A 56,704-nucleotide genomic window follows, 5' to 3' on the forward strand; every position below is an offset into this window, starting at 1 on the left:
TCGACCACCTCGCCGTCCTGCGGGATCACCTCGCCGGCCGGCACCAGCACGATGTCGTGCAGCAGCAACTGCTCGGCGGGGATGGTCTCGTGGCGGCGGTCGCGGGTGCCGACCCGCCAGTGCAGCAGGCGGCGCGCGGTGGTGCCGGCCTGGGCGCGGCGCAGGGAATCGGCCTGGGCCTTGCCGCGGGCCTCGGCGACGGCCTCGGCCAGATTGGCGAACAGGACGGTCAGCCAGAGCCAGAAGGAGATGACCCAGGCGAAGACGCCGGGGTGGAGGACGGCGCTGATGGTGGTGAGTGCGGAGCCGGTCTCGACCACCAGCATGACCGGGTTGCGTGCCATGGTGCGCGGGTGGAGCTTGCGGACGGCGGCGGGCAGGGCCTCGGCCAGCTGGCGGCGGGTGATGAGCCGGCGTCGGCCTCCCGGTGACGTGGGCCGGTGGCTCGGCGGCGGCTCGGGTGCCGGCGCCGGGCTCCGCTCCGGGCGGCGGAACCAGTTCTGCTGGTCGGGGGTGGTGTCCGGTGTGGTGAGAGCCGAACGGCGCATCGTCTCGGGGGACCTTCCGGGCCGCCCGGTCGGGTGGGCGGCGGTTCGGGGACGGCGGGGACGGCGGCCAGCCCACCACTGGGGACCCGCGGGCCATGCCGTTCTTGACACGGGCTTGGCGCCGGAACGGCCGTCCTTGACACCACCCTGACGCGGTCGGTGCGGGGCTGTCAGGAGGGCGTCAAGGTCGGCGGCGGGGGCGTAGGTCCTGCGTCAAGGAGGGATGCGGTCGGTGTGCGGAGGGTCTCCACTGGAGGGGCCCGGCCGTACTGACCGAGTCTCCGGTCGTACGGCCCACCACCCGAAAGGACCCCGCCGTGACCACCGCCACCCTCGTCATCGATGTCGACCGGCCGCTGGAGCCCGTTGTCCGCCTGGTGTCCGCCACCGGGCGCACGGACCGCCCCGAGCCGCCGGAACCGGCCCCGGCGGCCGAGCGCGACCGCCTCCGCACCCGCCCGGCGCACTGCCGCTTCGCGATGCACTACGAGGACTGAACCGAGGACCGCGACCCACCCCGCACGACCCTTTCGTAGGAGCAGCCGCCATGACCCAGCTCACAGCCCCGACCGTCCCGTCCCCGCCCGTCCCGTCCCCGGCGACCGCCCCGGCCGACACGCTCGGCAGCCCCTGGCCGGCTTCGGCGCGGCCCGGCCGGGGATCCGACGTGCTGCTCGGCGGGGTCGGGCTGGCCGAGGCCGCCGAGCGGTTCGGCACCCCGCTGTACGTGCTGGACGAGGGCGAGGTCAGGGCCCGTGCCCGGGCCTACCGGCGGGCGCTGCCGCACGCCGAGGTGCTGTACGCGGCCAAGGCCTTCCTGTGCAGCGCGATGGCCGACTGGGTGGCCGACGAGGGCCTGGGCCTGGACGTCTGCTCGTCCGGCGAGCTGTGGCTGGCGGTCTCGGCGGGCTTCCCGGCGCAGCGGATCCTGCTGCACGGCAACGCGAAGTCCCCGGACGAGCTGCGGCTGGCCCGTCGGCTGCGGGTCGGGCGGATCGTCATCGACGGGCCGGCCGAGATCGCCCGGCTGGCCGCGCTGGTGGCGGCCGACACCCCGCAGAAGGTGTTGGTCCGGGTCGTCCCGGGGATCGCGGCCGGGCACCACGCGGCGGTGCGCACGGGCGTCGGCGGGCAGAAGTTCGGCTTCCCGATCGAGGGCGGTGACGCGGCCGACGCGATCGCCCGGGTCCTCGACCAGCCCGGACTCGAACTCGCCGGTCTGCACTGCCACCTGGGCTCGCAGATCGCCGACGCGGAGCCGTACCTACGGGCGGTGGACACGTTGGTGCGGCTGCTCGCGCAGGTGCGGGAGCGGCACGGCGTGGAGCTGCCCGAACTGGACCTCGGCGGCGGCCACGGCATCCGCTACCTGCCCGGGGACGAGGAGTTGGACGCCGCCGAGTTCGCCGTCCGGGTGACCGACCGGCTGGCGGTGCGCTGCGCCGAGGCCGGGCTGGAGGTGCCACGCCTGGTGGTGGAGCCCGGCCGCGCGATCGCCGGCCCGGCGGCGGTCGCGGTGTACCGGGTGCTGTCGGTCAAGCACGGCACCGACGGCCGCTGCTTCGCCGCGGTGGACGGCGGGATGGGCGACAACCCGCGCCCCGCCCTGTACGGATCGTCGTACAGCGTCCGGCTGGTGGGCCGCCGCTCGGAGGCGGGGGAGGCCCGGGTGGACGTGGTCGGCCGGCACTGCGAGGCCGGCGACGTGCTGGTACGCGATGCGGTGCTGCCCGCCGACCTGCGTCCCGGCGACCTGCTGGCCGTGCCCGCGGCCGGTGCGTACCAGCTGTCGATGGCCTCCGGGTACAACCTGGTCGGCCGTCCGGCGGTGGTGGCGGTTCGCGACGGCCGGGCGCGGCTGCTGATCCGGCGGGAGACGGTCGAGGACTTCCGGGCACGGGAGGTCGGCCGCTGAGAAGCTTTGACGGTGCGCGGGAAGTCGGCCTGGCCGACTTCCCGCGCATGTGCGTTCAGGTGTCGGAGAGTTCGCCGCTCGCTGTTACGTCGTCATCTCGTCGTCGGCGGGGCCCTCTGTCGCCGAGACCCGGCCTCGGTGATCGATAACGGAACGGTTGCGGAGCCCGTCCTTCCCGTGCCCAGGTCTTGACGGCACGGGGAGGGCGGGCGTTTGCTGTGACCCGCTCGTTGGAACCTGTTTGGTTCTGGTTTGTTTTGTGTGTTTGAACGTTCAAAACACCGAACAAGCGTCACGATGAGCGCCACCCCTCCCTTCCCTCTGCCTTCCAGTGCCGCCCCACCGAAAGGAATGCAATGTCACACCTTTCTCGACGCGATCTGCTCCGCGCCTCCGGAGCGGGCCTGCTGGCCCTCACCGCCGGCGGCACCCTCGCGGCCTGTGGCGGCGGCTCCGGCTCGGGCGGCGCCTCCGGCGGGGACGCCGACAGCGGCACCGTCACCGTCTGGTCCTGGGCCACCGCCGCCGAGGCCCTGCGCGGCGTCGTCCCGGCCTTCGAGCAGGACAACCCCGGGATCAAGGTCGACGTCCAGGACATCGGCGAACCCGCCATCTGGGACAAGATCACCGTCGGTATGGCGGCCGGCGGCCAGGGCCTCGGCGACGTCCTGCACATCGGCTGCGACTACCTGCCCGGGTACATGGAGAAGTTCCCCGGGGGCCTCGCCAACCTCTCCGAGTTCGGCGCCGACGCCCACAAGGACAAGTTCGCCAAGGGCCTGTGGCCGGTCGTCACCGGCAAGGACGGGCACGCCTACGCGCTGCCCTGGGAGGTCAACCCGCTCGGCTTCTTCTACCGCAAGGACTACTTCGACAAGGCGGGCATCGACCCCGAAGCCCTCGCCACCTGGGACGACCTGATCGCCGTCGCCGACCGCTTCAAGGCCGCCAACCCCGGCGTCTCCCTGATCGGCCTCAACAAGGCCGCCAACCCCAGCCCCGACCTCGACTTCCTGCAGTCCCTGATGCAGCTCCAGGGCGCCTTCTACTTCGACCTCCAGGGGAAGATCACCCTCGGCTCGGCCGAGGACGTACGGGCAATGACCACCGTCAAGCACCTGGAGGACGCCGGGCTGATCGCCGACGCCCCCGGCGACCAGGGCTGGGGCAACCTGATGAAGGCCGGCAAGATCGCCGTCGCGCCGATGCCCGCCTGGGCCGCGCACTACCTGGAGAAGAAGTTCGCCGACCAGAGCGGCAACTGGCGGCTCGCCAAGCCCCCGGCGGTCACCCCCGGTGGCAGGCGCACCGCGCTGGTCAACTCCACCCACCTCGCCGTCGCCGCCTCCAGCCCGCGCCGCCGCGCGGCCTGGAAGTTCGTCGAGTACGCGCTCACCCGCACCGCCTCGGTGAACAGCATGTTCACCGCCGGCGGCGTCTTCCCCGCCCTCACCGCGGCGTACACCGACCCGATGTACGCCAAGCCCAGCGCCTTCTACGGTGACCAGCCCGTCCTGAAGACCTTCACCGAACTGGCCCTCGACGGCGGCGGCTCCACCAACTACTCCGGCGACTACGCCCGCGCCCTCAAGCTCGCCAGCGACGCGCAGACCAAGGTCTTCCTCAAGGGCGGAGACCCGGCCGCCGTCCTCCAGGACGCCGCCAAGCAGCTCGCCCAGCAGACCGGACGCAGCATCGCATGACCACCACCACCCGACCCGCCGCGCTGCGCGAACCGGTGGCGGTCACCGCCGCCGGGCGGTCCCACCGCAGGGCCCGGGCCCGCCGCAGGGCCGTGCCCTACCTCCTGCTCGCCCCCGCCCTGATCACCTTCGGCGTGTTCAAGGCCTACCCGGTGGTCGACTCGCTGCTGCTGTCCTTCACCACCGGCTCGGGCGCCGCCACCCACGGCGCCGGCCTCGCCAACTACCAGCGCCTGCTGGACGATCCGCTGTTCTGGACGGCCCTGCGCAACACCGCCGAGATCCTCGTCATCCAGGTCCCGCTGATGCTCGGCCTGGCCCTGCTGATGGCCGTCGGCATCAACTCGGCGCTGGTGCGCTGGCGGGCCGTGTGGCGGCTCGGCGTCTTCATGCCCTCCGTCACCGGCCTGGTCGCCACCGGCGTGATCTTCGCCTTCCTGCTCAACACCGACGACGGTGCGGTCAACTGGGCGCTGAACGCCGTCGGCCTGCCCGCCGTCGACTGGCTGGGCGATCCGTTCTGGGCCCGGATGTCCGTCGTCCTCGTGCTCACCTGGCACTACACCGGCTACAACGCCGTCATCTACCTGGCCGGCCTGCAGGGCATCCCCAAGGAGCTCTACGAGGCCGCGATGGTCGACGGCGCCGGGCCGATCCGCCGCTTCACCGCCATCACCGTGCCCGCGCTGCGCCCGGTACTGCTGTTCACCGTCGTCCTGTCCACCATCGGCACGCTCCAACTCTTCGACGAGCCCTACGTGCTGACCGGCGGCGGCCCGGACAACGCCACCCTCACCGTCTCCATGTACCTGTACCAGAACGGCTTCCGGTACTTCGACTTCGGCTACGCCTCCGCCATCGCCTACGCGCTCACCCTCCTGGTGTCGGTGCTCGGCGCGGTCCAGATGCGCCTGATGGGAGAGCGCGACCAGTGAACCTGAAAAGACTGCGGGGCTGGCCGCTGACCTTCGCCCTCGCGGCCGTCACCGGACTGTCCATCGGACCGTTCTACTGGCTGGTGGTCGCCTCCACCCGCAAGGACACCGAGATCTTCGACTGGCCGCCGAAACTGCTGCCCGGCGGCCACCTGGGCGAGAACCTCGACCACCTCCAGGCCAAGATCGGCCTGCTCCGGGTGGTCGGCAACTCGCTGCTGGTCGCCGGGATCCAGACGCTCGGCGCGCTCGTCGTGGCGCTGCTGGCCGGCTACGCCTTCGCCAAGTTCCGCTTCCGCGGCCGGACCGTGCTGTTCGCGCTCCTGTTCTCCACCCTCGTGGTGCCCGAACAGGTCATGCTGGTGCCGCTGTTCAAGATGATGATGAACTTCGGCCTGCTCGACACGTACCAGGCGCTCATCCTGCCCGGCCTCTGCGTGCCGTTCGCCATCTTCCTGATGCGGCAGTCGTTGACCAGCCTGCCGGACGAACTCCTGGACGCTGCCCGGGTGGACGGCGCCGGCGAGTTCCGGGTGCTGTGGAGCGTCGTCGTGCCGGTCATGCGACCGGTGCTGGCAGCCCTGTCGATCTTCCTGTTCCTGGGCTCCTGGAACCAGTTCGTCTGGCCCCTGGTGGCCCTGCGCAGCCCCGAGATGCAGACCCTTCCGGTGGCCCTCGCGACGCTGCACGGCAACAAGAGCAACACCGACTACGGCGCGATCCTCTCCGGCACCGCGCTCTCCACCCTGCCGATGATGGTCCTCTTCCTGGTCCTCCAGCGGCAGTTCATCTCCGGCCTGCTGGCCGGCGCCACGAAAGGCTGAGCATGACCGAGAGCACGACCGAGAGCATGACCGAGAGCACGACCGAAATCTGGGAACCGCACGCCCCCACCGCGGCCGGAGGCCTGCGCCCGCTCCACGCCCAGGGGCTGGACCTGCTGGTCAGCGGCGCCGCCACGGCCCGGGAGGTCGCCGACGGGGTGGTGGAGGTGACCGCCGAGGACTCCGGCGAGGTCCGGATCGAATGGCGCGTCCCCTGCGTCGACGCCACCGCCCTGTGGACGCCCGAGCCGCGCGGCACCGGCTGGCTGCCCGCCGCCTGGAGCGCCCCGCGCCGCACCGGCCTGACCGTCGGCGCGCCGATCGCCGCACTGGTCGGCACCGGGGACGTCGCGCTCTGCGCCTTCGCCGCCGGGCGCCCGGACGTGCTGGCCGGCGCCGGAGTCGTCGAGGAGACCGGCGAGTTCCGGTTCTGGGCCCAGGCCCCCGAGGGCCTGACCGTCCGGATCGACACCTCGCGCCGGCACTACGCCCGCTGCCTGGCCGACCTCACCGCCTGGTGGGGCGCCGACCACACGGCCGACATCCCCGAGGCCGCCCGCCGCCCCGCGTACTCCACCTGGTACTCCATGCACCAGGACGTCTCGCCCGAGGGCGTCGAGACCCAGGCCGCGCTCGGCAAGGAACTCGGCCTGGACGTGATCATCGTGGACGACGGCTGGATGACCGCCGACCGCACCCGCGGCTACGCCCACTGCGGCGACTGGGAGCCGGTCTCGCTGCCCGACACCGCCGCCCACGTGCGGCGCGTCCACGACCTCGGGGTGCGCTACCTGCTCTGGTACGCACTGCCGTTCATCGGCAAGGACAGCGCCGCGTACCGGAAGATCGGCCACCACGCGCTCGCCGACGCCGCCCACATGGGCGCGGTCGTCGCCGACCCGCGCTACCCCGAGGTCCGCGACTTCCTCACCGACCGGCTCGTGCGCGCCGTCGAGGAGTGGGGCATGGACGGGCTCAAGGTCGACTTCGTCGACTGGTTCGCGCGCGCCGACGCCCCGGCGCCCGGCCCCGAGGCGGACTGCGCGGGCGTCGACGAGGGCGTCGAACGGCTGCTCGCCGGGATCCGCCGCCGGATCACCGCCGCGAACCCCGAGGCGATGATCGAGCACCGCCAGCCGTACGTCAGCCCGCGCCTGTGGCCGTACGTCACGATGATCCGCGCCACCGACTGCCCGCTCAGCCCGCAGGAGAACCGGCAGCGCACCGTCGACGTGCGGCTCGCCGCCGGGCCCGTCCCGGTCCACGCCGACATGCTGATGTGGCACCCGGCCGAGCCGCCGGAGCAGATCGCCTGCCACCTGATCAACGTGCTGTTCTCCGTCCCGCAGATCTCCGTCGACCTCGCCGCGCAGGACGACGGACAGCGCGAGGCGATCGCCTTCTGGCTCGGCGTCGTCCGCGAGCACACCGCCACCCTGCAACTCGGCGAGCTGCTCCCGGCCCGCCCCGACCTCGGCTACCCGATGGTCACCGCGCGCGGAGCCGACACCGTCGCGGTGGCCCGCTACGCCGCACTGCCGGTGGATGCCTCCGGCGACGACTGGCGCACCCTGCTGGTCGCCAACGCCGACGCCGACCCGGACGTCAGGCTCACCGGCGGCAGCGGCACGGCCGCGATGACGGTGCAGGACGCCCGGGGGCGTATCGTCCGGCAGGGCGAGGTCGCACTGGACCGGTCGGAGCCGGTCCCCGTACCGCGCGGCGGGCTGCTCACCCTGCGCCGCCGCTGACCGTGCCCGGCCGGGCCCGCCGTACCAGTTGGGAGGGGACGCATGCCCGAGGGACCGCAGCGGCCGCGCCGCGGCGCCAGCACGATCGAGGAGGTCGCCCGCGCGGCCGGGGTCTCCCGGCAGACCGTCTCCAACGCGCTCAACGCCCCGCAGCGGGTCCGCCCCGAGACCCTGGACCGGGTCACCGCCGCGATCCGCGAACTCGGGTACCAGCCCGACCAGTCGGCGCGTTCCCTGCGCAGCGGTGCCCGGCGCACCCTCGGCTACCTCGCCCCGGTGGACGACCCGCTCGACCCCAACCCGCTGATGGCCGGCTTCCTGGAGGCCCTGGTCGACGCGGCCGGGGCCGAGGGCCAGCGGGTGCTGCTGTTCCGGCCCGCCCCGCCGGCGGGCGACCCGGCGGCCGCGATCGACGAACTGGTGGCGGCCCGTCAGGTGGACGGCCTGGTGCTGGCGGACGTGCTCGCCGAGGACGCCCGGATCGCGCACGTCGCCCGGCTCGGCGTCCCCTTCGTCAGCTTCGGCCGCACCGGACCGGGGCAGCCGCAGCACTGGGTGGACATCGCCAACGACGCCGCGACGGCCGCGGTGGTGCGCCACCTCGCGGAGCTCGGCCACCGCCGGATCGGCTACCTCGGGGCCGCCGAGGACCTGCCCTGGATGGCGGCCCGGCGGGCGGGCTTCCTCGCCGAGGCCCGGCGGCTGGGGCTGTCCGCGGTGGCGCTCCCCGCGCCGGGGACGGCCGGGGCGGCGGCTGCGGGCCCGGGCGGGTCCGGGCCGGCGGTCACCGCCGTCCGGGCGCTGCTGCGCGGGCCCGAGCGGCCGACCGCCTTCGCGGCGGGCAGCGACCTGCTGGCGCTGGACGTGTACGAGGCGGTCCGGGCGGAGGGGCTGGTGGTCGGGCCCGGCGGGGTGGCCGTGACCGGCTTCCACGACACGCCGCTCTGCCGCCACCTGCACCCTGCGCTGACCTCCGTCCGGCTGCCGCTGCGGGCGATCGCCGCCGCGCTGGTGGACCGGCTGCTCGGCCAGGTGCGGGACGGGGCGGTGCCGTCGGCCGGGGCGGAGCTGGCGACCGAGCTGGTGGTGCGGGGGAGCAGCGGGTGGCCGCTGCCCGGCCGTCAGCTGGCGGGCGACGGCGGGGCGGCGGCCGGTGGGCAGGTGGCGGCCGACGGCGCGACGGCGGCCGGAAGTCAGGCGACGGCCGGGGCTGGGTGACGGCCGGGGCTGGGTGACGGCGGCGGCTGGGCGGCGGCCGGGGCGACGATCAGCTCGCCGACCAGCTGCCACGGCCTCTCCCCCGGGGCCGGGCCGACCACGCCCAACCCGGCCGAGGCGGAGACCAACCGCGCGCTGTCAGCCGTCGGGAGGCTTCCTTCGACCACTGCCGGCCAGTGGTGCTGGTGGATAGTGTTTGAGATTGTAGCTTTCTGTTGATTCCAATGGCTTCACTCGGAGGAAGAAGGCCATGGCGGGGACAACCCTGACCCAGCCCACCGGCAGGACCGTGACCGAACTCGCGGACGGTCGGCAGCTGATCTACTACGACCGCGGCACCGCCGCCCCCCGGAACGCCGCCGACCGGCGCCCGCTGGACCCGCAGGTCCCCGGCTCCCAGGTCCGGCTCGACCCCGTCACCGGCGACCGGGTCACCATCGCCGCCCACCGCCAGGCCCGCACCTACCAGCCGCCCGCCGAGGAGTGCCCGCTCTGCCCGTCCCGGGACGGGCGGCTCAGCGAGATCCCGGCCGAGGACTACCAGGTGGCCGTCTTCGAGAACCGCTTCCCCTCGCTCGCAGGCCCGCCGGCCGACCCCTCCCGGGACGCCGACGGCCTGTGGACCGCGGGCCCCGGCGCCGGCCGCTGCGAGGTGGTCTGCTTCACCGCCGACCACGACGCCTCCTTCGCCGACCTCACCCCCGAACGGGCCCGCCTCGTCCTCGACGCCTGGACCGACCGCACCGCCGAACTCTCAGCCCTGCCGGGCGTCGAACAGGTCTATTGCTTCGAGAACCGGGGCGCCGAGATCGGCGTCACCCTCGCCCACCCGCACGGCCAGATCTACGCCTTCCCCTTCACCACCCCGCGCACCGCCCGGACGGCCGTCCGGGCCGCCGACCACCGCGCCGCCACCGGCCGCAACCTCTTCGAGGACCTGCTCGCCGCCGAACGCGCCCACGGCGAGCGGACCGTCCTCGCCGGCACCCACTGGACGGCCTTCGTGCCCTTCGCCGCCCGCTGGCCCTACGAGGTGCACCTGTACCCGCACCGCCGGGTCCCCGACCTGACCGCCCTCGACGAACCGCAGCGCGCCGAATTCCCGGCGATCTACCTGGAGTTGCTGCGCCGCTTCGACCGGCTCTTCCCCGCAGGCCGCACCCCGTACATCTCCGCCTGGCACCAGGCGCCCGCCGGGCAGCACGCCGAACTCGCCCTGCACCTGGAGCTGTTCACCATCCGGCGCACCGCCGACAAACTCAAGTACCTGGCCGGCGTGGAATCCGGCATGGACGCCTTCGTCAACGACGTCACCCCCGAGGCCGCGGCCCGGCGGCTGCGGGAGGTCGCCCCGTGAAAACCTTCACCGCGCTCTACGGCCGCCCCGCCGAAGGGGAGTGGGCCGCCCCCGGCCGGGTGAACCTGATCGGCGAACACACCGACTACAACCTCGGGTTCGTGCTGCCGATCGCCCTCCCGCAGACCGTCCGCGCCCGGGCGGCCCGCCGGGACGACGGACGGCTGCGGCTCTGGTCCGCCCAGGGCGGCGGGCCGGTCACCGAACTGCGAATCGCCGACCTCGCGCCCGGCGCGGTGCCCGGCTGGGCCGGCTACCCCGCCGGAGTGGTGTGGGCGCTGCGCGAGGCCGGACACCAGGTCGGCGGCGCCGACATCCGGCTGGACAGCGACGTCCCCGGCGGCGCCGGACTCTCCTCCTCGGCGGCCCTGGAGTGCGTCGTCGCCACCGCCTACGCCGACCTGTACGGACTCGGCCTCACCGCACCCGACCTCGCCCTGCTCGCCCAGCGGGCCGAGAACGCCTTCGTCGGCGTGCCGTGCGGGATCATGGACCAGATGGCCTCGATGTGCTGCCGCCCCGGCGCCGCGCTGTTCCTGGACAGCCGGGACCTGACGGCACGCCAGGTGCCGGTCGACCTCGCCGGTGCGGGCCTCGCGCTGCTGGTCCTGGACACCCGGGTCAAACACGACCTCGGGGACGGCGCGTACGCGGCCCTGCGGGCCGGCTGCGAACGGGCCGCCGCCATGCTCGGGCTGCCCGCACTGCGCTCCCTGCAGCCGTCCGCACTCGCCGACGCGCTCGCACAACTCCCCACGGAGCTAGGCCCGTTGGTGCGCCACGTCGTCACCGAGAACGCTCGGGTGGAGGAAGCCGTCGCCCACCTGGACGCCGGGGACCCGGCCGCGCTCGGCCCGGTCCTCACCGCCGGACACGCCTCGCTGCGCGACGACTACCGGGTGTCCTGCCCGGAGACCGACCTCGCCGTCGAAGCAGCCCTGGCCGCCGGCGCCCACGGCGCCCGGATGACCGGCGGCGGCTTCGGCGGCTCCGTCATCGCCCTCGTCGACGCGGCCGAGGCGGGGCGCGTCGCCGCCGAGGTCACCGCGGCCTTCCGCGCCGCGGGGTACGCCGAGCCGCGAACCCTCACCGCCGTTCCGGCCGAGGGGGCGCGCCGGCTCGCCTGAGGCCGCTCCCGGCGCCCGGCGCAGGTGCTGGTGCCCGTGCCCCGGAGCCTGCGTTCAAGCCCTGGGGCACCGGCACCGGGCTCAGGCCCGGTGGGCCGCCGGGCGCTCCGGGGACGCCTCCGCGAGCGCCCGGGTCACGGCCTCGACCCCGGCGCGCAGCCCGTACACCGGCGTGGCCGGCTGCTGGCGCCAGGAGTCGTCGATGCCGCCCGCGTCCACCGTGTCGAAGCCCAGCTCGTCGACCAGCGCCCGGACGACCCGCTTCGCCGCCTCGTCGTCACCCGCCACCGGCACGGCGATCCGCTCCGGGTCGCCGGCCGGCAGCGGCCGCTCCAGCAGGTCCTGCGCGTAGGTGCCGTTGAACACCTTCACCACCGGGTGCCCCAGGTGCTGCTCCGTCCACCGGCTCTCGGTGATGCCGCCGTCCTCGATCGCGTCGATCCGGCCGTCGCGCTCCTTCGGGTAGTAGTTGCCGGTGTCGATCACGGCCACGCCCTCGGCGGCCCCGTCGAACAGCCCGGCGGGCAGGTCCGGCACGTTCTTCAGCGGGACGGTCACGACCACGACCTGGGCGCCGCGCGCCGCCTCGGGGACCGTCACCGCCGTCGCGCCGGTCTCCTCGACCAGGCCCTTCAACGTCTCCGGGCCGCGCGAGTTGGCCACCGAGACGTCGTGCCCCAGCGCGGTCAGCCGCCGGGTCAGGTTGCCGCCGATGTTGCCCGCGCCGATGATGCCGATCTTCATGGGAAGCCCCTCGTCTGCGAGTACCGCGATGTCCGTACTGGCTCGTCGCCTTGGCCCAACCACCCGGTGATCGCTGCGATTCCCCGCACAGGGGTGAATTTCCCGGTCCCGGTCCCGGTCCCGGACAGGGACCCGGGGGCGCAGGTCGACCGGACCCGGGGACGTGTGCCCGCGACCCGTGTTGAATGGCCCCACCATGGCACTTCAGAACCTCGTCGACGGCCTGTCCGACGCCTTCGCGGCCGCGCCGCGACCCACCGTGATCGACGCCTGCCCCTGCTGCACTCCGCCGGCCGTGCTCGACGCCCTGCTCCGCACGCCCCGGGAGCGGCTCGGGCCCGAGGACCTGTCGCGGTACGCCGCGTCGGTGCTGAACACCGTCGGCTCCTCGGTCGACCTGCGGTACTTCACGCCCCGGATCCTTCAGCTCCTCCTCACCGGCGAGCTCACCCTCCCCGACCTGGAGCCGTTCTGCCTCAAGCTGGCCCAGGCGGGCTGGTGCGCCTGGCCCGAGGCGCCGTACCTGCGCGAGCTCCTGGACGCGCTCTGGTCGGACGTCCTGACCGGCCCCGCGTGGTGGGACGCCGAGGCCGTCCTGTGCGCCCTCGCCGCCGCCGACCCGGCGGGCACCGACGGCCGGCTGGCGGCGTGGGAGCGCCTGGCGACGGCGACCGCCGTCGACCGGCTGCACGAGTTCCTGCTCGAAAGCGGCGGCAGGCCCCGCAACGCCTTCTGGGACCGCGGGGGCGCCGCCCACCGGGCCTTCACCGCGTGGCTGCGCGGCCCGGCCCTCCGGCGCGCCGTGGAGGAGGCGATCGAGCGGACCGACGGATCCGGTCCGCTCGAACAGCTCTTCACCGTGCACGACGTCCTGGCGACGGTCGCCCCGTCCGGCCCCGCCGGGAGCTGAGACGCACCGCCGCGGGCCGGCCCGTCACTCGAAGCGCGAGGGATCACCGGCCCCGCGCCGGACGATCTCCGGTGCGCCGCCCGAGAAGTCGACGACCGTCGTCGGTTCCGTGCCGCAGTCGCCCGAGTCCACCACGGCGTCCAGCACGTGGTCGAGCCGTTCCTTGATCTCCCACCCCTGGGTCATCGGTTCGTCGTCGCCGGGGAGGACCAGGGTGCTGGAGAGCAGGGGCTCACCGAGTTCGGCGAGCAGGGCCCGGGTGACGACGTGGTCGGGGATCCTGACGCCCACCGTCTTCTTCTTCGGGTGCATCAGGCGGCGGGGGACTTCCTTGGTGGCGGGCAGGATGAAGGTGTAATTGCCCGGCGTCGCGGCCTTGACGGCCCGGAAGACGTTGTTGTCGAGCTGGACGAACTGCCCCAGCTGCGCGAAGTCCTCGCACATCAGGGTGAAGTGGTGGCGTTCGTCGAGACGCCGGATCGACCGGATCCGTTCGAGGCCGTCGCGGTTGTCCAGCCGGCAGCCCAGGGCGAAACAGGAGTCGGTCGGGTACGCGATGAGGGCCCCGGACCGGAGGCTGTCCGCCACGGTGCCGATCGTGCGCGGCTGGGGGGACTCTGGATGCACGTCGAAGTACTTCGCCATTGGCCGACCCTACGGGATCCCGGCGACCGACGCCCGCAGCCGCGTCGTCCCGCGTCCTGGCAGGTCGTCGGGGCACGGCGTACGGTCGGTCGGCATGGGCTTCGATCAGGCGCGGGCGAACCGGATCTTCCTCCCCGCCACCTACGCCGAGGGCGTGCCGTACGACCTGTTCCGCGAGCTGCGGGCCGAGGCGCCGGTGTGCTGGGTGGAGGAGCCGGCGGTGGGGGACTGGCCGGCCGGCCCGGGGTATTGGGCGGTGCTGCGGCATACGGACGTGAAGCAGGTGCTGCGTAGCCCGGAGGACTTCTCCTCGCACCTCGGCGGGACCCAGATCCGAGACCCCGACACCCCGGCCGATCTTGAGTTCGCCCGGGCGATGATGCTCAACCAGGACCCGCCCGACCACTCCCGGCTGCGCCGGGCCGTCGCGGCCGCGTTCACGCCACGTGCGCTGCACGAGCTGACCACGGCCATCGAGGAGCGCGCAGCCGAACTCGTCCAGGCGATCCGGCACTTGGGCGAGGCCGACTTCGTGCCGCTCGCCGCCGACCTGCCCGTGTGGACGCTGGCGCGAATTCTCGGCGTGCCGGAGCAGGACCGGCAGCTGCTGGTCGACTGGTCGAATCGTGTGATCGGCTACCAGGATCCCGACTACGCCCGGTCCAGTACCGCCGACCCGTCCCAGCTCACAGACATGGGCCGCACCGCGCTCGTCCACCGGCCCACTGCCCTCACCACCCGCGACGGCCGCCCGCTCAACCCGCGCTCTCGCGCCGCCCTCGCCGACATGTTCGCCTACGCCCACGCACTCGCCGAACAGCCACCGCCGGGCAGCATCGTCGCCCGCATGCGCGAAGCCGGCCTGACCGCCGCCGAGTTCGAGACGATGTTCTTCCTGTTCGCCGTAGTCAAGCGGACACCGGAACGTGTCATTTAACTCATCTGATCTGAAACGAAGTTGATCACCTTCGTCCAGGCCGGCACGCCCGCGGCGGGCTGTGCATTGGTGTGGTCATACAGGGTGATGGGGTTCGTCAGGATGATCGTCCGGGCGTCCACAGGCGTCGGAGCCTGGAAGTTGGTTCTGGTGCGGGGACCGGGGTGCTCGGGTCGAGCAGGCGACGATCGCGGGCCCGGTTCTGATCGATCTCCGCCGCCGAGTACCGGTGGCTCCAGCGGACGCGACCGTCATGGATCCAGTAGTGCGACTGGCAGCGGAGCGACCAGTTGCCGATCGACGGGGCCAGGGATACGTTCTCGCCATCAAAAGTGAGCTTCCACTGCGCGGGGGAGAGCGGTGTGATGACTTCGTGTCCGCAGCCGCAACAGCACAGGTGACCGCAGGTGCGGTAGGGGATCGAGATGTACAGCTTCCCTGGATCCATCGCCGGAGGGAACGTCTCGGTGAAGACCGGACGCAGGGTGTCCTGGGCGGTCACGGGAGGTCCTCGTTGGCGATCTCGTTGGTGATCAGCGAGTAGGTGCTGTGTCCCTCATCGGTGGCGTCGGCGTAGATGCCGATGAAGCGCTTCCAACGGATGACGGCCAGGACGGCGTTCAGCGCGTTCAGGTCCGCGGTCTGAATGTTCCGCCCGTAGGCATCGCGTTCGAGAGCCGGCTGCGGGATGCGGCGGCGGGCTGGGACACGACGGGTGGGAAGACTCGTGGTGACACGCAGCAGTCCGCTGAGGCGGCCGTCGACCTCATCGACGCCCATGCCGACGTCGATGAACGGCACCTTGTGCGCTTCCAGCCAGTCGATGATCGCCGGTTTGCCGGTGGCGTCGTCGGAGGCGAGGAAAACGAACGTTGCTCCGGTGAGCAGGTCGAGGTTCTCCTCGTCGAGGTACTGCTCGCACGCCGTCACGCCCCGGTGCATGTTCGAGTAGATCGAGGCGAGGTAGACGGCCTTGGCCGGGCGGCCGCGCAGGATGTCGAGGGTCGGGGCGCCTGGAGCCCGGAACGCGTTGTGGTTGTCGAAGGTGTCGCCGTCGACGAGGAGGATCGACTCGACCTCGGTCTTGGCTACTTGGTCGAGGATGTAGCTGCCGGTGCCTCCGAGGCCGACGATCACGACGCGATGGCCACGGAAGCGGCGGTTGACGGCCGCGATGCCGGCGCGAGATGTGGCGGTGTCCCGGTAGACGAAGGGACTGTCGTCGTCGATCTCCTGCCAGGCCGCGCCCGGGGTGGGGCTCGCTGAGGAGTCGAGTGCGCGGGCCTGGTCGGCGATGATCCGGGCGTACGCGGTGATCTTCGTGTACTCGTCCGGGTAGCCGTCGGGCCCGGGCTTGCTGGAGAGCATGAAGTCCGCCCGCATGCCGTTGGAGATTTCCCGGTGTTCCGCGGTCGCCAGCGCCAGCGGCCAGCCGTGCTCATCGCACGGGACGGAGCCGCTGAACCAGATGCGGTGGTCGGTACCGGACTCCAGGCGGTCTCCGCTGACGGTCACGGGGTAGGTGAGGAAGCCGTGCTCGACAGTGCGGTTCTCGGTGACGTACGGGATGTGCCGGATGATGAGGTGGCCGGCGTGGATGACGACGTCGTAGCCGTCGTCGAGAAGGCGGGCCAGGTCGGCGTCACGAGCGAGAAGTGCGGTAGACATCGAAGACCATCCCCTTCTTCACCGTGGCGCTGTGGCCGGCCGTGAGGCTGCCCGCTCCGTGTCCGTCCTGGCCGCGGCTGTAGCGGACGGTGTAGGTGTCCTGGCCGGTCGGTGCCTGGCCGGGATAGGCGAGGTCGACGACCTGCTCGAAGGTGATCTTCTTCGCCACCCAAGTGTGCGGGCGGGCGTTGACGACGATCGTGAGGGGTGTGGGCCCGTGGCTGTCCTGGGACATGAGTCCTCCTAAAGATGAGTTGCGTGGTCGGCCCCGAGGTCTCCCGGGGAAGGCGGGGCGTCTGGCATGCCGCCGAGAGCAGCGCGCTGGACAGCCGTGCGTCGCGGTGGGTCAGCGCCGAGGTAGGGCGAGGAGGTTGTTGGTCCACACGCCGTCGGCGCGGGTCCGCAGGTACTTCTCGCCCTGGGCGGGGGTCACGACGAAGACTTCCGCGCGGCGCCCAGCTGCGTCGCTGGTGTAGGCCGTGCCGGACTTGCTCTCGATCCAGTCGACGAGCTGCGCCCGGGTACTTCTTCGAGTGTTGCCGGACGTCTGGTTGGTCCACCACAGGATGGTGATGTGCTCGTGCGTGGTGCCGCCGGGGGACATGCGCACTGCGGTGATCTGAAGGGCCATTGTTCTGCTCCTGCCGGCCGAGTTCCGACGGTCCCGAGGCCGGCACCCGGTATCCGTGAGCGCCCCGGTGCGGGGTGCTTCGCCTGGGACAGACGACGTAACTCGTGAGTAGCCGTGAGTGCGGTGCGGAAGCGACTGCTGAGGCGTCAGACGCAGTTCAGACAGTGGTCGCTGCCCGGCGAGAACATCCTGGGTGGATGCAGGGTGAAGCAGCCGGGGCACTGGCGTTCGGCGACGCGGGGCGGGCAGGCGCAGCGGCCGCACTCGGGGCAGCTGGGGACGCGGCAGCGCGGGCAGGACGGTACGAAGGAGTGGTACTCCTCGTCGCAATTCGAGCAGATGTATTCGCGCGACTGGGGGCCGGTGTCGGGGGTGGGCGGGGTGAAAGGGCGCCAGGGGGCGGAGTCGGCGACGAGGACGGCGACGAGGTAGCCGTCCATCGGCGCGATGTCGGTGTGCAGTTCACGTCCGAGGATGCCGTCGCGGTAGCGCACCCGGGTCCGCCCCCGGGCGCGGCCGGAGCGGGCCATGGCACGGTCGACGACGGGGATGTCGTTCTGGCGGCTGCCGCGTGGCAGGGGTGGAAGGCCGTGGGAGGCGCCGAAGACGAGGCGCCCCGCATGGTCGAGGAGGAGGATGTGCCCGGGCGCGGGTAGGCGCTGGGCAGCTCGCACGCACACTGCCATCCGGGAGGCGTTGCTTGCCTGCCACAGGTGGGTGATCGCCGACGCGTCGGGTCCCGTGGCGTCCAGGTGCCGGTCGACGTGGGAGGCGGGCAGCAGGATCTCGGCGGCGAAGGCGTCGCACGCCGCGTCCTCCAGGAGGACACCCCCATCGGGTTCCCCACTGAAGGCCTCCATGAGGGCGAAGCTGTTTGTCTGCAGATGGTGGCCCAGCTCGTGCAGGGCCGTGAACTCCCGCCGGGCGAGGCTCGCCGTGGCAGCGACCGACAGGCGCGGTGGCGGCCCGGGGTCATACGCTCCGGCGACGCTGCACCCTTGTTCTGCCCGGTTCTCCTCGACGTCCACGACGGTCAGCTCATCCCAGGTTCTCAGCTCTGCGAGAGCGCCTTGGGTCAGGAGCTCCACCGCGCCGGGACGCACGGCCTCGAGTTCCCGGACCATCGCCGCGGCTTGGGCCCGGGCTGCGGCGGCGAGAACGTGGTTGACCACGCGAGACCCCCTTCTACTCGCCCAGACACAGTTCGAAGTAGCGGTCGGTGCGCGCTGTCCAGTTCGGCCTGGCTGGTCCGTCCTGGCGTGCCGCAAGGGCGAAGATCCCGTACGCGGCACGCAGCCGGGCGTCGTGCTCTGCCTCGTTGTACCGCGCGGCGAGCGCCTTTACCTGCGCGCGGCGCAAGGGACGGTTCAGCTCGTGCACGACCTCGTGCGGCAGGGCGGGGTTGGCCGCGATCAACTGTTCAGCCCGCTGGCCCAGGCGATCGGCGAGGGTGGCGGCCTGGTCGGGGGTGAGGGGCAGCTTCCCCCTCCACACGGCCAGTGCTTGGGGTGGCAGCAACTCCAGCTCGGCCGCGAGATCTCCGGGTGTGATGGCCTTGTCCTTGAGAAGCTGCGGCAGGCTTCCGGTTCCCTCTGGCTCCCAGCGTGCTGCCGAGAGGACCGCGACCCGGCCCGCCAGGAGCCCCCGGTACTCGTTGGCTGCGGCCGACTCGGCTGTGCTAGCGCCCCGGGGGGCACCCGCCACGGCACCGGCGAGCGAATGGCGTGTCAGGGAGGCTGGGCAGTTCGACAGCTCACTGACCTGGCGGTCCAGCACGCACCAGGGAACGGTAGCTTCCAAACCCCACCACAGCGCCAACGGCTCCTCTAACGTCGATGCCGAAGCCGGGAGGAGTAGGGTGTTGCCATCGGCGTACCGCTCGAACGAAGCTGGTACGGCCCGCAGTGTGTCGTCGCCGGTTGAGGTGACGAGCAGCGGCTGGATGACGTCTTTCCACGCAGCGCGCCAGATCTGGCCAGGCCGCGGGTCCTGGGGCGGTTCGGTGGCCACCCGGCGGACGGCGGCGGGCACCTTCAGTCCCGCTGCGACAGCCACCAGCCGCTGGTAAGCAGTGGTGTGGACAGAACTCATACCGTCTCCCCCGTGGCTGTGGTCCATCAGCGCATTCTCTCTTCACTGGATCTGGACGACGCAACTCGGGACCGCTCAGAACTGGGCATCATCGCCCCGCCGCAGCAGAGCTGCCATCACCGCCCATTGATCGACGTCCGAGGACAAAGCTGCGCGAAGCTTCGTCTTGAGGTTCGAGAGGACAGCAGCCGCGTGACGGTACCGGATCTCCAGCAGCTGTGCCGCATGGTGAGCGTCCTCTTCGAGATGGGGAAGCAACAGACGCTCGTTGAGGGTCAGCCGTTGCCAGATGTCGTCAGCCACCCCCTCGGCCGCGACGGGGACGGCCGTGATGGCGGCCGCACGCTGGTCGGAGAGTTCGGAGACTGCGCCCTCGTCCGCGTACAGGGTGGTGAAACGTGCCGGTGCCAGGAGTTCGAATCGGGCCTCAAGAACCCTGGCGAGTTCTTCCTCCCGTACCGCACCCCGCGCGTACCGCAGCACGCCTAGGAGAACGGTCTTGAGGGCATGGACTGTCTGCTTGGGCGTGGGGCCGGAGTGGTTCCAGCGGGTTATGCCGACTCCTGTTATCCGCACAGCCTGTGCGATGAGGTCGTCGAAGCCTCCCTGCCACACGGCGCCGTCGGCGTGCTCGACCAGCGTCCAGCGCGGCGGCGGACCCGCGACCTTTCGGTAAGCCGAGTCCTCGCTCATCAGACGGGCAATCCGGCGTCGTAGCTTGCCCCGCGGCGTCTTCTTCGCCTCGTCGATGAGGAAATTCCTCACCGACGTGAGAAACAGACGCTCCAACGAGGCGTCGTCAACGGCTAGCACCAAGCAGCTGGTGACGAACTTCCGTCCCTCTCCCTTGCGGGCAAGCATCGCATTGATCAGGTCGTAGGCGGCGGGGTCGCTCCACTCCGAGTGCCCTTCGGGTGGCGGGAAGCCGTAGGTGCGGCGCACCTGATGCACCAGCCGCCGCAGCAGTTCCAAGCTCGCATACCCCAGCTCACCCGTCTGCGACAGCTCCTCGAAAGCACTGGTTGCCACGAGCCACCCCGATTCCCCGAAACCCGCCCACCACCCGTAGCCACAGAGCAGCCCCGACCTGGATACACCACCATCCGGGCCGGGAGCGCGGGACACGCCCGAGGAGTGCGGGAGCGGTTCAGGCCCGGGCCGTTGCGCTTGGGACGCGGGTCGGTGTGACGGTGGACCGAGAGGACGCGGTTCGCTGTTCCGCCGCAGATGTACGCGCAGGGTGTGCCGTACGGGTTGTCGCGGAGCTGCGGGCGGTCGTGCCGGGGGCCTGGGCGGTGGTGCGGTACACGGAGGTCGAGCGGACGACGATGCATGATCAGGACATTCTCGCCGCCCCTAGGGTGGACCGGCTCCAAGAAACTGGCGGGCTGCCGCGGCGCGGCGTACGGTCGGCCGGCATGGGCTTCGATCAGGCGCAGGTGAACCGGATCTTCCTACCCGAGACCTACGCCGAGGGTGTGCCGTACGAGCTGTTTCGGGAACTTCGGACGGCGGCCCCGGTGTGCTGGGTGGAGGAACCGGCGGTGGGGGAGTGGCCGCCCGGGCCCGGCTACTGGGCGGTGCTGCGGCACGCGGACGTGAAGCAGGTGCTGCGCCGCCCGGAGGACTTCTCCTCGCACCTCGGCGCGACCCAGATCCGGGACCCGGACACCCTGGCCGACCTGGACTTCGCCCGCACCATGATGCTCAACCAGGACCCGCCCGACCACTCCCGGCTACGCCGGGCCGTTGCCGCCGCCTTCACTCCGCGTGCGCTCCGGGAGTTGACCGCCGCCATCGAGGCCCGCGCAGCCGAACTCATCGCTGCGATCCGCCCGCTGGGCGAAGCCGACTTCGTACCGCTCGCCGCCGACCTGCCCGTGTGGACGCTCGCCCGGATCCTCGGCGTGCCGGAGCAGGACCGGCAGCTGCTGGTCGACTGGTCGAACCGCGTCATCGGCTACCAGGACCCCGACTACGCCCACTCCAGCACCGCCGACCCGTCCCGGCTCACCGACCTGGGCCGCGCCGCGCTGGCCCACCGCCCGGAGGCTCGTATCACCCCCGACGGTCGGCCTATCAACCCGCGCTCGCGGGCCGCACTCGCGGACATGTTCGCCTACGCGCACGTCCTCGCGGAGCAGCCGCCGCCCGGCAGCATCGTGGCCCGCATGCGGGAAGCCGGGCTGAGTGTCGCAGAATTCGAGACGATGTTCTTTCTGTTCGGCGTTGCCGGTAATGAGACTCTGCGTAACGGTCTGCCGGGTGGGCTGCATTCCTTGCTCACCCACGCCGACCAATATCGCCTGCTGTGCCGACGGCCGGGTCTCATCGCTTCAGCGGTGGATGAGCTGCTTCGATTCTGGCCGCCTGTATTGGAGTTTCGGCGCACGGCTACGCGAGACGTCGAGCTTGGTGGGCAGCTGATCCGTGGCGGTGACAAGGTGGTTGTGTATCACGCTTCTGCCAACCGCGATGAATCGGTCTTCTCAGATCCGGATCGCCTGGACATCGCCCGCGTGCCGAACGATCACGTCAGCTTCGGTTTCGGCCCGCACTTCTGCGTTGGGGCGCAACTAGCCAGGATCCAGATGTCGGCCTTGCTCCGGCGAATCGTCGCCGAGCTGCCCGATCTGGAGCTCACTGCGAGCGTGCCGCCGACCCGGCTCGTCTCCAACTTCCAGAACGGGCTGAAGGGCCTGAGTATCCGCTGGCGATAGGGCGGGTGTTCTGCGGGACGTACGTCGGTTGGACCGGTCTATACCGCACGGCTTCGGCGGGGCCAAATCGGTAACGGTCGGGACAGTGGGTTCTTCGCCCGCGAGTCCTGGAGAACCGCCATGCTGACCTGTTCACACCGTGCTGCCGCTGGGCCCCAAGGTGCCGACTGCGAGTTCGCGGGGCATCTTCGTATGCGGCAGCCAGCTAATTACGCAGCCGCCCCGTCATGGGAGCTCGCCGTCCATGATCGATCGACTGCCACGGCTGTTTGTAAGGCATTCGATGGTTCCCTGGAAGCGGCTGACTTCAGCTCCGGAGTTGATGTAGTGGTGACAGCGGCCAGCCTCGATATTGTTATCGACGGGATGGAGTCGGTGTCCCTGACTCTGAGGCGACAGGTGTCGGGGCGGGTCGTCCATTACTGCGATAGTCGCCACGTCGTTGGCTCGATGAAGCCAGGTGCCAGGTGCGGCTGCCCGTCTTCCTGGGACGAGCGGCGAATGCGAGCCAGGTCTGGTCGAGGGCCTCGGCCGCATGCCAGGGTGCTGTTTCGTTTCCCGAATCTTCCAGATGCTGGAGTATTTGAGTTTGCCACATCGTCCTGGGATTTCGCCGAGTCGCTGAACGGCGTAATGAAAGATCTCGGTTCGGTGAACGAGCGCCGTGCGGGGGCAATGGAAATTGATGCCGTCGAGTTCACCACCCCCGGCAGGCTGGGCGTGAGTTACTGCCGACCTTTGCTGAAAATTCTGACAAGGTAAGGCGTTTTTCGTTCTGCCAGTTTCCTGGATCCGCTTGTTGTGGTGGAACTTCATCGGCCGATCCGGTGAGGAGATCGTACAGGCGCGAACGAATTGGGAGAAGGGTTCCCGATTCGGTGAGGTGTACGGCTACGACGGAGCCCGCCTGCCTGCCCCGGCGCCAGGGCCGTTGCAAAGTCCCGTGATCTCGTAATCGTGCTGGTCAGATGATGCCCAGCAGGTCGAGCGGGCGGGTGAAGGGCTCGTAAGAGGCGTGCCGGATGCCGGCGGCGATGTTGCGGTGCCCGGCGGCGCGGAGGGTGTTGATCGCCAGGTTGCGCAGGGTCGCCATGTTGTCGGGGCCGTGGCCGGTGCGGATCTTCGAGGCGTCCTCGGCGAAGGTGGTGTCGCGGACGAAGTGGAGCCGGTTCTCGATGGTCCACTGCGACCTGGCGAGTTGGCCCAGGCGCTGGGGCGATGCCTGATGCGAAGTCAGGTCGGTGATCGCGTAGATGGTCTGGCGGCTGACGGTGCCGGTCTTGAGGTCGGCGCGGTGGCGCAGGACGCGGATGGCCTGGGCGGCGTGGGGGAAGTCCAGGCTGAGGTCGGTGACGGTGAGGGCCCTGGTCACGCGGGTCTCCCTGCGGCCGTGGCCCATCTCGCGGTCGTAGCGGCGTGCGGTGACGTCCTTCCACGGCAGCGATCGCAGTCGGCGGTGGAGTTCGGGCTGGTTGGCCTTGACCACCAGCAGGTAGTGGGCCTTCTTCTCCTCGACCAGGAAGTGCGCGTGGGCGCGCTGGGTGTGCAGGGCGTCGGCGGTGACGGTGACCCCGGTCAGGTCGAAGGGCTCCAACAGCGCGGCGAAGCACGTGATCTCGTTGGTCTTGTCGGGAACCCGCAGCTGGGTGACGGTCAGGCCGTCGCCGGTCATCGCGGCCAGCAGATGGGCGGCGGGCAACTCGCCGTGCCGGGAGCCACGGGCGGCCTTGCCGTCCACGGCGATCGAGTCCGAGCCGCAGGGATCAGCGCCGGTCAGGTCGGCCAGGCCACCTGGGCAGACCAGGCCGACGACTCGCCGGATCGTGGCGGCGCTCGGTGCGACGCGAACGCCCAGTGCGCCCGCGACCCGGGCGCCCAGCCGGGCCAGGGTGTGCTGCGGAGCGTTCGCGGACCACTGGCCGATGGCCGCGTACGAGTGCGCGCCGGCGACCACCGCCGAGGCGGCGACCAGCAGCACCGCCACGAACGGGTGACGTACCCCTCGGCGCCGACGCGGATCCGGCAGCTGCCGCAGCCGCTCCACCAGCGGCAACCCCGCCACGCCCTCCAGAGCGGGCGACTTGGTCAGGCAAACAGTGGCAGACTGACGGCACATCGAAGCTCCGGTGGTTCAGGGCGACTTGGGAAGGTCACCCCGTTCAACCGGAGCTTCGTTGCATTCGTGACGGCCTGGCCCGCACCCTCTCACCGCCGCGACCTGCGGACTCACATGATCACCGGGACTTTGAAACGCCCCTGGCCCCGGCGCTGCCTGACATCCCACTGAAATCGCGCGGACGGGTGTGTTGACCTGGGGAAACCTGCGATCGACGGGCTGCTCTCCTGCTGGCGGCCGCCGTGCCAGGGCAGCCGATCCGCTGCCCGTGCGGTGCCCGTGACCCGGAGGGCTTGGCGTGCTCGGGGAGGGCCGGGCCGCTCGAACCGGCCCGGACCACGGGGCAGGTCCGGGCGCTGCCGATGACGTTGGACACGGGCGGCATGTGAGTGCTCATAGGCCAGCTCTCTGCCGGACCCCCGCGACTGTGGACGTCCCCAGGTCCCGCTCGGGGGGTGCGCCGGCGGGCATGGTGCGTTGAGCGGGTAGGTGGACGGCGTCGGTCTGTCGCAGGGCGGTGCCGACCAGGGCGAGGTGGCTGAAGGCTTGCGGGAAGTTGCCGACCTGGCGCTTGAGACGGGGGTCCCATTCCTCGGCGAGCAGGCCCAGGTCGTTGCGAAGGGTGAGGAGGCGGTCGAAGAGTTCGCGGGCTTCCTGGACGCGGCCGATCATGGCGAGGTCGTCGGCGAGCCAGAAGGAGCAGGCCAGGAAGGCGCCCTCGTGGCCGGAGAGGCCGTCGACGTTGTTGCCCGACTCGTCGTGGGTGGGGTAGCGCAGCACGAAGCCGTCGTCGGTGGACAGTTCGCGCTGGATCGCCTCGATGGTGCCGATCACGCGCTTGTCGTCCGGGGGCAGGAAGCCGACCTGGGGGATGAGCAGCAGTGAGGCGTCCAGCTCCTTGCCGCCGTAGTACTGGGTGAAGGTGTTGCGCTCCGGGTCGTAGCCCTTCTCGCAGACGTCCGTGTGGATCTCCTGCCGCAGTCGCTCCCAGCGGGCGAGTTCCTTCGGTGTGGTGTCCGGTCGGCGGCGCAGCAGGGTGATGGTGCGGTCGGTGGCGACCCAGGCGAGGACCTTGGAGTGGACGAAGTGCCGGCGCGGGCCGCGGATCTCCCAGATGCCCTCGTCGGGCTCGCGCCAGTGGTCCTCGGCGAAGCGGGCGAGGGCGCGCAGCATCGCGTCGGCGTCGCGCGAGGGCGGCAGGCCGGCGTCCTCGGCGGCGAGCAGGAAGTCGGCGATCTCACCGGGGACGTCAAGCTGAAGCTGTCCGGCGGCGCCGTTGCCGACCCGGACCGGCCGGGATCCCTCGTAGCCGGGGAGGTGGTCCAGTGTTCGTTCGGCAAGGTCGGTTTCACCGCTGAGGCCGTACATGATCTGCATGTTCTCGACGTCGCGGCCCAGGACGCAGAGCAGCCAGTCGCGAAGGGCCTCTGGCTCCTCGGTGTGGCCAAGGCGGGCGAGTTCGGTGGCGGTCAGGCAGGCGTCGCGCAGCCAGGTGTAGCGGTAGTCCCAGTTGCGCTCGCCTCCGATCTGTTCGGGCAGTGAGGTGGTCGGCGCGGCGACGATCCCGCCGCCCGGGTTGCACAGCGACTTGAGGACGAGCGTCGAGCGCACCACGGCGTCGCGGTCGGGCCCCCGGTAGGTGCCGCGGGACGCCCACTCGCGCCAGAACTCCTCGGTACGTGCGAGTGCCGCGCGGGCGCTGCGGATGGTCGGGGTGGTGGGCAGGTGTGAGGGCTGCCAGGTGAGGGTGAAGGTGGTGTACACGCCGTACGTGATGGTGAAGTCGGCGCGGGCACTGTCTTCGGTGACGGTGTGGTGCTGGCCGTCGAGCCAGTAGGTGTCGGGGTAGGTGGTGGCGCACAGCCGAGGGGCTCCGGTACGCGCAGTGCGGGTGATGAGCGGGCTGTTGGCGCCGTAGCCGGGACGGGGGCGGAAGAGCGAGGTCATCGCCACCGTGCCCTTGAGTCCCTCGACGATCCGCATGACCTGGGGGACCTGGGGGCCGCAGGGCATGAAGTCGGTCACCCGGACGATGCCGTTCGGGGTGACCCATTCCTGCTCCAGGATCATGGTGTCGCCGCGGTAACGGCGCCGGTCGGACGGTCGCGGGATGCCGTCCGTGGCCGGGGCGATGCGCCAGAAGCCGTGTTCTTCGGTGCCGAGCAACTCGGCGAAGACGGCAGGGGAGTCGAAGCGGGGCAGACATAGCCAGTTGACAGTCCCGTCGCGGCGCACGAGGGCGCCGGTGGCGGTGTTGCCGATCAGGGCGAGGTCTTCGATGAGGGGGTGAGGGCGGAGGGCGGGGGTGCGCATGCTGTTCCTACGGGTGGGTGGTGGTACTCAGGGCCGGGCGGTGCTCTGGGCGTTGAGGTGGTCGAGGGCGGCGCGCACGGTGGCGGCGAGGCCGGAGGCAACGGCCAACCGGGGTATGGTGCCGAGCAGTTCGGCGCGAATGAACCGCTGGGCGCGGTCGTCCAGGTCGCAGCCGACGACCAGCGCGGTGCGCGAACGGTGGAGGAATCGCTGCTGGAAGTCGCGGACCTGCTGTGCGCCCTGCGGGCGCCACAGGAGGACGGCGCTGAAGCGCCGCAGGTTGTGCTCCTGCCAGCCGAACGGTGTTCCCGTTCCGGTGCCGGGCTGGGGATTGAGGACGGTGCCGGTGAAGCTGGCCGAGTCCAGGAGGGTGATGACGTTGTTCTGCCAGCCCGGGCGGCCGGTGCCAGAGCATGCCAGGTACAGCGACGGGTTGCTGTCGGAGGCGTAGTGCTCCGGGTACTCGACCAGCCTCATCGGGCACGGCCGGAGGCGGTGCCCGAGACGGGTCGGCCGAGAAGAAGGACCATGACAACGGCGTGGGTACGGGTCTTCGCCCCGATGGCGTTGGTGGCCCGGGTGATGACGCCGCCGATGTTGTTCTGGTTGATGCCGGTCATCCGTGCGACGGTGTGCACATCGTGGGTGGCGAGCAGGGTGAGCACCTGGCGGTCGCTCGGGGCGAGTTCCGGGAGCTCGTCGGGCAGTGCCGCGCGAAGCTCGGCGGTGTCGAGCAGCTTCGAGAGGATGAGGTCGGCGATGGCACGGGTTCGGTCGCCGAAGCCTCGGCGACGCATCACCTGCGACATGGTGTTGGAGGCATTGCCGGCGGAACAGCCGAGCTGCTCGGCGACGCCGTCGTAGCTGTGCCCGAGGGCGAGCTGCACAGCCACGTCGTGCTCGTGCCGGCTGAGTCCGTTGCTGTTCTTCGCGGCCACCTTCAGGGCCCCGGAGTGGCTGAGCAGTACCCGGCGTGCGCTGCTGGCCCGGGCCTCGTGCATCGTCTGGCCGGTCGCGATGACGAGGCAGGTCCCGACCGGCTGCCCGAGAGCGAGGGCTGCGGCCCGATAAGGGTTGGTCCCCAGCTCGCGGTGCTCCACCGCGCTCACGGACACCGACCACACGTTGGGGACGCGCTGCGCAGCGAGCATGTCGGTCACCTGGAAGCCGAGCCGCTGGACGACCAGGGCACAGGGGATGGCCAGGGAGCCGGCGCGCATCAGCAGGCGCAGCAGCGGGGCAGGGTTGGTGGCCGGCGCCGGGGCACCCATGGCCAGGAGCCGGGGATCGGCCCCGGACAGACGGGTGGCAGGCAGCTGGACGAGTGCGCTGGCGTCAACGAGGATGCCCGAGCGGTTGATGAGGTGGCGGTCCAGATCGCGGGCCGAGATACCGTCGGCAGGTCGTAAGGTGCTCATCTTCTCTCTGGTGTTGTCGGGGTGCGGCCCTGGCCCGAAACGGCCGCCATGGGGTGGTGCGGTGGAGCAGGTGTTCAGTCGCCCGGCCGGGGCGGGTCTTCCTGGGAGGAGCCGCCCCCGTGCTGTGGCCCGGAGCGCGAGGCGATCAGGCGGTCGGCGACGGTCAGCGTGCCGAAGACGACGAGCGCGAAGATCGCCAGGTAGAGCGGTTGGGTGAGCTGAGCGCGGTGCTGGACGAGGTAGAGGACGGCGGCCCCGACCTGGAGTCCGACGAGAAAGCAGACGAGGCCGATCGCGGCCCTGCCCCCGGTACGCTGGCGGTTCATGCGGCCGGCCTGCGGGGCACGGCGCGGTGAAGCGGTTCGGCGGGCCACGTGGGGTCGATGTCGCTGAGGTAGACCAGGCCGGCCAGGACGGCAGCGATGCTCGCCTGCACCTGGGTGTGCACGCCCAGGCGAACGCGCAGGTCCCGGCCATAGCCACGCACAGTGGCGGTCGTGACATCGAGGTCGACCGTGAGTTCCGGGGAGGTGCGCCCGCTGACCCAGCCCACGAGGATCCGGTACAGGTGCGGGGGGAGGCAGATCGGAATGGTGAGCGCCGTGCAGGGCTGCGCGGTGTCGGTGATGACGCGGTGAGCGGTGCCCCAGGCGACGAGTTGGCACGCGGTGCGGGTGCCAGTGGCCATCAGCAGATTCTTGACGGCGGCGTCGACTTCGGCGGGCTCCCAGGGGAGTTCGGGGTCGGCCGCGATCATGCGGACGGTGGACTCGATGGCGATATGGCTGAGAAGACGAACCTGCTGCTCGGTCAGGGTGTGGGCGGGAAAAGCGATGGTCATGGTGACGTCTCCGGTGGTCGACGGGCGGTTCACGGGCAGTCGGCGTCCGGGGCACCGGTCTGCGCGAGGCGGTCCAGCAGCAGGGCTCCGAGCCGCTCGGCCTGGCCGGTCCCGACGACCAGGACGAGGTCGCCCTCGGCCGTCATCTCGAAGAGCCGCTGCTCGGGGCCGGATTCGCGCGGGCCGCAGCGGACGCGGTGAACCGCGTCCGGGCCGAGGACCCGAACGGCGGCCCGCTCGACGGCGTCCAGCGGGTCGGGTCCGTCGTACGCGGTCAGCGGGGTGCTGACCGGCAGCAGCAGCGCGTGGTCGGCGTCGCCGAGGGCGGCGCCGAGGCCGCCGGCATGGGCGCTGGTGCGGGCGATGCCGTCCGGCTCCAAGGCGACGATCACGTTCCCCTCGGTGAGCATCCGTGCGGCCGTCACGTCCTGGGCGACCTCGCGGGGGTGCCTGGCGCGGGAGTCCACCACGGTGATGCCGCACTGCGTGCCCAGCACGGTGAGCGAGCGCTCGACACCCCGGAAGGTGGCGAGGCGCGCCGCCACAGCCCCCGGGTCCTCGCCGACCACGAGGGCGGTGGCAATGGCGGCGCACGCCGCCAGGGCCTGGTGACGGCCCGCGACCGGAACGATGAACTGGTACTGCACACCCTGGTAGTGGAGGGCGAGGAGGTGCTCACCGCCAAGCCACCGAGGCGGGAGAACCCACACATCGGCGCTCTCATTGAGGCCGACGGTCACCACCACGGTGGGGCCGTTCGGGCCGGGCCGGTCGGTGAGTCTCTCGCGAAGGATCCTGATGCTCTTGTCCCACAGCGGCAGGACCACGATGCCGGAACGGTGGGCGAGGCCGGTGAGAGAGTTCAGGGCCTCGACCGTGTCCTCGAAGTGCGGCACGTTCCCCGCGGCGGCGAGGATCAGTGTCACCTCCGGTCGAGGCCGCCGGTACGGGGACGCGGTGTTGGGGCGGTAGCTCCAGGACCCCTTGGGTGCGGGCTCGTGGGTGGCGGTGTCCGGGCAGAGGTCCACCACCAGGCGACGGTCGCCGCTGTGCCCCGGCGGGCGGTTGATGGTAGGGGCGTTGAGGATCCAGCCGGTGCGTTCGTCGTCCAGCGCGGCGGCGAGCACCGCCGCCGCCGTCGCGGTGCCGTGGCTGCCGCCGACGGCCACCAGCTGCTGGCCGAAGTCCGCGGTCAGCGAGGCGAGCGCGTGTGCCCGGGCGAGAACCGGCAGTCGCAGTTGCTGGCCGCGGTCGAGTTCGGGGTGCGGAGCGGCCAGCACCCCCGACCACACCACGCAGCTCCGGTCCTCCCGGACGTGCCCGGCGTCGAAGCCGACCGTGACGTCGACCCCGGCCTTGCGCAACCGGGCGGCAGCGGCACTGTCACGGTCGACGGGATCGATGCTGCCGGTGACCTCCAGGCCACGGGAGGCCATCCACAGCGCCAGGCCCTCCATACCGGGCTTCGCGACATCGACCAGGTGCGCCCTGGTCAGCACGTCCGGCGGACTGGCAGCAGGGGTCACGCCTTGGTGCGTGCGGCGTTGGACGACGGTGTCCATGAAGGTCCTCCAGCAGGTGAGGGCAGGGTGGGAGGTGGAACCGGGTCGGCCGCGGGCCCGGGGGTGTGGCGCCGCGGCCGACCCGGGGCTCAGGCCTGGGTGAGACCGCGCTCCAGCTCGGCGTCGGTGACGCGGGCGACGTGGTGGTCCAGGTCGAGGCGGGCGACGCGGGCCAGGTGCGCGGTGACCAGCTCGTCGAGCAGGTCACCGGCCAGCTCGTTGGTTTCGAAGGCGGCCAGGGCCTCGGCGAGGGATTGCGGAGCGGGTGGGGCGTCGAGGTTCTGGTAGGCGTCGCCGCTGGTGGCGGGCGGGGGCTTGAGTCCGGCCTCGATGCCGTGCCGGATCCCGGCCAGGATGGCCGCCAGCGCCAGGTAAGGGCTGGCGTCCGCACCGGGCAGCCGTACCTCCAGCCGCAGGCTGCGGCCGTGGCCGACCACCCGCACCGCGCACGACCTGTTGTCCCGCCCCCAGGTGAAGCGGGAGGGGGCGAAGGAGTGGTCGGCGAAGCGCTTGTAGCTGTTCACGTACGGCGCCCACAACGGGCCGAGGACCGGCAGTACAGCCAGGAGCCCGGCCACGGCCTGCTCGCCCAGCCCCGACAGGGCGGTCCCGTCCTCGGGGGCGGAGGTCAGCGCAGGCCGGCCGTCGACGTCGTGCAGCGAGACGTGCAGGTGCATCCCGCTGCCGACCCCGGTGGCCGGCGCCGCCATGAACGACGCCGTCAGGCCCTGCTCGTCGGCCACTGTCCTCGCGGCGTGCTTGAACAGCAGATGCTGCTCGCACGCCGCCGTCACCGGCCCGTAGGGGAAGGTGACCTCCAGCTGGCCGTGGGCGCCTTCGGCCTTCACCGCCTCGACGGGCAGGCCCGCCTCGGCGAGTACCTGCCGCAATCGCCTGGTGAACTCGCGTACCGGCGCAGGCAGGTCGAGCGCGTAGTCGCGGTTGTCCCAGGTGACGGGACGAAGCCCGCGCCAGCCGGCCGCTGCCGCATCCCGGGCCGTGCCCTCGTAGAGGACGAACTCCGTCTCGACGCCCACCTTCGCGGTCAGGCCGAGGCCAGAGAGGCGCTGCTGCTGTTCGGCCAGTACGGTGACCGGGGCGAGCGGGTGCGGCCACGACTTGCTGATCGGATTGGCGAGCACCAGGGCGGTGGACGGCAGCCATGGCAGCATGCGGGCGTGCTGGGTGTCGGGCAGCAGCCCGATGTCACCGAACCCGGACTCCCAGGAGAACGACCCGGTCGCGGGTGCGGTCATCCCGAGATCGGTGCCGATCACGTACCCGCACATCTCCGGGGCCAGCCGCCCGGACTCAAGCCGCTTCACCAGCCCGGCCGCGTCGAACTCCTTGCCCTTGAGCCGGCCCTGCGCGTCCACGGCTGCCAGCAGTACCGTCTCGACGCCGAAGTCGTTCACCAGTTGGCGCAGCGGCCCGGTCGGCGAGGCCGTCGCCGGGGCGCCAGCGGTGCGGTATCGGGCGGCTCGCAGCTTCACCGTTCGGCTGGTGCGTCGGCGGCTGGTCACACGACCTCCTCGGTCAGCTCGACCAGCTCGGCCGACCGCTGGACCGGCGGGGCGTACGAGCGCCCCGCGCGGATCCACCACGCCCACGCCAGCAGCAGCACCGCCAGGAGGGCGATCGGGGCGTAGTTGAAGGTGTCGACGGTCACCGGGTAGCTCTGCGGCAGGCATACCAGCACGCTCACCACGGCCACCCAGCCCACCGCGATCCACCCGATCACGGGTCCCCGGCTGCCCAGGTTCCACGGCCCGGGCCGGAACTTCCGCCCCCGGCGCAGCCGCAGGTAGATCGGAACCGCGTACGCCGGCGTCATCCCCACCACGTTGACCGCGGTCACCGCGCCGTACGCGGTCGTGCTGTACAGGGACGGCAGCGCGAGCACCAGCGCCGCCCCCACCGACAGCCACACCCCGGCCACCGGCGTACCTGTACGTTCCGACACCCGGCTCCACAACGCCGAACCGGGCAGCGCCCCGTCCCTCGAGAACGCGAACACCATCCGCGCCGACGCCGCCGTCTCCGCGTTCCCGCAGAACAACTGCGCCACGATCACCACGGCCAGGAGCACCTTGCCGCCGGTCGTCCCGAGCGCGTCGATGAAGATCTGTGCGGGCGGCACGCCGGTGGTGGTGCCGAGGACCGCGTCGTAGTCCTGGACGGCGAACAGCATGCCGGCGAGCAGGACGGCGCCGGCGATCCAGCTCACCCAGATCGAACGGACGATCCCGCGGGGCGCCGACACCGCTGCCTTGGTGGTCTCCTCGGACATGTGAGCGCTCGCGTCGTAGCCCGAGAACGTGTACTGCGCCAGCAGCAGACCGACCGCGCTCACGTAGATCGGGTTGCTCCAGCCGGTGTTGTTGACGAAGTGTCCGACGACCCAGCCAGCGTCCTGGTGCTGGCTGGGCACGATCGCGAGCGCACCGACAATCAGGACGACGCCGCCGATGTGCCACCACACCGAGATGCTGTTGAGTACGGAAACCCGCCGCACCTCCGGCAGGTTCAGCAGCGCGTGGAGCAGCAGGACGGCCGCGAAGATCGCGAACAGGCTGCCCGGGTTGGGCTCGTAGCCGAACTGGAGGTTGAGGAAGGCCCCGATGAAGCTGGCGGCGCCGTAGTCGATGCCGCAGATGCCGCCGATCAGGCCCAGCAGGTTGAGCCAGCCGGTCACCCAGCCCCACCGCGGTCCGCCGAGCTGGTGCGCCATGAAGTACAACCCACCGGAAGTCGGGTAGGCCGAGGTCACTTCGGCGAGGGCCAGGCCGACGAAGAGGACCATCGCCCCGACGCCGATCCAGCCCCAGAACATCACCGCCGGCCCGCCGGTGTTCAGGCCGAAGGCGAACATCGTCATGCAGCCGGACAGGATGCTGACGACGCTGAAGGCGACGGCGAAGTTGCCGAACTCGCCCATCCTTCGAGACAGACGCGGTTCGTAGCCGAGTTGGCGAAGCCGTTCCTCGTCGGTCGGCGGCGCGGCGTGGGCGGGGGACATCGAGGTAGACCTCCGTATGGGGAGAAGGCGGGTAACGGGCAGAGCGGGCGATCAGGCCAGGGCGGTCGCCCGGCCGGCGAGGGCCTGCTGCCGTGCGGTCAGCAGCAGCGCCTCGGCCCGATCCGGCGACTCGGCGACCAGGCTCCACGGCGCCCTGGACGCGAACTGGCCCAGCGCCCCGAAGACCTCGACGGCGGCGGCCATCTGGGCCGACGCCCACAACGCATGGGCGAGGTAGCTGAGGTCGACAACCGGCCAAGACCCGGGCTCCGAAACGGCCCAACTCTCGTACGCACGCTGCGCACGGGAGAAGTGCGGCTCACGCAACCACTGCCGGAGCACGACCGCGTTGCGGCTCGGCTCGTTGCGGTAGTAGTCGACGGACAGGTACAGGGGCAGGGCGGCGAGCGGCGACCCGAACGCAGCCATCGACATCACCGCGTTCACGAAATCGGCCGCCGCCGGCCGGTAGACCCGGTGCCAGTAGCGCAGCATCCGGTGGTGGGCCTCCCGGTTGCCGGGATTGCGCCGCAACGCTTCGTCGAGCAGTCCCCACGGTCCGGGCGGAAGCATCGGGTCCGATGAACGACGTTGGTGCTCCGGCCGCTGCTTAGCGCGGTCCAGGACGGCCAAGGCGAGAAGGCACACCCACGGCACCGGGTCCAAGGGCACCGCCTGAGCGGCGGCCCAGCACGACTCGCGGGCCTCCCGCTCCAGGCTGGCGGCCTTCGGCGAGCCGGCCGCGGCTGCGGCCAGAGCGTGCTCAACCAACACCCGGGTCCGCAGGACGGCCAGCCCCGGATCGTCCGGGTTCTCGCGGGCCCAGTCGCTGAGCACCGTCGACCGCGCCGCGACCAGCGCCAGCACCTGCGTCCGAGAAGTCCGCAGGCCCATCTGCTGTGCCGTGTTGGCCAGTAGCCGTTGTGTCGACAGCCAGCGTCCGGCCCTCAGGTCGTCCACCGCGGTCCGGAGCCCATCGTCGAACCCGGCAGGGTGGTAGACCGGAGGCCGAGTGAACGGCGCGGCGATCATGAAACGTCCTCCAAGCGTGAGCGTGCGAGGTGCGCGCGGCAGAGTCGCCGATCGAGTGCTCCTGTCCAGGAACTACTGGGAGTTGAGCCGGTCCGGAGTCGAGTGCGGACGCGACTCGGCCGGCTCATAGGAACTCTCGTGCGCCCGGCACGCGATGTGATCGCTTCGCCTATGGGCAACCGGCCGCCGCAGTAAGGTGCCTGAGTGTGTCGAAGACGACCATTCGAGTAGTCATATTCGCCAAGAAATATGATCTTGACGGTCGCCTACGGGAGGCCGGGGCTCCCGTTGACGGGAGGGGTGGGATGGCAAGGCGATGCGAGCGATGCGGGTGCACGCTCAGCCAGTACAACGACAGCGGCAGTGTGTGCGGACCTTGCGCACGCACGATCGCCGAGTCATCAACTGAGGCCATCCCCATGCGGGTCTGGAGAGATGCGGCGGTGCGCAACAGCCTCGCCGGACTGGACTTCGGCGGGTTGAGTAAACGCCTGCGGGAGATCATCCCGCTCCGTCAAGAGGAGTTGGCGGGGATCACGGGGCTGACCCAGGGCTACCTGTCGCGGCTGGAGGCCGGCCGGGTACGGCTGACCCACATCGAGCGGATCGTCGAGTTCCTCGACGCGGTGGGTGCCCCAGCCGACTTGGTGAAGCTGCCGCTTCGGTCTGCCGCGACCTCACCCGTCCCACGAGAGCACGTCAGTTCACCTCCTGCTCATGACGACATCGTCGGGCCGTGGACGGCCGACCGTATGGTGGCGGCACTGCACGATGCGATGCGAGGGGAGCCCGCCGCCATGCGTCCGAGTCGCCGTCACTTCCTGCTCCTCGCCGGAACCGCCCTCTCCGCCTTCATCCATCAGTGGGGCATCGCCGACGCCGAGCCCCTCGAACGCGCGCTCGGCGGAGCGCAGGTCACCTCTGCACTCGCTGACAGCTTCCAGGGGACGATCGACAGCCTGCGCACCATGGACGCCAGCTCCGGCAGCGGCATGGTCGCCGGCCTCGCCCGCGCCCATCTCGCCGTCATCCGCGAGACGTTGAAGTCAGCCAGCTACACCGAGGAGATAGGGCAGCGCCTGGCCGGCATCGCCGCCGACACTGCCACCCAGCTCGGCTGGTTCCATTTCGACGCCGGACACCACGTCGCGGCCCAACGAGCCCTTCTGGCGGCGCTACGAGCCGCCCACGCCTCCGGAGACCCCCGCTACGGCGCCGGTGCCCTGTCCTACCTGGCCATCCAGAGCTACTCGGTCGGCAACCCCCGCGACGCCGTGACCGCGATGCAGGCCGCCAGGGCGAAGATCCGTCCCCTCGGCTCCTCGTACCTGGAAGCCATGCTCCTGACCCGCCAAGCACGCGGGCATGCCAAGCTCCAGGAGCAGCAGTCGTGCCTGCGCGCGCTCGGTCAGGCCGCAGAGCTGGCCGAGCGCGGCCCGGCCGAACAGGACCCGGGCTGGCTCTACTGGATGAACCGGGGAGAGATCCTGGGCCAGACGGGCAGCTGCCACCTCGAACTCGGTGATCACAAGACCGCGGCAGACCACTTCGAACAGGCCGCCTCCACCCTGAACGCCGCCGACCTCCGGACACGGGCGCTTTTCGCCTCGCGCGCGGCCTCCGCTCACTTCCTCGCCGGCGATCGGGACGGCGGCTTCGCGGCCGCCGACTCCGCTCTCAACCTCGCGGCGAACATCCAGTCGGTCAGGCTGAACGAACACCTGGAGCAGGCCGTGGAGCACCTCCAGACCATCTCCGGGCACCGGTCGAACGAGCTGATAGAACGATCACGACAAGTGATGGCGGCTAAGGAGTCGTGACTGTGACCAGCACCGTGCTCGTTCTGTGGGATGTCGACCGCACCCTCGTGTACGTCGGCGAGACCGACCGCGCTGTTTACCGCGAGGCGTTCCGCCAGGTCGTCGGCCGTGAGGCGACGAAGCTTCCTGAACGGGGAACCGGCCGCACGATGCCACTGGCGGTGCGGGAGCTCCTGGCGGCGAATGACGTCGACTGCGGAGACGCCGAGCGCTTCGCAGAGCAGATCGTCGAGTTGCTGCCCCAACTCCTTGCCGCCAAGATCGGGCAGCTGCGTTCCGACGGCCTGCTCATGCCCGGCGCGACTGCCGCGCTCGCAGCAGTCGATGCCCATCCGGCCCTCGTACCCACCGTGGTCACCGGCAACTTGCAGCGCAGTGCGGAGATCAAGCTCCGTGCCTTCGCCCTGGACCAGTACGTCGATCTGGCCGTGGGTGGCTTCGCCTCCGACGACTCCCACCGGCCGGCGCTGGTAGGCATCGCCCAACGGCGGGCTGCTGCCCGGCACGGAACCGCCTTCGACCGCTCGAACACGGTGATCATCGGGGATTCACTCGAAGACGTGCGGACCGGAGCGGAAGGCGGAGCCGCCGTGATCGCCGTCGCCTCCGGCACCACCACGGCCGACCAACTTGCCGAAGCCGGGGCAGACCGCGTCCTCGACAGTCTGTGCGAGCCGCAGTCCGTGCTGCAAGCTATCGCGGAGCTCACGAGTCGTCGCCTGTAGGAGCCTGCCTCGTCCGAGGCCTGTACGCACCCAGTCGCAGAGCTGCCGCGGAGAGGGAGCGACGCTGTCGGCACTGCTCAGGGGGACTCGCTCCGTGGAACCGAGAACTTGGGCACGGACGCCAGCAGGCTGGCCCGGGACGAGTTGTCCTGGGCCAGCCTGCTGGCGTCGCAGATCGGTTCTACAGCTGCTCGGGCGTTCCGATTCCGAGGAGGTCCATGCCTTGGCGGAGAGTCTGGCCGGTGAGCCGGCAGAACAGCAGCCGGGTCTCCATGACCTCGCGACTGGGTGCCTTGAGGACGGGGCAGTGCTCGTAGAAGGTGGTGTAGGCCGACGCCAGGCTGTGCAGGTAGGCGCAGAGGCGGTGGGGCTCAAACGTCTCCGTGACCAGGTTGATGGTGGCGCCGAACTCGTCGAGGAGGAGGCCGAGGGCGCGCTCGGCGGGCTCCAGGGCGAGGTCCTGGTGGGCGGTCGGGGTGACGCCCTCGGGGGCCTTACGCAGAATGGACTGGATGCGGGCGTAGGCGTACTGGAGGTAGGTGCCGGTGTCGCCGTTGAGGGAGACCATGCGGTCGGTGTCGAAGACGTAGTCGCGGGTGCGTGAGGTCGACAGATCGGCGTACTTGACCGCGCCGATGCCAACCTGCTTGGCTCGGTCTTCGAGTTCCTCGGCGGCGAGTTGAGGGCTCTTCTCCGAGACGACGGTACGGGCTCGGTCGACGGCTTCGTCGAGAAGGCCCATGAGGCGTACGGTCTCGCCCGAGCGGGTCTTGAACGGCTTGCCGTCCTTGCCGAGGACGGTGCCGAAGCCGAGGTGCAGAGCGCGAACCTCGTCGGGGAGCCAGCCGGCGCGGCGGGCGGTCTCGAAGACCATCTGGAAGTGGAGGGCCTGGCGGGCGTCAACGATGTAGAGGAGCTGGTTGGCTCCGAGCATGCCGACGCGGTCACGGATGGCGGCGAGGTCGGTGGTGGCGTAGCCGTAGCCTCCATCGCTCTTCTGGACGATCAGTGGGGTCGGTTCGCCGTCGGGTCCCTTGATGTCGTCGAAGAAGACGCACAGGGCGCCGTCGGAGCGGACGGCGACGCCGGAGGCTTCGAGGTCCGCGCACACGTCGGCGAGCATGGGGTTGTAGTAGCTTTCGCCGACCGCGTCGGCGTCTTCGAGGAGGACGCCGAGGCGGGCGTAGACGGCTTCGAAGTAGACCTTCGACTCGTCGACCATGCCTTGCCAGGATGCGATGGTGTCGGCGTCGCCGGCCTGCAACTCCACGACGCGCCGGCGGGAGCGGTCGGCGAAGTCGGGGTCGCTGTCGAACTTGGCTCGTGATGCCTTGTAGAGGCGGTTGAGGCGGGACATCGACGGGCCGGTCTCGGCAGTCTCGGTGTCGTCGCCGAGCTCGTCGGGGTGCTCGATGAGGTACTGGATGAGCATGCCGAACTGGGTTCCCCAGTCGCCGAGATGGTTGCGCCGGATGACCTTCTCGCCGGTGAACTCCAGGGCGCGCACGAGCGCGTCACCGATGATCGTGGATCGAAGGTGGCCGACGTGCATTTCCTTGGCGATGTTCGGCTGGCTGTAGTCGATCACTGTGACACCGGGCTCGGCGGCACTGTGGACACCCAGCCGGGTGTCCACAGCACGAGCAGCCAAGCGCTCCAGGATCGCGCTGTCGGTGACGGTGACGTTGATGAAGCCCGGGCCGGAGATCTCCAGCTTCGTGATGATCTCGTCAACGGGCGCGTGTTCGAGGACGCGGGTGGCCACCTCGCGGGGGTTGGCCCGTAGAGGCTTGGCGAGGCTCATGATGCCGTTGGCCTGGAAGTCGGCGCGGTCGCTTCGTCGGAGCTGGGGGTCGCCTTCCGCGGCGTCGGGGAACGCAGTGGAGATCGCCTGAGCAAGGCGCTGCTGAAGCGCGTCGGCGATGGAGGTGACCGTAGCCATAGAACGAAGGACCACTTCTGTGAGAGGGCGGATCCGCGAACGAGCCGCGGGTGTCGCACAGCAGCCGCACCAGGTGAACGGTCGGCGCCGTGCGCTGATTATCCCATGCTCCCCGTGGACGAAGGCCGATTAAGTCCAGCCGGCGACCGCGTTGGTCGCTGCCAACAGAAGGAACGAGCAATGAACTTGAATGATCATCACTATCTGGCACTCGCCATTCCGCTATGCGTGGTCCGCGCGCTAGCGGAAGGCGGCGATCCAGTCTGGGAATTCGATCGAACGCACGGTGACGGAGCGGCTACGGTGGCAAGCCTGTGTGCGGCGCTCGGGAGGGGAGTGCGGTGAGCAGGGTCGTGAGGGGTGCGCGTGAATCGGGGAAGCTTGCGGCGTCTATTCGGCAGCTGTTCGACCGGGGAGGCGAAGGGGTTGCCTTCGACGGCCTCGATCTCGTAGACGTCGGTGGGCAGGTGCGTCGTTTCCAGCACCGCGGGCGTGATCTTGTGGCGAAGCTCCGGCCGCTTGAGGCCGCGCGCTCCGAGCGGGCCCTCGCTGCCGAGGCAGCGCACCGTCTGGGCCGATTGGTGGTCGACGGGTTCGGAACCGTCAAGGTCTGCGTCCCTGAGCTGGTTCCATTGCCCGGGCGGAGGGCTGCGCTGGTCTCCCCGTACCTGGGCACGCGCTTGTCCGTCGAAGACGACGGGGCGAGGGCCCTCTCCGTACCCGTCATCGCCGGCCTGCTGGTGGCCTTGCTCGATCGAGGAGTCGAGGCGTCGGGGTGCGTGCCACGGAACATGTTCCGCCGGAGTGGCGAGACGGTGCTGATCGACTGGGAGGACGCGCTTCTGGTGCCGGCCGGTGCCGCTCCGGACGGGCTGACCCTGATGAAGTGGGACATCGCCTGGTCCGACCTGCTCGGGCGCGATCTCAAGTTACGGGAGCGCATCCCTGTTTCGGCGCCGGACCGGGAGGTGGAGCTGGATGGATTCGAGGCCGTCCTCGCGGGATGGCTGACCCCGGCCATGACGCGGCGGGACGTCCGCGGTTACGGGATCAGGCTGACGCTCGCGAGTGAACTCCCCTTGGGTATAGGCAGATCGGCGAGCGCTGCCTCGCTGGGACACCTTGCTGAGGATGTCCTTCCTGCGGGGCTCGGCGTCTTCCACAGCGTGCTGACCGCGCGCCTGCGCGAGCAACGCGGCGAGGATGCCTACGCGTTCCTGCTCGGGCGGTTGGACGCCCTGGTGTCCGGCCAAAAGTCGGCCACTCCTTCGCTGGAGTTGGAGGGGCTGAGGCAGGCCTGGATGCTGGCGTTGTTCTCGGCTGCCGAGACACACCTCATACCCGTGCCGGGGCCGCCGTTGGAGCAACTGGCGGCGCGATTTGACCGGTTGGCGTTCACGAGCGGTTGGGCGGCGGCATGCGAGAGGGCCGCGGCGGCTGTGGAGATTACCAGCCGGCTCGCTGCCGTCATCCTTGCTGTCCTGCGGCTCGACGAGGAGCTGGACCTGCTGCTACGGGGATCGTGCGCCCAAGGTGTGGTGTCCCGTGGCAGCGATGTCGACTTCGAGCTGAGCTCGGCCACATACCCCGACGGCCACCGGCCGGTGGAGGACCTGCTGATCGAAGCGCTCGCCTGCCTCGGGCTGGCGGCCGAGGGATCCGCCGCGCGCCCGGCCGAGCGTGACCTCGTCAGCGCGGACAACCGTGCGAGCCGCGACCTGCACGAATGGTTGGAGCTCCGCCGGCCCGGCTCCGAACTCCAAGACCCGGGCTGGGCAACGGACTTGCTGCCCCAGCCATCCGCAGGTACTGTCGCTCGCCCGAGCCAGTACGAACAGCAGGGCCGCGAAAGCACTGCCAAGTACCTGTGGTTCGAGTCCCGGGCCGCGTTGGCGCGTCTTGCCTTCACCGCCTCGGACGTCTATCGGATGCCTGTGACCCTTGAGGGGCAGCTCGCCGTCATCCCGCAGGTGCTCGACGCAGAGGACGCGACCGAGCTGCGCGATCTCGTCCATGCCACGTTCGCCCTGCGGGAGAGGTCTGGCCTGGCGCGCCCGGGCGAGGACCAGCACATGGGCGAGATCGCCCGGCTCGCCGACCGGCTGGACCGATTCCGCCAGCGCGTTGGACTGCCCGGCCCAAGAGACCTGTGATTCCGGTACCGCCCCGATCCACACCATTCCCGACCGAGAGGTCCACCGTGATCAGTGACGCGATCCCACTCTCCACCAGCGACGCAGCGCATATCTCCTTCGCGGACGGCTATGTCTTCCACGTCCGCGGGGGCCAGATCACCGCCCCGGGCGAGCCGTGCCCGTGCGTCGGCCTGGAAGCGGTCCACCAGGTCACGGCCTACCGGGAGGCGTACCCGCAGTCCCAGTTGTCCCTGACCGACCAGTGCAACATGGCCTGCACGTACTGCTCGTTCCGCGACCGGGTCCACGCCGACGGCAAGCCCGTGACGATCCCCCTGGAGACGGTGGTGCAGGGCCTCGCGACCCACCGCAAGCGGCTCGGCGAGGAGAACGCGCGGTACAGCCGGATCGACTTCGGGCTCGCCGGCGAGACGATGCTGGTGCGCCACATGCACGAGGAGGTCCAGGCCCTGGTGGAGGAGGGCCTGGCCACGTCGCCGGTCAGCGTGGTGTGGGCCGGGCCGATGGTCACCAACGCGACGCTGTCGATGACGGCCGAACTCGCCGACCGGCTCGGCCCGCCCCAGGACATCAGCCTCGACGGTCCCAAGGACGTCCACGACCGGGTCCGCTTCTACACGGGCGACCGGGGCGGCACCTACGACCACGTGCGGCCCGTCCTGGACCAGGTACTGGCCCGCCACCCCGACATGGGCGTCTCCGCGGTGCTGACCGCGTACTGCACCGACTTCGTCGCGATCTTCCGCCACCTCTTCGAGGACGTCGGCGCCCGCAACATCTACATGAAGCCGGTCAACGCGACCCACGACAAGGACTACGCCCTCAACGCCGCCACGCTGCCGGCCTTCCGCCGGGGCTACGCAGACCTCGTCGAGCACATCCTCGGCCAGCCGCCGGAGGGCATCCTCGCCCGACTGCTCGCCCTGAACTCCGAGGACTTCTTCATGCGGTACTTCTACCGGGTGAAGGACCGCGCGGCGCAGGTCTACCGGTGCGGAGCAGGCAAGAGCGGCACGTACCTGGACACCAACGGCAACCTCTACCCCTGCGCGCACTTCATCGGGAAGTCCGGCTGGCACATCGGACACGCTTCCACCGGCGTCGAGGACAGCGAACGCAGCCGCTACCTCAACCTGGTCGTCGACGACCGCGACGGGTGCTCCACCTGCCCGTCGCGGTACGTCTGCGGCGGCGGCTGCTACTACCAGGCCGTGCTGGCGAACGGGGACATCACCAAGCCCGACGACGTCAAGTGCGACCTGATCCGGTTCCTCACCGACTTGGCGGTCCGTCTCGTCATCACGCTGCGCGAGAAGCACCCCGAGGTGCTGGACGCCCTCCCGGCCCCATACGGGCTCACCGACGAGGCCCTGACCGCACCCCCCGAGGCCGACTACGTGCCGGCGGCCCGCCTGCACGCGACCTCGGGCAACGAAGACGCGGTGCTCCCGCTGGTTGGGCCGGGTCGCCTCCGGGGAGGGTTGGTGAACCCGGAAGGCCTGCGCGCTCGGCTCTCGCTCGACGACGGTCACCTCGCGGTCCGTCTGGACTTCGGGGGCACGCCCAGCATCGTGCGTGCCGTCCGAGTCCGGCTGCAGCCGCTGGGATCGGGCACCTTCACCCTGCATGACCTCGCCGCCCAACAGTGGCCGGGCGAGCAGCAGCTGAGTTGCAGCCGCGACGGCGCCCAGTGGCTCCAGGCCCCGACCGCCCGCTTCCGCCGCGTTCCGCACCCCGACCCCATCTGGGAGGACGCCGTCGACGTCGACCTGTCCTGGACACCCCAGCAGGTGCGGCTCACGGTGCCCCTGCCCGCACAGGAGCTGGTGGCCGAGCTGGGGGTGAACGTGTTCGTCGACTTCGAGGACGGCGGCTGGACCGCCCTGACCCTGCACGAGCCGTTCGCGCTCCTCGACCGCTCCCGCGCCGGAGTCCTGCGGTTGTCGGGACCTGAAGCACCCGTGCACCCGGAAGCGGCCAGTGTGAACGGGCGGATGCCCGCCGGGCTCACCCCGATCGGCCGCTGGGCCGGCCTCCAGGGCAACACCTGCTGAGGGGTGGAACGGTGCGCATCCTCTTGACGACCCACCGATTCGCGGACGACGCCGCCGGCGGCACGGAGATCCTGGCCGATGACCTGGCCCAGGCGCTGAAAGCCCGTGGCCTGCACGTCAGTTGGCTTGCAGCGGGCGAACCGCCACCGCCGCACCGCCGCACGGCCGATGAGTACCTGAGCGTGCCCGCGGCCTTTGCCGACGACTACCCCGTCGGCTGGCTCGCCCAGGAGACGAAGCAGGCCCAACGCATCGCGCAGGTGCTCGCGACGCGCCCGGCCATCGATGTCGTTCACGTGCTGCACTTCAGCCGCATCGGCCTGGAGTTCCTGAACACTCCGTCCCTGCGAGGGGTGCCCGTCGTCGCGACGCTGACCGACTACACCGCGGTCTGCCCAGACCACCAGCTCGTCATCCGGTCCACCGGCACACAGTGCACCGCGACCGCGGCATCCCGGAACTGCGTCGGATGCCTCGACGCCCCCAAGAACGCTCTCGACGACGTGGAGCGATGGCGGGTACGGAACATCGCCTGGCTGAACGACCGAGTACAAGCCGTGTGGACTCAGACACCTCACCAAGCCGTGGAATTGGCAACAGCGGGCGTCGACATGGGCAAGATCGTCCGCGACCGGGCCCGCTACGGGCTGCCCGTCGGCTGGGCGCCGCTCACCGCCAGCGGACCCACTGGAGGCTACCTGCTGTTTCTGGGCAGATGCTCACCCGAGAAGGGCCTTCAGCTCCTGCTCGACGCCTACCGCAGCAGCCGCACCGAACTCCCGCTGGTGATCGCGACCGTGCCGGACGACGGCAGCTACGAGGAACAGATGCGCGCCGACGCTGCCGCGAACCCCCGGGTGCGCTGGCTTCCCCCGCACTCGCGCACCGAGGTCGGCCCGCTACTGGCCGACGCGCAGGCCCTGCTCGTGCCCTCGCAGTGGTGGGAGAACCACCCGCTCGTGGCGCACGAGGCACGGGCCCTGGGCGTTCCCGTGTGGTCCTCGGCGGTCCCGTCCATGCGCCACCTCGCCGACGACCCCGGCATCCACCTCGTCGAGGACTACCAGGACCCGGCCGCCTGGACGTGGGCGATCGAGACGGCATCCGAGCACCCGGCCCCCTGGGCGCCGTCGTTCGGCCGCCGGGCGCAGAAGTTCGAGCTGTTCGCCGACGAGACCGTCTCCGTGTACCGGAAGGTGGTAGCCAGATGATGCCCGAGGACACGCCGATCACGGTGCCCGAACGGTTCCAGAAGTTCCTCGTCACCGACGACTTCGACCGCTACGGCCTCACTCCCGGCCGGCCCACCCTCACTCCGCAGTACCTACAGGTGGAACTCACCGACCTGTGCAACCTCGCCTGCGCCGGCTGCCTGCGCGCCGTCCACGAGAGCAGCGGTGGCCACCTGTCGCTGGAAGTGTTCGTCGCGCTCCTTGACCAACTCCCCGACCTGGACCACGTCTCCTTCGTCGGCGGGGGAGAGGCACTGATCGTCGGTGACTTCGCCGCCTACGTCCAGTTGTGCACCGACCGTTCCGTCTTCACCTCGACGAACACCAATGGCCTGCTCGTACGCCGTCGGCTCCGGCCGGTCCTCGACGCCGGGCTCAGGCTGCTCGCCATCAGTGTCGATGGCGCGGACGACGTCACGCTCGGTCGGATGCGCTCAGGGTTGCGCCTCTCCCAACTGAGCACGGCCCTGCGAGAAGCTGTCAGGCTGACCGAAGGCCGGGCGACAGGGCTGTCCGCTGCGGTGACGCTCTCGACCGTGAACCTGGATCAGTTCCCGGCGATCGTCAACTTCGTTGCCGACCACGGTGTGAAGCGCGTGAGCGTGGAGAGCCTGCACCACTGGGGCGAGGACAAGACCCTCAACGCCGAGTCCCTGTTCGCCCTCCCACCACGGGACGTCGTGCCACACCTGGAGGTCGGCCTCGCGCGGGCCGACGAACTCGGTCTGCAGTTGTCGATCTTCGACTACTCCCGCCTCGCCTCCCCGGCCGCTGCGAATGCCGTGTGCCCCTGGCCGTGGGACGCCAGCTACATCACCAAGGACGGCGATGTCACGCCGTGCTGTGTCCACATGGAGTCCTCCCCGGGCAACGTGCTCGGCAACATCCACCAGACGCCGATGACCGAGATCTGGACCTCGCCGCCGTACCGGTCCCTACGGGACTCCTTCCTCCAGGGCCCCGCCTGGTCCTCGTGCGAAGGCTGCGTGTATCGAATGGAGTTCGGACGTGCTTGACCCCCAACCGCCCGCCCTGCTGAGCAGCCGGCCCGTCGGCGAAAGCCGGAAGATGCTGCACCGCGCGGTCGACCTCGGACTCGACTTCGCCACCGGCAAGCTGCGCGACCACCGCGTACTGCGGCACGCGACGGTCCAGCAACTCATCGACCAACTCTCCGAATCGATCCCCGTCACCGGGAGCAGCGACGACCAACTGATGAGCTCCCTGGGTGAGATCGCCCGCTGGTCGATCGCCCAGGCCGACCCGCGCTACCTCGCCTTCCCGGACACGGGCGACAGCCTCGCCGCTCTCGCGGCCGACATCGTCGCCACCTTCCTCAACCAGAACCTCATCGCCTTCGACCGCAGCGCGCCCGCCGCCAGTGTGATCGAAGCCCAGCTGATCACCTGGTTGCGGGAACTCATCGGCTACCAGGTCACGCCGTTGGCCGAGTACCAGGGACTCGCCTCGCTCGGCGGGATGTGGACCTCCGGCGGCAACATGAGCAACCACGTCGCCATCGCCGCCGCCCTCGCGCACACGTACCCCCAGGTCCGCCAAGGTGGCCTTCGCGCCCTTCCCGAACAGCCGGTGATCCTCCTCGCCGGCGGCGTCGAGCACTTCTCCTACCTCGCCGCCGCCCAAGCCCTCGGCCTCGGTAGGGACGGGCTGCTGTGGGCCGATGCCACCCCCGACTTCACCAGCGACCCTCGTTCCATCGGACACCTGCTTGCTGTCCCACCGCCCGGCAAGCGGATCTTCATGGTCGTCGGAGTCGCCGGGAACTGCCGCACCACGGGCATCGACGACCTGCAGGCACTCGCCGACCTCTGCCGGCTGCACGGCGTGTGGTTCCACGTCGACGCCTGCCACGGCGGAAGCCTGCTCTTCTCCGAGAAACTCAAGATCCAGCTCGCAGGCATCGAACGCGCTGACTCCGTCGCCCTCGACCCCCACAAGGGCCTGTTCGTCTCCTACCCCTCCAGCTACGCGCTCTTCCGCGACCCGGCCGCGCTCGGCAGCTTCGCCCGTTACCCGGACCGCGCCGAGGACCCCGACTGCCTCGACCTCGGGCTGATCACCCCTTTCTACGGATCCCGCGGCTTCGAGTCACTCAAGCTCTGGGCCCTGATGAAGCACCAGGGTACCGACGGCATCGGGCGGCTCGTCGAAGCCCGGCAGGCCACCTACCAGAGGATGGTCGACCTGCTGGATCGCACCGGCAGCTTCCGCATGCTCGGTACGTCCGACTTCTACCGGTGCGCGTTCGTCTTCCTGCCCACCCAAGTCGCCCACGTCCTCCAGGAGACCTACAGCCGACCGGAACTTCACCCCGCGGTGCGCGAACTCGTCTCCCGCTACACCGCGGCCTTCGCCGACCGCCTCTACCGCAGCGGCACCGTGGTCTTCGACCTCTTCGCCCTCCAGGACCTCGCCGATCGCATCGGACTCGGCACCGCTGCCAAGTACCAGGTTATGGGCATGTGCGTCGGCCATCCCCACATCGCCGACGAGGTCGAGCAGGAGATCGAGCAGGCCATCCTCGACCTCGCCCAGGAGTTCACCGCCGCCATGCTGACCGATGCCCGCACGATCCTCACCGCCCCGGCGCCGTCCGACGGTGGTGCGGCGGCGGCGGCGGCGGACGTGACCGGACCGGCGGGCTGGTGAGTGCCGTGACCTACCCGCCCGCGTTCACCATCGCCTACCTCGTCCACAGCGACGTCGAACTCCTGCGCCGCACCATCCCCACCACCCTGGACGCCCTGACCCGCGGCACCCACCACCCGTACGACCTGGTCCTCGTTGTGGACGGCGCCGAAACCGCGCCGGTCGAAGAAATCGCCGAACTCGCCTACTCCACCTGGGGATTCGACGAAGTGCGGCTACGCTGGCGCACCCGTCACCGGGCCTCTGGCGACCAGGCCAACAACATCCACACCCACTTCGTCACCGACAAGAGTCGCTTCCTGATCACCATCGAGGGCGACGTCGTCGCCTTCCGCGATCCGGGTGCCACGGACGTCCTCGCCGAGATCTCCGACACCTTCGACCGCTGCCCCCAACTCGCCCTCGCCCAGCGCATCGACGATCACGACTGCTGGCAGTGGCGACTCGAAGAAGCCGGTCCCGCCCTCAGCGCCGATACGCGCTCGGTCAACCGGGTCTCCTCCCACTTCCTGATCTACGACACCCACCGGGCACGGCCCGTCATGGCCGCAGCCGGCGGCATCCCCGGCGACCGGTTCCACGACGACGGCCAGAGCTGGATGAACTACGAGGACTGGCTCTCCCACACCTTCGCCCACCCGGCCGGGCCCGGCATCGGCTACCTTCACCAACTCTCGCTTCGGGTCTTCCACTGCGACGAGAAGACCGTTCTCGGCTCAGCCCACTACCGCCGAGACCTCGCGACCCGCCTGCGCGTCTTCGCTGAACGCGAGCAGCAGGCGAAGGAGGAGTTCCGTGCCTGACGACCGCCTCGTCCCCGCACCCGTCTTCATCCTGTCCCCGATCCGTTCGGGATCGACCCTGCTGCGCTGCCTGCTCGGTTCCCACCCTGACGTCCACGCCCCGCACGAACTCCACCTCGGCGGCCTCACCGTCACGGTCGACGACGAGTTCACCGACCTCGCCATGCGCACCCTCAACCACGAGCGCCAGGACCTCGAACACCTGCTGTGGGATCGACTGCTGCACAGCCAACTCACCGAATCCGGCAAGACCGTGTTCGCTGATAAGTCCCCCGGCAACGTCTTCATCTGGCAGCGGCTCGTCGACTGCTGGCCCGACGCCCGTTACATCATCCTGCGCCGCCACCCGGTGGCCATCGCCGACTCCATCCGCCGCGCAGGCGACGCCACCGATCTGGCCGAAGCCGCCGTCACCGTCGACAAGTTCGCCACCGCCCTCGACGAGGCCGCCGCCAACGTCCCCACCTCCATCAGCGTCACCTACGAACAGCTGACCGCGGAGCCGGAGGCCATCTGCAAGGCGCTGTGCAAGTACATCAGCATCCCCTGGGAGCCGACCATGCTCGACTACGGGCGCCACGACCACGGCCCGTTCATCTACGGCATCGGCGACTGGTCCCCCCAGATCATCTCCGGACGCATCCAGGACGCCACCCCGCCTCCCTCCGTTGCGACGACCCCACCGCTGCTCAAGCACTGGTGCGAGAAATGGGGCTATTCGGCGTGAACCGGTCACGCTCCGCTGCGGTCTTCTGGCTCATGGGCCTGCCGGCCTCCGGCAAGAGCACCCTCGCCCGCCGACTCCGCACCCACCTCCAACCCGAGCACCACGATTGCGGTCTCTACGACGCCGATGAGCAACGGGCCACCGGAATCCTGCGCGAACTCGGTTGGTCCCGAGAAGACCGCATTGCGACCATCGAGGCGCTCTCGCACGCCGCCAGTCGACACGCCGTGGGCATCGTCACGCTCGTGACCTCCACGCCAGTGGAACGACAGCTCGCCGCCGACCTCCTCGGCCAGCGACTCCACCTCATCCACGTTCGCGCACCCGAAGAACTCCGGTACGCCCGCGACGCCCTCCGACCCTCACCCGCCTACCGTGCGAACCCCGCACCTGACGCACCCGAGCTCTCCTGGACGGAACCCGAGTACCCGGAGCTCACCTTAACCACCACCGGTTTCGTCGATGTCTCGGTGAAAGCCCTCTGCACCTTCGCCGACAGCGTCCTACGGGGCGGTACTGAGTAGTGGATGACCGTCATGCGCCAGCGGGACGGCCCGGTGCGCAGCCACTATCAGGGCCGGGCAGAACGCCGTCCCGTATCTGCGGATCGACGTCGCTGGTCAACCGCTCACTACGAGGACGCTCGGCGACCGCGATGAAAGCCAGCTCCGAGAAGAAGAATCCGCCCAGCCGGTCTGCCTCGCACACCGCCGCGTACCACTTCTCGACCTCGGCCGTACTGACCGACCCCCGACCGTGCCTGGCGGCGGACAACATTGCCTTCCGGACCTCGCTGATCCGGTCGGCCGCGTGCCCTGACAGCTCGGTCGACCACGTCAACAACGGTTCGATACTCACCAGCCTCAACGGGCTCCGTGCGAGCAGCAGCCCGAGCTTCCGGCCGATCCGCCCGTCCGCGTGATCCATCCAGTTCTGCGCATCGTCCGCGAAGGTGTGGCAGAGCCGTCGATCAAGGTCTGCATCCGCGCCGGCGATCACCAGGGAGTCGAAGTCGACGTGTGCGAGGATCGCCCGCCCGCCCGGCCTCAGGATCCGTGCGACCTCGACCAGCATCCGCTCCGGGCGAGGCAAGCACTCGATGGTGTTGTACGAAACGACGATGTCTGCGCTCTCGTCCCCGCATGGAAGCGGGGTACGCAGGTCCGCTGCAAGCGTCACCACTGGACCGCGGTGCGCCTGGAGCTCCTGCCGCGCTTGCCTCAGGAACGTGACAGACCTGTCGATCCCGATCAGCGTGGCCTGGGGAGCCATCCGGCTTAGCGCGAGAAGCGTCGGTCCGGAACCGCAGCCGAGATCGATGACCTGGCTGTGGGCCGTCGGTGCGATCAGCTCGGCAAGCCGGGAATGGATCGCCTCGGCACTGTCGGACACGACACGACCCCATCCTCTCGTGGCCCGCCTGCGTTCCGGGCGGCAGCCCATCTAAGACATGTATGCACAATATGTGACAAACAAGACCATGTCCTTCTGTCGGCAGTCGCATTGGCGCGGGGGCTGCGTGGCACGGTCCCGGCGGATCAGGCGGGCGGGGCTGCTGCGTGCTGCCGCCCGGTTGGTGTACGGGCGGCAGCACGCGACTGGTCCGGCTGCCGTGGGTCACATCGCGGCGGCGAGCGGGCTCGTGGTCAGCTCGCTGATGCTCTCGGCCGCCTTACGGGTGTGGTAGATCAACGGGCGGAGGTCGGCGGGCATTTCGGTGGTTCGCCGAAGCAGGAGGACGGCGCCCATGATGGAGTCGTGCCACAGGACCGGGGCCGCGACGGAGTCCCAGCCGGGCATGCATTCCTGGCGGCCGACGCCGAAGCCGAGCCGACGGATCTCATCCAGGGACGCGGAGAGGGCATCGTTGTCGCGGATCACGCCGGGGCCGGCGGTGGGCGGGACTTCCTCGGCGAGGACCAGATCGCAGATGCTCTGGGGGAGGTGGGCGAGGATGACGCGTCCGGAGGCTCCGGTGCGCAGGGAGCGGGAGACGGAGACGACGTCCTCGGCGGACATGCCGACCTCGGCGGGGTCGAGGTCGCCGATGACGTAGTCGGTGCACAGCCGCTTGGCGCCGCCGAAGGGGGAGAGGACGTAGAGCAGGGCGAGGCCGCCGGTGGTGGCGTGGAGGCCTTCGAGGATCGTGTGGGTCGAGGCGGCGCTGGGGGAGTGGGTCATCGCTTGGACGCCGGCGCGGGCGGTGCCGGCGCCGAGGCGGTAGCGGCCCCGGCCGACCTGTTCGAAGGTGCCGTTGGTGACGCCGGTCTTCAGGATGCGGTGGGTGGTGGCGTCGTCGAGTCCGGCGGCGCCGGCGATGGCACGCAGGGAGTGGACCTCGCCGGGGAGTTGGGTGAAGGCGGCCTGGACGGCGAAGGCGCGGGCTGCGAGCGAGGACGGCGGCTTGCTCGACGATGCGTCCTGGTGCTGAGCGGGCACGGCGTCGGACGTGGTGGTGCTGGTGAGGGTCATGGGTGGCTTCCGGAGGTCGTCGCGCCGTCCGGCGACGGCGCGATGGGGGCGTGCCGGGGTAACCCGTCGGGTGCGGGTGTACGGGCAGCTCGACGGGCCGAGTGGTCAGCGGTCGAGGTCAAGCACGACCTTGCCGCTGGTGAGACGGGCGGCGAGGTCGTGGTGGGCCTGGCGGGCCTGGCCGAGCTTGTAGACCGGGCCGTTGAGTGGCTTGAGCCAGCCGTCGGCGACCGCCGCGAACAGCGCGGACATCGAGTCGTTGAGGTGGGTGCGGGAGGGATAGAGATTCGGCAGCCAGAAGCCGCTGACGGCCTTGGAGCCGGCCAGCAGGCTGGTGATCGGCACGAGCCCCTCCGCGCCGGTGACGGCGCCGAACACCGCGAGGCGCCCGCGGGGGGTGAGGGCGGCGAGGGTGGCGTGGAAGACGTCGCCGCCGGTCATCTCCATGGCGGCCGACACGGGACCGCCGGCGGCCTCCAGGATCCGGTCGGTGAGGCGCTCGGGGCTGGAGGAGTCGACGACGGCGTCCGCCCCCAGGGCGGTGGCGGTGCGACGCTTCTCCTCGCTCGAGGCCATGGCGACGACCTTGGCACCCGCGTGCTTCGCGAGCTGGACGGCGAGCGAGCCGACCCCGCCGGCGGCCGCCGGGACCAGCACGGTGTCGGCGGCGGTGACCCGGAGGTCGGTGAAAAGCAGGTGCCACGCGGTGTTGCCCTGAAGGGTGAGGGCGACGGCGTCGTGGTCGGCGATATCGTCCGGGACTTCGAAGGCGAGCTTGCGGTGGACGAGGGCGGTCTCGGCGTATCCGCCACCGCGGCTGAGCGCGATGTAGCGGCGCCCGTCCTCGGCGACGCCGAGGACCTCGTTGCCCGGGATGAACGGGGTGGGCATGGGGGCGGGGTACGAGCCTTCGCGCAGGTGGATGTCGGCGTAGTTCACGCCGGCCAGCCGCGTGCGGAGACGAAGGTGGCCGGGGCGGAGCTCCGGCTCGGGCATCTCGGTCGGCTCCAGGACTTCAGGGCCGCCGAACTCCCGAACAGCTATTGCACGCATGTTGTTCAAACCTAAATATTGCACGGTGGATTCTCGGTGAAGCGCCCCTTCGGTGATGCGCTCGGACAGCGAATATACCTGGCGCAAAAATGCAGAATCCGCTGCGCATATAGGGGAGGCGTGTACGGCGACATGGCGAGTGGTATTCGTCACGTGACGCTCCGTGGCCGAATCCAGATGGTTGCTCACTGTGAGAATGCAAGGTGAAGGCCTTGCTGTCGCTCACTGCTCCGCCTGCGGAGTGTTGCTTGGGTGCCTGGTGGAGATCATTTCTCAGTCTCCGAAAATACCCTGGTCCTACTCGCGTAGATCCCCTTGATTTCTTGACCGTGTTCGGGTCGCTACTTAATGTCTTCCCTGCGGCAAGGGCTTGCCGCGCATTATTGATGGGGGATCAGGTTATGAGGCTTCAGCTGAATCCGGGCTCGGTCACCACCGGTGAAGCCCGTCGTCCAGAGGTCTCGCGAATCAGGCGGAATCACCGCGAGTGAGAATGCCTGCGGGCATGGCGGCCACGGATGGTCACTGCGAGCCGGGAGGCCTACGAGAACGACGCCGCCCGGTGGCCACGGGCCGTGACACAGAACCGGGTGCGCCGCCGACGAGGCCGCACGGAGAACACGCTGGATCTGTCGGCGCGGTGCCCCTATGGTGCTGCTCCCGCCGCAAGCAGGCCGGCGGACCGGGACGCGAGCAACCAGCTCAGCGCCCGCTGAAATGAGACCGGCGTCCTGGAGCTACCAACTCCTGGACGCCGGGCCCGACGCCCCAAGAGGCGCCGATTCACTACCACGTGCACGCGGGACTTCTTCGCACGAGACCGCCGCGCACGTTCCTACGAAGCACGGAGTATCGCATGCCCGCCATACCCAGCGGAACCCCGACCTGCCCGACCCCGGACACCCGGCCGCGCCTGGCGGCCAAGCTCGCCGACATGATCCCGGGCGCCGCCAAGGTCGCCGTCGGCTTCACGGACCCGGTGACACAGTGGCCCCACGCCTACGCCCGCGCCGCCGACGCCACAGGCCGCCCGGTCCGGCTGAGCCCCGTCGCCCGACGGGTCGTCGCACGCTGGGTCGTCCGGGCCCACCCGGACGCCGACTGGACGAGGCCGCACATCCTGGACCTCACCACCGGGCAGCTCACCGCCGCCGACCACACGCCGGTCCGGGGCCGCTGACATGGCGCGAATACGCTCCATCAAGCCGGAGACCTGGGTGAGCGAGACGCTCGCCGAGGTGTCCATCCCCGCGGTGCTCACCTTCCTCGGCATGACCAACCACGCCGACGACCACGGCAGACACCGCGACAACGCGGCGGTCGTCTACGGCCTCATCTGGCCGCTGCGCGACGAGGTGAGCCGCACGGACGTCGAGGACCACCTCCGGCAGCTCGCCTCCGTCGACGCCATCTGCCGGTACACCGGCTGCGACGGCCGCCGGTACTTCCACTACCCGACCTGGCGCAACCACCAGAAGATCGACAAGCCCAGCCTGTCCCGGCTGCCCGCGTGCCCGCACTGCGAGCCGGAGCGGTGCGGCGTCTGCAAGGGCCCCTGCATCCAGCGGGCCGCCCTCGCCGATGCCCCGGGAACGGTCGCCGAGGACGCCGCGAACGCTCCCCGAGGATTCGGCGAAACCTCGGCGAACACTCCGGCAGCCCTCCCACAGCAGAACGAGCCCCACGCTGTACCCGCAGCGAAGACGCCCCCCACCGCTGCCCCAGTAACGGACACAGCGGTCGGCACCGAGGGTAAGCCGGTCCCGAGCCCTCGAAAAACCGCAGGTCAGGCCATATTCGGCGAAACCTCCCCGAAGGTTCGCCGAAGCCTCGACGAGGGCTCGGCGCCTGGATCTAGGATCTTGGATCCTGGATCTTCTTTCCCTACGGGGCGCCAGGCGCCTGACGCGGACACCGTCTCGGCGAACCAGCTGATCGGCGAGTACGTCGCCGCCTGCGCCGAGCGCCCGCCGGGCAGCGTCCTCGGCCACCTCGGCAAGGTCGTCAAGACCCTGCTGGACGAAGGCATCGCTCCCGACCACGTCCGCGCCGGGCTGCGGCGCTTCGTCGAGATCCAGGGCCACCCGTCCCGGCTGCCGAGCCTGGTCAACGACGCCATGAACGCACGAGGCGCCGGTTTGGCGCGGCCGGGAATCCGGCCTAACGTGCCCGCACACCAGGCGTGGACTAACCCGGTCGACGCTGCCGCCGCCTACGCCGAGGAGCTGTGATGCGCACCCACCGCGACCCGCAGACCCTCGCTGACGCCCCCTCGGTGCTCGACCGGATGGCCCGCATCCTCGCCGCCCGGGGCATCGACCACACCACGATCGACGCCCTCCCCGACGAGGTGGAGCCCTACTCGGCGGAGGCCGCGCTGTCCGCCGGGCTGCCGCCGCGCTACCGCGACGCGCTCGCCACGAACCCGCAGGTCCTCACCTGGGTGCGGCATGTGGCCGCCCAGGCCACCGCTCCGGGCCTGGGCGCCCGCCGCCAGGTCACCACCGGCCCCAGCCTGCTGATGGCCGGGGTCGTCGGCGCAGGGAAGACCCACGAGGCGTACGGCGCTGTGCGCGCCCTCGTGCAGGCCGGCATCGGGGTGCGCTGGCGCGCCACCACCGCCGCCGACCTCTACGCGGAGCTGCGGCCCAGCTCGGACACCGACGCCGAGCGGGTCCTCGCCGCCTACAGCCGGGTGCCGCTGCTGATCCTCGACGACCTCGGCGCCGCCAAGTCGAGCGAGTTCGTCGAAGAGCAGACGTACCGGCTGATCAACCGCCGCTACAACCACATGCGCCCGACCCTGATCACCACGAACCTGCCGATCAGGGACCTCAAGGCCCACCTCGGTGACCGCGTCACCTCCCGGCTCGCCCAGATGACCACCCGGGTCGAGTTCGAGCCGGTCGACCGCAGACGCCTCCAGCGCGCCGCCTGACCGCCGCAGCGCCCGGCCGCCCCACGGCGAGCCAACCGACCTTCACCGACCAAAGCGCCCTCTCCGCCGACGCCGACCTCGCGCGCGGATAGCGATCGGAGCAACCCCGCATGACCACCACGACCCGCCCTGCCCGCCACCGCTCGCTCGGCGACCACACCTGGCAGGACCAGGCCGTCTGCACCCCGACCGAGTACAACCCCGTCGACCCCGAGACGTTCTTCCCGGGGCCGGAGGACGCCGACAAGATTGCCACCGCGAAGGCGCTGTGCGCCCAGTGCCCGGTCGCCCGCGTCTGCCTGGACGCCGCCCTGGAGACGGGCGACACCCATGGCATCCGGGGCGGCCTCACCGAGGAGGAACGCGAACCCCTGCACACCAAGATCGCCGAACGCCTCGACTACAGCCGCGTCAATGCCACCCTCGCCGGACGCGACATCCACCTCACCCGAGCCGAACGCCGCGCCGTCGTCCTCGCTGGCTACCGCCAGGACGTCCCGGTCGAACGCCTCGCCTGGCTCCTCAAGATCAGCCCGGAGCACGCCCTCAAGCTCTATCGCGAGACCCGCCGAGCGATCCGTCACCGGCAGATCGCCGAGGAAGCCGCCCGCGCCGCCTGGGCCGACCAGGGAGCCACCGAGCAGCTCAGCCGCGACGACTTCGGGACGGCCGCATGAGCACCACCACCGCGACCACCCCGACCGCCGCCCACGTCACCGGCTGGGACCGCGCCGTCGTCATCGCCCTCGGCGCCTCCGGCTGCGCGCTGAGCTTCTCCGCCCTCCAGCAGATGGCCGTCGCCATCCACGTCCGGGGCTTCCTCACCTACCTCTTCCCGATTATCGTCGACGGCTTCATCTCCTACGGCGTCCGCGCACTGCTGGTCCTGCGCACCGCACCGCTGCGGGCCCGGATCTACGTGTGGACGCTCTTCGGCGCGGCCACCGGGACGAGCCTGTGGGCCAACGCCCTGCACGCCGTCCGGCTCAACGAGCAGAACACCACCTCCGGCCTTCGGCTGGGCGACATGGTGGTCGCGGTGCTGTCCACCATCGCCCCGCTCGCCCTGGCCGGCGCCGTCCACCTTTACATCCTCATCGCCCGAGGACCGGTCAGCCCCGCTGAGCCGGTCGGTCACGGTGACCGACCGGCCGAGGCCGACCTCGGTCAGGTCACCCCCGACCCCGGTCAGGCCACTGCGGAGGAAGCCGGACTGACCGGGCGGCCGGTGGCGCCGACCGCCGGTCAGGACAGCGCCGATCACCCCGCCTTCGGTCAGCCGGTCAGCCACCCGGTCACCGCCCCGGTCAGCCGCCCGGTCACCGCCCCAGCGCCGCAGCCGCCGCTGACCCCGGTCAGCCCGGTCAGCCTGACCAAGCCCTCTGACCTGGGCGGCCACCCGGACACCGACCGGCCGGTCACCAACCGACCGGCGGACAACGGGTCGGTCACCGCCCAGCAGGTCAGCATCGCCGAGGTCACCGGTCAGCCGGTCAAGGCCTCGGTCACCGTCCCGCAGGTCGCTGACCGGGACGGTGACCGCCGAACTGACCTGGACACCGAGGACCTGCTGAAGATTGCCCGGCAGGCGGTCAAGGAGGAGGACAAGCTGACCCGCAAGGTGGTCGCCCAGGCGATCCGAGGTCAGCAGATCCCGCTGTCCAGCGACACCCTGACCCAGCTGATGTCCCAGCTTCGAGCCCAGCACGGTCAGCCGGTCACCACCAGCCGGGACTGACCGACACCGCACCGCCGGGGTGACCGACCCGGTCGCCCCGGCCGGTCACCCACCCGAACCACACTCGAACGGGAGCACCCCACCATGCGCACCACCCCCGCCACCTGGGCCGAGGCGGACTCCTGGCTCGCCGTCCTGCATCAGCGCGGTCACCTCCATCAAATCGAAACCGGCTCTGACGGCACCCGCAGCGTCCAGCGTGGCCGGCACTCGCACCCCTGGACCCTCCACCACCCCGTCCTCGCCCTCGACTTCGTGGAGGACCTCGTCCGCGAGATCCGCCAGCAGGACACCGAGGCCAGCCGGTGACCGCCACCGGGCCGGACCGCACCACGGTGGGACTGGAGCG

The 56,704-nt window shown here is 70.6% G+C and carries 51 protein-coding genes and 3 pseudogenes; 30 read left to right on the forward strand and 24 right to left on the reverse strand.

The window, feature by feature from the left end; translation table 11 throughout:
- Positions 1 to 548, reverse strand: a pseudogene (locus AB0D10_RS35545) (potassium-transporting ATPase subunit B); the annotation flags it as partial.
- A 317-nt stretch (positions 549 to 865) separates the two neighbouring features.
- On the opposite strand from AB0D10_RS35545, the gene AB0D10_RS35550 reads away from it, so the two are divergent.
- The 9 genes from AB0D10_RS35550 (at position 866) to galK (ending at position 11,378) form a co-directional block, all read left to right on the forward strand.
- Positions 866 to 1,045: a hypothetical protein gene (locus AB0D10_RS35550; protein ID WP_360263692.1), complete on the forward strand. Its 180-nt coding sequence runs from the start codon at positions 866 to 868 to the stop codon at positions 1,043 to 1,045.
- 50 nt (positions 1,046 to 1,095) lie between these two features.
- The gene (gene lysA / locus AB0D10_RS35555) at positions 1,096 to 2,463 is read left to right on the forward strand and encodes a diaminopimelate decarboxylase (RefSeq protein ID WP_360263695.1); all 1,368 of its coding nucleotides are present in this window, start codon (positions 1,096 to 1,098) and stop codon (positions 2,461 to 2,463) included.
- Positions 2,464 to 2,819: 356 nt separating this feature from the next.
- Entirely contained in the window at positions 2,820 to 4,166 is a 1,347-nt protein-coding gene (locus tag AB0D10_RS35560; RefSeq protein ID WP_360263697.1) for a sugar ABC transporter substrate-binding protein, read from the forward strand.
- Complete coding sequence (locus AB0D10_RS35565; protein ID WP_360263700.1) at positions 4,163 to 5,101, forward strand: sugar ABC transporter permease; 939 nt, start codon at positions 4,163 to 4,165, stop codon at positions 5,099 to 5,101. The genes AB0D10_RS35560 and AB0D10_RS35565 overlap by 4 nt, the downstream gene beginning before the upstream one ends.
- Entirely contained in the window at positions 5,098 to 5,925 is an 828-nt protein-coding gene (locus AB0D10_RS35570; protein ID WP_360263703.1) for a carbohydrate ABC transporter permease, read from the forward strand. The genes AB0D10_RS35565 and AB0D10_RS35570 overlap by 4 nt, the downstream gene beginning before the upstream one ends.
- Positions 5,926 to 5,927: 2 nt before the next feature.
- The gene (locus tag AB0D10_RS35575; protein WP_360263705.1) at positions 5,928 to 7,676 is read left to right on the forward strand and encodes a glycoside hydrolase family 36 protein; all 1,749 of its coding nucleotides are present in this window, start codon (positions 5,928 to 5,930) and stop codon (positions 7,674 to 7,676) included.
- A gap of 42 nt (positions 7,677 to 7,718) precedes the next feature.
- A complete protein-coding gene (locus tag AB0D10_RS35580; protein WP_360263708.1) occupies positions 7,719 to 8,894 on the forward strand; it encodes a LacI family DNA-binding transcriptional regulator in 1,176 nt (391 codons plus the stop codon).
- Between the two features lie 250 nt (positions 8,895 to 9,144).
- Complete coding sequence (gene galT, locus AB0D10_RS35585) at positions 9,145 to 10,251, forward strand: galactose-1-phosphate uridylyltransferase (RefSeq protein ID WP_360263711.1); 1,107 nt, start codon at positions 9,145 to 9,147, stop codon at positions 10,249 to 10,251.
- Positions 10,248 to 11,378: a galactokinase gene (galK, locus tag AB0D10_RS35590; RefSeq protein ID WP_360263715.1), complete on the forward strand. Its 1,131-nt coding sequence runs from the start codon at positions 10,248 to 10,250 to the stop codon at positions 11,376 to 11,378. The genes galT and galK overlap by 4 nt, the downstream gene beginning before the upstream one ends.
- Positions 11,379 to 11,459: 81 nt before the next feature.
- On the opposite strand, the gene AB0D10_RS35595 is transcribed toward galK, so the two are convergent.
- The gene (locus AB0D10_RS35595) at positions 11,460 to 12,122 is read right to left on the reverse strand and encodes an NAD(P)-binding domain-containing protein (RefSeq protein WP_360263718.1); all 663 of its coding nucleotides are present in this window, start codon (positions 12,120 to 12,122) and stop codon (positions 11,460 to 11,462) included.
- Positions 12,123 to 12,318: 196 nt separating this feature from the next.
- Here AB0D10_RS35595 and AB0D10_RS35600 point away from each other — a divergent pair, with 196 nt between their 5' ends.
- The gene (locus AB0D10_RS35600) at positions 12,319 to 13,032 is read left to right on the forward strand and encodes a hypothetical protein (protein WP_360263720.1); all 714 of its coding nucleotides are present in this window, start codon (positions 12,319 to 12,321) and stop codon (positions 13,030 to 13,032) included.
- 24 nt (positions 13,033 to 13,056) lie between these two features.
- On the opposite strand, the gene AB0D10_RS35605 is transcribed toward AB0D10_RS35600, so the two are convergent.
- Positions 13,057 to 13,677 carry an L-threonylcarbamoyladenylate synthase gene (locus AB0D10_RS35605; RefSeq protein ID WP_360263723.1) on the reverse strand — a complete coding sequence of 207 codons (621 nt, stop codon included), beginning with the start codon at positions 13,675 to 13,677 and terminating at the stop codon, positions 13,057 to 13,059.
- A 94-nt stretch (positions 13,678 to 13,771) separates the two neighbouring features.
- Here AB0D10_RS35605 and AB0D10_RS35610 point away from each other — a divergent pair, with 94 nt between their 5' ends.
- On the forward strand, positions 13,772 to 14,614 hold the full coding sequence (locus AB0D10_RS35610; RefSeq protein WP_360263725.1) for a hypothetical protein: 843 nt from the start codon (positions 13,772 to 13,774) through the stop codon (positions 14,612 to 14,614).
- A 97-nt stretch (positions 14,615 to 14,711) separates the two neighbouring features.
- On the opposite strand, the gene AB0D10_RS35615 is transcribed toward AB0D10_RS35610, so the two are convergent.
- The 7 genes from AB0D10_RS35615 to AB0D10_RS35645 form a co-directional block, all read right to left on the reverse strand.
- Entirely contained in the window at positions 14,712 to 15,116 is a 405-nt protein-coding gene (locus AB0D10_RS35615) for a DUF6527 family protein (RefSeq protein ID WP_360263728.1), read from the reverse strand.
- Positions 15,113 to 16,282 (reverse strand): ThiF family adenylyltransferase, encoded by a 1,170-nt coding sequence (locus AB0D10_RS35620; protein WP_360263730.1) that lies wholly within the window; start codon positions 16,280 to 16,282, stop codon positions 15,113 to 15,115. Before AB0D10_RS35620 ends, AB0D10_RS35615 begins: the two co-directional genes overlap by 4 nt.
- Positions 16,257 to 16,517 carry a multiubiquitin domain-containing protein gene (locus AB0D10_RS35625; RefSeq protein ID WP_360263732.1) on the reverse strand — a complete coding sequence of 87 codons (261 nt, stop codon included), beginning with the start codon at positions 16,515 to 16,517 and terminating at the stop codon, positions 16,257 to 16,259. Before AB0D10_RS35625 ends, AB0D10_RS35620 begins: the two co-directional genes overlap by 26 nt.
- 111 nt (positions 16,518 to 16,628) lie before the next feature.
- Complete coding sequence (locus AB0D10_RS35630; protein ID WP_360263734.1) at positions 16,629 to 16,913, reverse strand: DUF3892 domain-containing protein; 285 nt, start codon at positions 16,911 to 16,913, stop codon at positions 16,629 to 16,631.
- A 146-nt stretch (positions 16,914 to 17,059) separates the two neighbouring features.
- Positions 17,060 to 18,085 (reverse strand): ImmA/IrrE family metallo-endopeptidase, encoded by a 1,026-nt coding sequence (locus tag AB0D10_RS35635; protein WP_360263737.1) that lies wholly within the window; start codon positions 18,083 to 18,085, stop codon positions 17,060 to 17,062.
- Positions 18,086 to 18,098: 13 nt separating this feature from the next.
- Positions 18,099 to 19,004: a hypothetical protein gene (locus AB0D10_RS35640; RefSeq protein ID WP_360263740.1), complete on the reverse strand. Its 906-nt coding sequence runs from the start codon at positions 19,002 to 19,004 to the stop codon at positions 18,099 to 18,101.
- A 75-nt stretch (positions 19,005 to 19,079) separates the two neighbouring features.
- Entirely contained in the window at positions 19,080 to 20,033 is a 954-nt protein-coding gene (locus AB0D10_RS35645) for a hypothetical protein (protein WP_360263742.1), read from the reverse strand.
- Between the two features lie 389 nt (positions 20,034 to 20,422).
- Between AB0D10_RS35645 and AB0D10_RS35650 the strand changes: the two genes are divergently transcribed.
- From AB0D10_RS35650 to AB0D10_RS35660, 3 genes and pseudogenes are all read left to right on the forward strand, one after another.
- Entirely contained in the window at positions 20,423 to 21,724 is a 1,302-nt protein-coding gene (locus AB0D10_RS35650) for a cytochrome P450 (RefSeq protein WP_360263744.1), read from the forward strand.
- A gap of 450 nt (positions 21,725 to 22,174) precedes the next feature.
- Entirely contained in the window at positions 22,175 to 22,486 is a 312-nt protein-coding gene (locus AB0D10_RS35655) for a hypothetical protein (RefSeq protein WP_360263868.1), read from the forward strand.
- A gap of 34 nt (positions 22,487 to 22,520) precedes the next feature.
- Positions 22,521 to 22,679, forward strand: a pseudogene (locus AB0D10_RS35660) (pirin family protein); the annotation flags it as partial.
- 9 nt (positions 22,680 to 22,688) lie between these two features.
- On the opposite strand, the gene AB0D10_RS35665 reads toward AB0D10_RS35660, so the two are convergent.
- The 10 genes and pseudogenes from AB0D10_RS35665 to AB0D10_RS35710 form a co-directional block, all read right to left on the reverse strand.
- Entirely contained in the window at positions 22,689 to 23,840 is a 1,152-nt protein-coding gene (locus tag AB0D10_RS35665; protein WP_360263747.1) for an ISAs1 family transposase, read from the reverse strand.
- A gap of 507 nt (positions 23,841 to 24,347) precedes the next feature.
- A pseudogene (locus AB0D10_RS35670) lies at positions 24,348 to 26,153 on the reverse strand (glycoside hydrolase family 15 protein); the annotation flags it as partial.
- 27 nt (positions 26,154 to 26,180) lie between these two features.
- Complete coding sequence (locus AB0D10_RS35675; RefSeq protein WP_360263750.1) at positions 26,181 to 26,630, reverse strand: hypothetical protein; 450 nt, start codon at positions 26,628 to 26,630, stop codon at positions 26,181 to 26,183.
- A complete protein-coding gene (locus AB0D10_RS35680; protein ID WP_360263753.1) occupies positions 26,627 to 27,571 on the reverse strand; it encodes a hypothetical protein in 945 nt (314 codons plus the stop codon). The genes AB0D10_RS35675 and AB0D10_RS35680 overlap by 4 nt, the downstream gene beginning before the upstream one ends.
- Positions 27,572 to 27,645: 74 nt before the next feature.
- A complete protein-coding gene (locus tag AB0D10_RS35685) occupies positions 27,646 to 27,897 on the reverse strand; it encodes a hypothetical protein (RefSeq protein ID WP_360263756.1) in 252 nt (83 codons plus the stop codon).
- Positions 27,894 to 28,412 carry a hypothetical protein gene (locus AB0D10_RS35690; protein WP_360263758.1) on the reverse strand — a complete coding sequence of 173 codons (519 nt, stop codon included), beginning with the start codon at positions 28,410 to 28,412 and terminating at the stop codon, positions 27,894 to 27,896. The genes AB0D10_RS35685 and AB0D10_RS35690 overlap by 4 nt, the downstream gene beginning before the upstream one ends.
- Before the next feature lie 29 nt (positions 28,413 to 28,441).
- The gene (locus AB0D10_RS35695) at positions 28,442 to 29,974 is read right to left on the reverse strand and encodes a Mur ligase domain-containing protein (protein ID WP_360263761.1); all 1,533 of its coding nucleotides are present in this window, start codon (positions 29,972 to 29,974) and stop codon (positions 28,442 to 28,444) included.
- Positions 29,975 to 30,063: 89 nt separating this feature from the next.
- Positions 30,064 to 31,497 (reverse strand): glutamine synthetase family protein, encoded by a 1,434-nt coding sequence (locus AB0D10_RS35700; RefSeq protein WP_360263764.1) that lies wholly within the window; start codon positions 31,495 to 31,497, stop codon positions 30,064 to 30,066.
- Positions 31,494 to 32,993, reverse strand: a complete 1,500-nt coding sequence (locus tag AB0D10_RS35705; RefSeq protein WP_360263766.1) for an amino acid permease — start codon at positions 32,991 to 32,993, stop codon at positions 31,494 to 31,496. Before AB0D10_RS35705 ends, AB0D10_RS35700 begins: the two co-directional genes overlap by 4 nt.
- Positions 32,994 to 33,044: 51 nt before the next feature.
- Positions 33,045 to 33,953, reverse strand: a complete 909-nt coding sequence (locus AB0D10_RS35710; protein ID WP_360263768.1) for a hypothetical protein — start codon at positions 33,951 to 33,953, stop codon at positions 33,045 to 33,047.
- 515 nt (positions 33,954 to 34,468) lie between these two features.
- On the opposite strand from AB0D10_RS35710, the gene AB0D10_RS35715 reads away from it, so the two are divergent.
- Together AB0D10_RS35715 and AB0D10_RS35720 are read left to right on the forward strand one after the other, a co-directional pair.
- The gene (locus AB0D10_RS35715) at positions 34,469 to 35,845 is read left to right on the forward strand and encodes a helix-turn-helix domain-containing protein (RefSeq protein WP_360263769.1); all 1,377 of its coding nucleotides are present in this window, start codon (positions 34,469 to 34,471) and stop codon (positions 35,843 to 35,845) included.
- Between the two features lie 2 nt (positions 35,846 to 35,847).
- A complete protein-coding gene (locus AB0D10_RS35720; protein ID WP_360263771.1) occupies positions 35,848 to 36,570 on the forward strand; it encodes a haloacid dehalogenase-like hydrolase in 723 nt (240 codons plus the stop codon).
- A 181-nt stretch (positions 36,571 to 36,751) separates the two neighbouring features.
- Here the strand turns inward: AB0D10_RS35720 and argS are convergent, their stop codons facing one another.
- Positions 36,752 to 38,512, reverse strand: a complete 1,761-nt coding sequence (argS, locus tag AB0D10_RS35725; protein WP_360263774.1) for an arginine--tRNA ligase — start codon at positions 38,510 to 38,512, stop codon at positions 36,752 to 36,754.
- 341 nt (positions 38,513 to 38,853) lie between these two features.
- On the opposite strand from argS, the gene AB0D10_RS35730 reads away from it, so the two are divergent.
- From AB0D10_RS35730 to AB0D10_RS35765, 8 genes are read left to right on the forward strand one after another with little or no spacing between them, the layout of a single operon-like run.
- Positions 38,854 to 40,665, forward strand: coding sequence for a hypothetical protein (locus AB0D10_RS35730; protein ID WP_360263777.1), 1,812 nt, complete (start codon positions 38,854 to 38,856; stop codon positions 40,663 to 40,665).
- 47 nt (positions 40,666 to 40,712) lie between these two features.
- Positions 40,713 to 42,722: an SPASM domain-containing protein gene (locus AB0D10_RS35735; RefSeq protein ID WP_360263780.1), complete on the forward strand. Its 2,010-nt coding sequence runs from the start codon at positions 40,713 to 40,715 to the stop codon at positions 42,720 to 42,722.
- Between the two features lie 23 nt (positions 42,723 to 42,745).
- Entirely contained in the window at positions 42,746 to 43,933 is a 1,188-nt protein-coding gene (locus AB0D10_RS35740; RefSeq protein WP_360263783.1) for a glycosyltransferase, read from the forward strand.
- Positions 43,930 to 44,970, forward strand: coding sequence for a radical SAM protein (locus tag AB0D10_RS35745; protein ID WP_360263786.1), 1,041 nt, complete (start codon positions 43,930 to 43,932; stop codon positions 44,968 to 44,970). Before AB0D10_RS35740 ends, AB0D10_RS35745 begins: the two co-directional genes overlap by 4 nt.
- Positions 44,963 to 46,624 (forward strand): pyridoxal-dependent decarboxylase, encoded by a 1,662-nt coding sequence (locus AB0D10_RS35750; RefSeq protein WP_360263789.1) that lies wholly within the window; start codon positions 44,963 to 44,965, stop codon positions 46,622 to 46,624. The genes AB0D10_RS35745 and AB0D10_RS35750 overlap by 8 nt, the downstream gene beginning before the upstream one ends.
- 5 nt (positions 46,625 to 46,629) lie before the next feature.
- Entirely contained in the window at positions 46,630 to 47,427 is a 798-nt protein-coding gene (locus tag AB0D10_RS35755) for a hypothetical protein (RefSeq protein ID WP_360263791.1), read from the forward strand.
- The gene (locus tag AB0D10_RS35760) at positions 47,420 to 48,154 is read left to right on the forward strand and encodes a sulfotransferase (protein ID WP_360263794.1); all 735 of its coding nucleotides are present in this window, start codon (positions 47,420 to 47,422) and stop codon (positions 48,152 to 48,154) included. The genes AB0D10_RS35755 and AB0D10_RS35760 overlap by 8 nt, the downstream gene beginning before the upstream one ends.
- Positions 48,151 to 48,678, forward strand: a complete 528-nt coding sequence (locus AB0D10_RS35765) for an adenylyl-sulfate kinase (RefSeq protein ID WP_360263797.1) — start codon at positions 48,151 to 48,153, stop codon at positions 48,676 to 48,678. The genes AB0D10_RS35760 and AB0D10_RS35765 overlap by 4 nt, the downstream gene beginning before the upstream one ends.
- A gap of 10 nt (positions 48,679 to 48,688) precedes the next feature.
- Here AB0D10_RS35765 and AB0D10_RS35770 read toward each other — a convergent pair whose 3' ends face one another.
- The 3 genes from AB0D10_RS35770 to AB0D10_RS35780 form a co-directional block, all read right to left on the reverse strand.
- Positions 48,689 to 49,546, reverse strand: a complete 858-nt coding sequence (locus AB0D10_RS35770; protein WP_360263800.1) for a methyltransferase domain-containing protein — start codon at positions 49,544 to 49,546, stop codon at positions 48,689 to 48,691.
- 225 nt (positions 49,547 to 49,771) lie between these two features.
- Complete coding sequence (locus tag AB0D10_RS35775; protein ID WP_360263803.1) at positions 49,772 to 50,626, reverse strand: IclR family transcriptional regulator C-terminal domain-containing protein; 855 nt, start codon at positions 50,624 to 50,626, stop codon at positions 49,772 to 49,774.
- Between the two features lie 105 nt (positions 50,627 to 50,731).
- Complete coding sequence (locus AB0D10_RS35780) at positions 50,732 to 51,679, reverse strand: zinc-binding dehydrogenase (RefSeq protein WP_360263806.1); 948 nt, start codon at positions 51,677 to 51,679, stop codon at positions 50,732 to 50,734.
- A gap of 856 nt (positions 51,680 to 52,535) precedes the next feature.
- On the opposite strand from AB0D10_RS35780, the gene AB0D10_RS35785 reads away from it, so the two are divergent.
- The 6 genes from AB0D10_RS35785 (at position 52,536) to AB0D10_RS35810 (ending at position 56,664) form a co-directional block, all read left to right on the forward strand.
- Positions 52,536 to 52,859, forward strand: a complete 324-nt coding sequence (locus tag AB0D10_RS35785; protein WP_360263807.1) for a transcriptional regulator — start codon at positions 52,536 to 52,538, stop codon at positions 52,857 to 52,859.
- A 1-nt stretch (position 52,860) separates the two neighbouring features.
- On the forward strand, positions 52,861 to 53,910 hold the full coding sequence (locus AB0D10_RS35790; RefSeq protein ID WP_360263809.1) for a hypothetical protein: 1,050 nt from the start codon (positions 52,861 to 52,863) through the stop codon (positions 53,908 to 53,910).
- A complete protein-coding gene (locus AB0D10_RS35795) occupies positions 53,910 to 54,617 on the forward strand; it encodes an ATP-binding protein (protein ID WP_360263812.1) in 708 nt (235 codons plus the stop codon). The genes AB0D10_RS35790 and AB0D10_RS35795 overlap by 1 nt, the downstream gene beginning before the upstream one ends.
- Positions 54,618 to 54,727: 110 nt before the next feature.
- Positions 54,728 to 55,294 carry a WhiB family transcriptional regulator gene (locus AB0D10_RS35800; RefSeq protein ID WP_360263814.1) on the forward strand — a complete coding sequence of 189 codons (567 nt, stop codon included), beginning with the start codon at positions 54,728 to 54,730 and terminating at the stop codon, positions 55,292 to 55,294.
- Positions 55,291 to 56,355: a DUF2637 domain-containing protein gene (locus tag AB0D10_RS35805; RefSeq protein WP_360263816.1), complete on the forward strand. Its 1,065-nt coding sequence runs from the start codon at positions 55,291 to 55,293 to the stop codon at positions 56,353 to 56,355. Before AB0D10_RS35800 ends, AB0D10_RS35805 begins: the two co-directional genes overlap by 4 nt.
- A gap of 84 nt (positions 56,356 to 56,439) precedes the next feature.
- Entirely contained in the window at positions 56,440 to 56,664 is a 225-nt protein-coding gene (locus AB0D10_RS35810) for a hypothetical protein (RefSeq protein WP_360263819.1), read from the forward strand.
- Positions 56,665 to 56,704 lie beyond the last annotated feature (40 nt).

The organism is Kitasatospora sp. NPDC048545 (assembly GCF_040651155.1).
In the GTDB taxonomy this organism is placed as follows: Bacteria; Actinomycetota; Actinomycetes; order Streptomycetales; family Streptomycetaceae; genus Kitasatospora.

Excerpts from the sequence above, each read along its gene's own strand:
- lysA (WP_360263695.1), top strand. The coding sequence starts at position 1,096 with ATGACCCAGCTCACAGCCCCGACCGTCCCGTCCCCGCCCGTCCCGTCC.
- AB0D10_RS35560 (WP_360263697.1), top strand. The coding sequence starts at position 2,820 with ATGTCACACCTTTCTCGACGCGATCTGCTCCGCGCCTCCGGAGCGGGC.
- AB0D10_RS35565 (WP_360263700.1), top strand. The coding sequence starts at position 4,163 with ATGACCACCACCACCCGACCCGCCGCGCTGCGCGAACCGGTGGCGGTC.
- AB0D10_RS35575 (WP_360263705.1), top strand. The coding sequence starts at position 5,928 with ATGACCGAGAGCACGACCGAGAGCATGACCGAGAGCACGACCGAAATC.
- AB0D10_RS35580 (WP_360263708.1), top strand. The coding sequence starts at position 7,719 with ATGCCCGAGGGACCGCAGCGGCCGCGCCGCGGCGCCAGCACGATCGAG.
- galT (WP_360263711.1), top strand. The coding sequence starts at position 9,145 with ATGGCGGGGACAACCCTGACCCAGCCCACCGGCAGGACCGTGACCGAA.
- AB0D10_RS35595 (WP_360263718.1), bottom strand. The coding sequence starts at position 12,122 with ATGAAGATCGGCATCATCGGCGCGGGCAACATCGGCGGCAACCTGACC.
- AB0D10_RS35600 (WP_360263720.1), top strand. The coding sequence starts at position 12,319 with ATGGCACTTCAGAACCTCGTCGACGGCCTGTCCGACGCCTTCGCGGCC.
- AB0D10_RS35605 (WP_360263723.1), bottom strand. The coding sequence starts at position 13,677 with ATGGCGAAGTACTTCGACGTGCATCCAGAGTCCCCCCAGCCGCGCACG.
- AB0D10_RS35610 (WP_360263725.1), top strand. The coding sequence starts at position 13,772 with ATGGGCTTCGATCAGGCGCGGGCGAACCGGATCTTCCTCCCCGCCACC.
- AB0D10_RS35620 (WP_360263730.1), bottom strand. The coding sequence starts at position 16,282 with ATGTCTACCGCACTTCTCGCTCGTGACGCCGACCTGGCCCGCCTTCTC.
- AB0D10_RS35625 (WP_360263732.1), bottom strand. The coding sequence starts at position 16,517 with ATGTCCCAGGACAGCCACGGGCCCACACCCCTCACGATCGTCGTCAAC.
- AB0D10_RS35630 (WP_360263734.1), bottom strand. The coding sequence starts at position 16,913 with ATGGCCCTTCAGATCACCGCAGTGCGCATGTCCCCCGGCGGCACCACG.
- AB0D10_RS35640 (WP_360263740.1), bottom strand. The coding sequence starts at position 19,004 with ATGAGTTCTGTCCACACCACTGCTTACCAGCGGCTGGTGGCTGTCGCA.
- AB0D10_RS35650 (WP_360263744.1), top strand. The coding sequence starts at position 20,423 with ATGGGCTTCGATCAGGCGCAGGTGAACCGGATCTTCCTACCCGAGACC.
- AB0D10_RS35655 (WP_360263868.1), top strand. The coding sequence starts at position 22,175 with ATGAAGCCAGGTGCCAGGTGCGGCTGCCCGTCTTCCTGGGACGAGCGG.
- AB0D10_RS35665 (WP_360263747.1), bottom strand. The coding sequence starts at position 23,840 with ATGTGCCGTCAGTCTGCCACTGTTTGCCTGACCAAGTCGCCCGCTCTG.
- AB0D10_RS35675 (WP_360263750.1), bottom strand. The coding sequence starts at position 26,630 with ATGAGGCTGGTCGAGTACCCGGAGCACTACGCCTCCGACAGCAACCCG.
- AB0D10_RS35680 (WP_360263753.1), bottom strand. The coding sequence starts at position 27,571 with ATGAGCACCTTACGACCTGCCGACGGTATCTCGGCCCGCGATCTGGAC.
- AB0D10_RS35685 (WP_360263756.1), bottom strand. The coding sequence starts at position 27,897 with ATGAACCGCCAGCGTACCGGGGGCAGGGCCGCGATCGGCCTCGTCTGC.
- AB0D10_RS35690 (WP_360263758.1), bottom strand. The coding sequence starts at position 28,412 with ATGACCATCGCTTTTCCCGCCCACACCCTGACCGAGCAGCAGGTTCGT.
- AB0D10_RS35695 (WP_360263761.1), bottom strand. The coding sequence starts at position 29,974 with ATGGACACCGTCGTCCAACGCCGCACGCACCAAGGCGTGACCCCTGCT.
- AB0D10_RS35705 (WP_360263766.1), bottom strand. The coding sequence starts at position 32,993 with ATGTCCCCCGCCCACGCCGCGCCGCCGACCGACGAGGAACGGCTTCGC.
- argS (WP_360263774.1), bottom strand. The coding sequence starts at position 38,512 with ATGGCTACGGTCACCTCCATCGCCGACGCGCTTCAGCAGCGCCTTGCT.
- AB0D10_RS35745 (WP_360263786.1), top strand. The coding sequence starts at position 43,930 with ATGATGCCCGAGGACACGCCGATCACGGTGCCCGAACGGTTCCAGAAG.
- AB0D10_RS35775 (WP_360263803.1), bottom strand. The coding sequence starts at position 50,626 with ATGACCCTCACCAGCACCACCACGTCCGACGCCGTGCCCGCTCAGCAC.
- AB0D10_RS35780 (WP_360263806.1), bottom strand. The coding sequence starts at position 51,679 with ATGCGTGCAATAGCTGTTCGGGAGTTCGGCGGCCCTGAAGTCCTGGAG.
- AB0D10_RS35785 (WP_360263807.1), top strand. The coding sequence starts at position 52,536 with ATGCCCGCCATACCCAGCGGAACCCCGACCTGCCCGACCCCGGACACC.
- AB0D10_RS35790 (WP_360263809.1), top strand. The coding sequence starts at position 52,861 with ATGGCGCGAATACGCTCCATCAAGCCGGAGACCTGGGTGAGCGAGACG.
- AB0D10_RS35795 (WP_360263812.1), top strand. The coding sequence starts at position 53,910 with ATGCGCACCCACCGCGACCCGCAGACCCTCGCTGACGCCCCCTCGGTG.
- AB0D10_RS35800 (WP_360263814.1), top strand. The coding sequence starts at position 54,728 with ATGACCACCACGACCCGCCCTGCCCGCCACCGCTCGCTCGGCGACCAC.
- AB0D10_RS35805 (WP_360263816.1), top strand. The coding sequence starts at position 55,291 with ATGAGCACCACCACCGCGACCACCCCGACCGCCGCCCACGTCACCGGC.
- AB0D10_RS35810 (WP_360263819.1), top strand. The coding sequence starts at position 56,440 with ATGCGCACCACCCCCGCCACCTGGGCCGAGGCGGACTCCTGGCTCGCC.